Source organism: Glutamicibacter sp. NPDC055354 (assembly GCF_053644955.1).
Genome location: NZ_JBSHMB010000001.1, coordinates 1,896,880 through 1,954,550, shown reverse-complemented (window position 1 = coordinate 1,954,550; position 57,671 = coordinate 1,896,880). Strand labels below are relative to the sequence as shown.

Below are 57,671 nucleotides of genomic sequence, written 5' to 3'. Positions count from 1 at the left end.
GTTCTCCCGCTCGTCCATCGTTGTCTCCTCCTTCTCCAAATACTGGGGGATGACCGGCTGGCGCCTGGGCTGGATGATCGTGCCCGATGAGCTAGTGCCAACGGTGGACGCACTGGCTTCGAACCTCGCCTTGTGCGCTCCAGCGCCAGCACAGCGCGCGGTGGTAGCTGCCTTTGAACAGCGGAGCCTCGATGAAGCCAATGAGCGCGTGGACGAGTTCGCCCGCACCCGAGCCCACGTGTTGGAGCACTTCAGCAGCTTGGGCATCAGCGAGGCAGCTCCCGCCGATGGGGCTTTCTACCTCTACGGCCGGTTGGCCCCCGAAGTCTTGGAGCATTTCGGTTCTGCGGGCAAGTACTGCCAAGCGGTTTTGGAGCATGCGCATGTTGCGCTGACCCCTGGCGGCGACTTTGATCCGTTCGAAGGCCACCTGTTTATCCGCTTGTCCTTCGCGGCCGGATATGAGCGTGTGGCAGAAGCCCTGGAACGCGTTGCGGCTTTCCTACGGCAGAGCTTGGCAGGAAGCTAGTTTTCCACATTAGGTGAGCAATGCGCTGCGCGCGGCGCTTCAAAATGGACAGTGGATGGCAGTAACGCTTCGTTACTGCCATCCACTGTTTCAAGGAGCCACCAATGCCTGCAGTACTCGAACCTGTCGAACATGAATGCCTTGCGTGCTATTTGTATCGTGCGGTCTGCGCGCAAGGATGCGACGGGACCCATCTCTTCCTCTTGTCTTATCGCGATGCGAGCGCTCCGCGAGCTACCGCGATTGACCGGAAAATGCAGCTGCTGGGCGGATTCTGCGACTGCGAAGTGCTGGCCAATGCCATCCGCCCGATCACGCGTGAAGCGATTCAAGCCGTGGACAATGACGAAAATCTTGTCTGCAAAGGAGTACGGCGCGGCACAATCCAACCATGTGAACATTGGTTGATGCGCCGCGGCGTACAGTGGGGCGGCGGTCAGTTCCGCCGCCGAAGTGCTTGAAGATCAGTTTTCGGGGGTCTTGCTCTTCGGCTTGCGGGCCTTGAGCAGTTCAACACCAATAGGGATCACCGAGATGAGGACGATCAGGATGAAGATCAGGTCGATGTTCTCTTCGATCCAGGTGAATTGGCCCAGCCAATAACCCAGCAATGTGACGCCGATACCCCACAGGGCGGCACCGATCAGGTTGTAGAGGATGAAGGTCTTGTGGTTCATCTTCGCTACGCCAGCGATTACCGGGACGAAGGTGCGGACCACTGGAACGAAGCGTGCCAGGATCACCGCGCGGCCGCCGAACTTCTCGAAGAACTCGTGGGCCCGCTCAACGTTCTTCTGCGAGAAGAAGCGGGAATCCGGTTTCTTGAAGATGGCAGGTCCGGATTTCTTGCCAATGATGTAGCCGGTCTGGTCACCTGCGAAGGCGCAGACAAAGATCGCGGCGGCGAAGAGCCACAACGGAATTTGGATGGTGCCGGTGGCAATGAGCATGCCAACGGTGAAGAGCATCGAGTCGCCTGGCAGGAAGAAGCCCACCAGCAAGCCGGTCTCGGCGAAGACAATGGCGCAAACCAGCAGCAAGACCCATGGGCCAAGCGCGGGGTTGTTCAGGAAGACGACTGGGTTCAACCAGTCGGGCAGGAAAGCCGCGCCCATGGTTGGAGCCGCATAATCGGTCACAAGGGAAAGAAACGAAGAATGATCTAGCACAGCAAAAATCCTACGTGAGTACGCTGTGAGTTTCCCAGAGTGCCATCCGTAATCTCTGATGGGGGACAACCCGGCCACAAGGGCGAAAATCTCCAAGTTGTTCGTTGACCCGTAGTGATCATGGCTTTTCACGGGGCCAGCAACGAGAGCCGAGGGAGCATTGGGAAGCGGCAAGTTGCCAAGCTCACAGCGGGATTCGACGTAAAAGTCGGCGAGGTTGCATCGAGCCACCTGGATTCGGTCCATGACAACGGTCATGGGCAACGCATGACTTTCTGCTCTTCTGCACACCCGGCAAAGGGGGAAGACTAAGAAGCATGGAAACGCTGATTAGAACGAATGCAGTTTCGCTCAGCGGCTTGAAGAAGACCTTCTCAACGCCGCGCAGCAAAGTTGAAGCAGTCAAGGGCATTGACCTGCAGATCCAGACCGGACAGATCGTGGCCTTCCTAGGACCCAACGGAGCTGGCAAGACGACAACCGTGGACATGATCCTGGGCCTGACCCAACCCACAGGAGGGTCGGTGGAAATCCTCGGCTTGGATCCGCGCCAAGCCATCTCCGCTGGAAGGGTCTCTGCCGTCTTGCAAACCGGTGGGTTGCTGCGCGATATGACCGTCAAGGAGACAGTGTCAGTCATCGCCCACATGCATGAGCAAGCAGATCGCATTGGGCCGGTCATGGAACGCACGGGGCTGGATAAAATCGCCAAGCGGCGCGTGGGCAAATGCTCTGGCGGCGAGCAGCAGCGCATCAAGTTCGCTTTGGCTCTGCTGCCCGACCCGGATGTACTGATCCTCGATGAGCCAACTGCCGGAATGGACGTGATGGCCCGCCGGGATTTCTGGGCCACGATGCGAGAAGAAGCTACCGAAGGGCGCACCGTCATTTTCGCCACGCACTATCTGGAAGAAGCCCAGAACTTCGCAGAACGCACCGTGCTGATGAGCCAAGGCCGCATTGTCGCCGACGGCGCCACCGAAGAGCTGCGCAAGCTCATCTCCGGACGCACCGTCAGCGCTTCCTTCCCCTCGGCGGAGCATGCCGAACGAGCCGGAGCTTTTGATAATTCGGTGCAGGTAGCCGAACGCAACGGATTGCGCTTCGCTTTCCACAGCGTCGATTCGGACCGCTTCGCGGCCGCCCTGCTCGCCGACTACCAGGGCTACGACCTGGAAATTTCCTCGCCGAGCCTGGAAGAGGCCTTCATCCAGCTGACCAAGGACGCATCATGATGAGCACCTACATCCGCGTGGAATTCGCACGGCACTTCCGCGATGGGTACAACCTGATCTTCGCCCTGCTGCTGCCCGCCGCCATGTACATCCTGTTCGGCAACATCCCCAGCTACACCGAGTTCGAGCTGGGCGCAGGCAACGTGAAGTTCTATCTGATGATTTCCATGGCAGCCTACGGGGCGGCGGTCAGCACTGTGGCAATCGCCGGGACCGTGGCCACCGAAACCATGCAGGGATGGGGCAGGCAAATAGCCTTGACCAAAATGCCGCCGGCCATGTTCGTCAGCAGCAAGATGATCGTCGCGGCCACCGTAGCCGGTGCCTCGGCAGCAGTAGTCTTCGCCCTGGGCGCCGCGACTGGAGCCGAAGTGCAAGAAGGCTGGATCTGGGGAGCGAGCTACCTGATCATCCTGCTCGGCGCCATGGTCTTCGCCTGCTACGGCATCGGGGTGGGCATGGTGTTCAAATCCGAATCGGCCCTGGGCCTGGCCTCAGGCCTGATGGTGTTCTTCGCCTTCTTCGGCAATGTCTTCATGCCCCTGGAAGGAGGCATGCTCGACGCGGCCCGCTTCACCCCGATGTACGGCTACGTAGCCCTGGCCCGCTACCCGTTGCTCAAGGACATGCCCGCCGGAGTAGAAATGGCCCCGGACGCGTTGTGGATCCCAACCGCTAACCTAGTGGCATGGGCACTCATCTTCGTTCTCTTCGCGGTACTCGCCACCAGGAAGGCCAAGGCACGCCAGTGAGCCGCAACCTGCCCGGCGCCGCGCCAGCGGACGATCCGCTCTGCGAGATCGACGAGGACCAGAAATTCTGGGATCGCCGAGGCTGGCTGATCGCCGGCGTCTGGGTGATCTTCCTGGTCTTCCCGGTGCTGGACCTTCTCGTGGAAGACTACACGCTGCCCACCCGGATCATCGGCCTGGCGCTGATCGCCCTCTTCGCCGCCGTCTACCTGCAGTCCTACGCGAGGTTCTCCCAGAAGATCGGGCAGGGCGGAACCAGCGCTCGCCGGGCGCATGCGAACTTCCTGGTCCTCTGCGCGATTATCGCCCTGGGCATTCCGGTCATCGGGTTGACCGCCATGGGGCTCTTCCCCTTCATCACCTCCTTCGCGATCTTCTTGCTGAACAGGAAATGGGCCATCGCGGCCTATGCCGCGGTGCTGGTGCTCAGTTTCGCGCTGCCCATCATCTTCGGGCAGTTCATGGACGCGATCTTCCTGATCGGCCTGAACCTCGTGCTGATGGTGGTGTACGCGATTACCGTGGCCGCCATCCGGCGCTCGGCCGCAGCAGAAAAGATCCGCAGCGACTACCTGCTGGTTGCCGAGCAGGAGCGCGTGGCCAGGGACGTGCATGATGGCATCGGGCATTCGCTGACCGCATTGAATTTGAAGGCGCAGCTGGCCCTGCGCCTGATGGACCAGGAACAGTACGCCCAGGCCCGCGGAGAACTGGAACAGCTCAGCGCCCTGGCCGTGGACGCGCTGGACTCCGTGCGCACGACGGTGCAGGGGCTCAGCCGCCAGGACCTGGCCGGGGAGCTGGCCGAGCTGCAGCAGGCGTGCGACGACAACAACCTCGAATTCACGGTGGCAGGAACCGCCGAGCAAGTCCCGATGCAGCTACGTTCGCATGTGGCATGGATCCTGCGCGAAGCGGTCACCAATGTGCTGCGCCACGCGCACGCCAGCACCATCGTGCTGCATCTGGAACCCGGAAAAGTCAGCGTCGATGACGACGGGGATGGCCTGCAAGCCAGCACGCCAGGCCACGGCATCCGGGGAATGCAGGAACGCGCCAAGCAATTCGGTGCCAGTTGTACAGTAGGGGCCTCGCGGCTGGGCGGAACCAGCGTGCAAGTGGCCTTCGAGGCAGAGGGGAGTGCAGCGTGATCCGGATACTCATCGCCGATGACCAGCACCTGGTCCGGGGCGCGCTGGCAGCCTTGCTGAACCTCGAAGAAGACATCCACGTCGTTGCGCAATGCGCCGATGGTGACGAGGTCGCCGCCGCACTGGACGCGCACCCTGCCGACATCGCGTTGCTGGATGTGCAGATGCCACGGCACGACGGGCTGCGCACTGCAGCAGAACTCAAGGCCAGCCACGCCGAGGTGAAGGTGCTGATCCTGACCACCTTTGACCGTCCCGGATATTTCCGCCAGGCCTTCGAAGCTGGAGCGCACGGCTTCCTGGTCAAGGATTCTCCGCCGGCCGAGCTGATTGCCGCCATCCGCAGGGTCTATTGCGGGGACAAGGTAGTGGATCCGCAGCGTGCCATGCTCAGCGTGGAGAGCCGCAGCAACCCGCTAACCGGGCGTGAGCGCGAGATCCTTTCACTGGCCGCCTCCGGCTCGCCGGTATCGCAGATTGCCTCGGCGGTGCACCTCTCGGTGGGAACTGTGCGCAACCACCTGTCCAATGCGATCGGCAAAACCAGCACTGCCAACCGCATCGAGGCCGCGCGCTACGCCCGCGAGATGGGCTGGATCTAGCGCGTTACGAAGTGGGTAATCAGGCCGATGACCCAAATGGAGGAGGCCAGCAGCACGCAGCCGAATTCCACGACGATGCCCAGGCCCATGGCCTTCAACGCAGCCCAGGATGAGCCGAGTGCGCCGGAGACTTCGCGCCGGCGCACGCTTTCACCGGCGAATAGGCCCACTGCGAAACCGACGAACATGCCGATCACGGGAATGAGGAAAGCACCGGCGATGGCACCCACGACCGCAAAGAGAATGGAACCCTTGGGGATTTGATGTTCCTTGAGTTTCTTGCCGGTCAGGATCGCAGAGGCGGACCAGCCCAGCAAAGCGATCGCCATGCCCAGGCCGGCCGCCCACCAGGAAGCACCGGAACCCAGCAGCCAGCCCCAGCCCAAAAGCGTGCCGATCGTCAGCAACGAGCCGGGCAGCACCGGGAAGATGGTGCCCAATGCCGATACGACTAGCAGCAGCCCGGCGATGATCGTGTAAATAATTTGTGCATCCACATGCCCAGTTTCGCACACTGCATCCTTACATGAGGCGCACCGTCAAGCAGGACAAGAATTCAGGGATATTTGTGCCGAATTGCCCAGCTGACGAACAAACAATTGATTAAATCCGGATAATTTCCCTTCTCTCATTGATTCCTTTTTACCTAGTCGGATATCGATTTAGATTGAAAACCGTCACCCGTTGGCAATGGAAAAAGAAATCAAAAGCCGGAAGGCTCTTCACACCCTAAATTGTTAGCGCTAACATTGTGACCATCGACACATTGTTCTGGTGCCGGAGACCATTCACTCCACCATTATCCGGCGGGGACCCACGAGGAGGAACTCACGATGAAACGACAGACCTTTTTGCGCACTGGCTTGGCAACGCTCAGCATCGCAGCTATGGCAGCCATGAGCGCATGCGCCGGCTCGGATTCCAGTGGCAGCGAAGGAGGAGGTTCGGGTTCTGAGACCATTACCATCGGTTTCTCGCAGGTTGGCGCCGAGTCCGGGTGGCGCGCGGCAAATACCAAGGACATCCAAGACACCCTGACCGAAGAAAACGGCTTCAAGCTCAGCTTCTCTGATGCCCAGCAGAAGCAGGAGAACCAGATCCAGGCTCTGCGTTCGTACATCGCGCAAGGCGTTGACGTCCTGGCCTTTTCCCCAGTGGTAGAAACGGGCTGGGATGCTGTGCTGCAAGAAGCCAAGAGCGCCAACATCCCCGTGATCCTCACCGACCGCGCCGTTGACACCACCGATGACACGCTCTTTGCCTCGTTCATCGGCTCCGACTTCATTGAAGAAGGACAGCGGGCCGGAGATTGGGTTGTGGAGAATCTGGACAAGGACCTGAAAGTTGTCGAACTGCAGGGAACCACCGGCTCAGCACCGGCCATCGACCGCAAGGAAGGCTTCGGGAAGGCCATTGAGGGCACGGACATCGAGATTATCGACTCGCAGACCGGTGACTTCACCCGTGCAGGCGGCAAGCAGGTCATGGAAGGTTTCCTGAACTCCCATGACGATATCGATTTGGTCTTCGCCCATAACGACGACATGGGCTTGGGCGCCATTGAAGCCATCGAGGCAGCCGGCAAGAAGCCAGGCGAGGACATCAAGATTGTCACCATTGATGCGGTCAAGGACGGCATGCAGGCATTGGTTGACGGCAAGATCAACTACATCGTCGAATGCAACCCGCTGCTAGGTGAGGATTTGGCAGAAATCGCCAAGAAGGTAGTAGCCGGCGAATCTGTAGAGAAGCGCATCGTCGTTGAAGACGCCGCCTTCACCCAGGATGAAGCGGCCGAGGTCCTGGCCGATCGCACCTACTAGGGACGCAGGCAAGAGCACGAGCCGGCGGGCCACAGGCTGGCCCGCCGGTTCACCACCAGGTGGCAGGACAAGCAACTCGCAGAGGCAAGTTAATGATTGATTCAACACCCATGTCACGGACTGAGGAAATCACCGTGCAGCATTCCCCTACAACGAAGCCCATCGTTCAAATGGCTGGAATTTCCGTGGAGTTCCCCGGGGTCAAAGCACTGGACAACGTTGGCTTCCGGCTTTTTCCCGGTGAAGTCCACGCCTTGATGGGGGAGAACGGCGCTGGAAAGTCGACCCTGATCAAAGCCCTGACTGGCGTGAATCCGATCGCTTCCGGAACCATCACGGTTAACGGCAACGACACCCGCTTCACCGGCCCCGCCGATGCCCGCGAACGCGGCATCTCCACGGTGTACCAAGAGGTGAATCTCTGCACCAATCTCACCGTGGCCGAAAACATCATGCTCGGCAGCGAGCCTCGCCGTTTCGGTGGTCTTGACTGGCGAACCATGCGGCGCCAGGCCAAAACCTATCTGGAGCGGATGGGGCTGAAGATAGACCCGGCCAGCTCGCTGGGGTCCCATTCACTGGCAGTCCAGCAGCTGGTGGCCATCAGCCGCGCCATGGTGGTCGACGCCAAGGTACTGATTCTCGATGAACCGACCTCGAGCCTGGATACCGACGAGGTGGCCCAGCTCTTCGAGGTCATGCGGAAGTTGCGTGATGACGGTGTGGCGATCCTCTTCGTGTCGCACTTCCTGGACCAGATCTACGCCATTGCCGACCGCATCACTGTGCTGCGCAACGGGCAATTGGTAGAAGAACGAAAGAAGGACCAGCTGCCGCAACGCGAACTGGTCTCGCTGATGATCGCTGGCACCTCCGATGCCCACGTGGGCGGCGCCAACGAACGCACCGCCGCAACCGAACGCGCGGCCGACGCTGAACCGTTGCTGCAGGCAGTGGGACTCGGGCGCAAGGGAGCGGTGCAGCCTTTCGATCTGGACCTCTATCCCGGGGAAGTCATCGGCTTGGCCGGCCTGCTGGGCTCAGGCCGTACCGAACTCGCGCGCCTGCTTTACGGAGCGGACAAGGCAGATGAAGGGGTGATCAAGCTGGGCGGGAAACCGGTAAAGCTGCGAACTCCCCGGCAGGCCCTGGGCCGAAAAATCGCCTACACATCCGAAGATCGCAAGGGCGAAGGGGTTGTGGGCGAGCTGACCGTGGCCGAGAACATCATCCTCGGCCTGCAGGCAGCGCGCGGATGGATCCGCCCGCTGCCCAAGACCAAAGCCACCCAAATCGTGGACGCCTATATCAAGGCACTGGGCGTCCGTCCGGCCAATCCGAACGCCCTGCTCAAGAACCTCTCGGGCGGGAATCAGCAGAAAGTTCTGCTGGCCCGCTGGCTCGCCACCGCTCCGAAGCTGTTGCTCCTCGATGAGCCCACCCGCGGAATCGACATCGGCGCGAAGACCGAAATCATGAACCTGGTCTCCGAACTAGCTGAACAGGGCATGTCGGTGGTCTTCATCTCCGCTGAGCTAGAAGAAGTCCTGCGCCTCTCGGATCGCATCGTTGTGATGCGCGATCACGCCAAGGTTGCCGAAATTCCAAGCACTCCAGATGTGGATGTGCCACGCCTGATCGAAATCATCGCCACCGGGGAAGAAAACAAATGACCCGTATTTACAAGCATCGCCTGTTTTGGCCAGCGATTGCGCTGCTCGCGCTGCTGCTAGCCTGCACCATCAAGCGCCCGGACATCCTGGGCATCAGCGTGCTGGACGGGCACCTGTTCGGCGCCCCCATAGACATCCTGCGCAATAGCTCGCCGCTGCTGCTGGTCGCCCTGGGCATGACTCTGGTGATCGCCACCCGCGGCATCGACCTGTCAGTGGGTGCCACCGTCGCGATCTCCGGAGCCGTGGCGCTGACGTTCATCGCCAGCTCGGCAAATCCGGGATCCGCAGGTACAGCCGTCGGCGCCGTCATCGTGGCATTGGGGTTGTGCCTGATCCTCGGCGCATTCAACGGCGTGCTGGTGGCGAACTTCGGCATCCAGCCGATCGTCGCCACGCTGATCCTGATGACCGCCGGCCGCGGTGTGGCCATGCTGATCACCAACGGCCAGATCACCACGGTCAATAGCGCACCTTTCAGCAAACTGGCCTCGGGCTATGTGCTGGGCCTGCCGGTGGCCGCGCTCATCGCTTACGGCGTGTTTGCGGTGGTGGCCCTGGTGGTACGGCGTACTGCACTGGGCATGCTGCTCGAAGCGGTAGGCATCAACCCGGAAGCCAGCCGGCTCTCAGGGGTGAAATCAAAAACTCTGGTATTCACCGTCTATGTGTTGTGCGGTCTGCTATCGGGCCTGGCTGGACTGATCTTCGCCGGCAACACCATGGCCGCTGATGCCAACAATGCAGGACTGTTCATAGAGCTGGATGCCATTCTCGCCGTGGTTATTGGCGGCACGTCCCTGGCCGGCGGCAAGTTCAACCTCGCGGGCACCATGATTGGCGTGCTGATCATTACCACCCTGAGCCTGGCCGTGACCGTCCTGGGCGTTTCACCGCTGGTCACTTCGCTATTCAAAGCCATCGTGGTCATTGCCGTGACCTTGATGATGTCAACCCGGCTGCGCGCCATGCTCGGTTCCTTGCGCGAACGCCGCCGCTACCAGGAGGTGGGAGCATGAGCATCCTCAGTGTTCCGCGCAAGTCCATATCCAAATTGAATGTGGACCGGCGCTACCTGCCGGTTCTGGGCACTGTGGTCGTCTTTGGGCTGATGCTCGTCATCGGCGGAGTGCGCTACGAGAATTTCCTTTCGCCCGCTGTACTGTCCAACCTGTTCATCAACAATGCCCACCTGATCGTGCTGGCAGCAGGGATGACGTTCGTGATTCTCACCGGCGGCATCGACCTGTCCGTCGGTGCGGTGCTGGCGCTGTCCTCGGTCATCACTGCAACCATGCTCCATGCCGGGATCCCGTTGTCCCTGGTGCTGCCTATCGCGATTCTCAGCGGATCGATCATCGGCCTGGGCATGGGAGTGATGATCCAGTACTTCGAGGTGCAGCCCTTCGTGGCTACCTTGGCCGGCATGTTCTTGGCCCGCGGCCTGTGCTTCATCTTCGCCCCGGAATCCGTGCCCATCCGCAATGAGGGTTTTGTGGCCCTGTCGAGCTGGGGAGTTTCTGCGGGGCGCTGGCGGTTGACCGCCGCCGTGGTCATCGCCGTGCTGGTGATTGCCGGGTCCTGGTGGGTGCTGCACCGCACCCGTTTCGGCCGCACCGTTTACGCGGTGGGCGGCGGGGAGCAATCAGCCACCCTGATGGGATTGCGTGTAGCACGCACCAAGGTGGTTGTCTACGTCATCTCCGGCACCTGTGCGGCGCTGGGCGGAATCCTCTTCGCCATGTTCTCGCGCTCGGGCTATGCGCTGACCGGTGTGGGCATGGAACTCGACGCGATCGCCGCAGTGGTTATCGGTGGAACACTGCTTGTCGGCGGCATGGGCTTCATTCTCGGCTCGGTGGTTGGCGTGATGGTGCTGGGACTGATCCAAACCATCATCACTTTCGAGGGAACCTTGAGTTCCTGGTGGACCAAGATCGTGATCGGCGGTTTGCTGCTGATCTTCGTGGTCTTGCAACGAATTCTTACCTTGCGGCGAAATTAAGCCCGGAAGGGAAGGGCCCAGGGCCCGGTATTAGCGTACCGGGCCCTGGGTCGTATCCAGCCACCTAGCTCCAATTCGCGTACAACGAACCGGGAAGTAATAATTTCCAGCCTGGACAACGGCTTGCCCCCATTTCGCGATAGATTGCGAAGTGGGGGCATTGCTATTGCCTCTCGAACTTCTGCGGCTTGCACGCGACTGGGAGGAACCTGATGGGCAAGGACAATGAAGCACGGGTCAGCGTAGAAATAGCCGGGTCCACTGCCGTAGTGCTGCTGGATAACCCGGGCCAACTCAACGCGCTCACCAAGGACATGTGCCTGCAGCTGGTGGGCGCCTTTGCCGGCCTTTCGACCAACGACGAGGTCAGTTCCATTGTGGTTCGCGGCGCGGAAGGGAACTTCTGCGCTGGAATTGCCATCGACGAGATGGACCAGGTGCTCTTCGACCGGGACGCCGACGGGGAGCTGATCAACCATTTCGACCTGCTCGACAAGATCATCGTGGCCTGCCCGAAAACCACCATCGCGGTGGTGGAAGGCCATTGCTTTGGCGGGGCCTGGCAGCTGGCCTCGGCCTGCGATATCCAGTTGGCCTCGGATAACGTGCGACTCGCGATCACCCCAGCAAGAATCGGGCTGGTTTTCCCGCGGCCGGGCATCGAACGGCTGGTGCGTACCGTGGGGGAGCACCGGGCCAAGTACCTGCTGTTTTCCGGCGCGGAGATTTCCATTGCCGAGGCGGAACGCTGGGGCATGTTCACCCGCGTGATTGCCCATGGGCAGCTCGAAGAAGAGCTGGCCGCACTGCTGGGCAAGCTGTCCGCGAACTCGCCATATTCCATTGCGCGCACCAATGAGGCCATCAACTTGGTGCGCCAGGGAGAAGCCACCGAGGGCTGGTGGGAAGCGATGTGGGAAGAGAACGGGGCGAACGCGGACCTGGCCGAAGGCAGATCCGCGTTCTGCTCGCGCCGCACACCGGATTACGGTGGACTGCCCCAGTAGTGTTCGCTAGTCCTGCTCGGCAGTGAACTGCGCAACCAGTTCGCGCTTGAGGATCTTCCCGCTGGGACCCAGCGGGAATTCCTGGACGATCTCGATCAGCCGCGGATACTTGTACGCGGCCATCTGCTTGCTGGCCCACGCCACCAGCTCCTGCGCGCCCAGCGCGGAGCCGGCCTCCAAGGTCACCGAGGCGGCAATCTCCTGTCCGTGGGTTTCGTGCGGCACCCCGTACACGGCGGCGTTGGAAATCTCCGGATGGGAAACCAGCACCTCTTCGATTTCGCGCGGGTACACGTTGTAGCCGTTGCGCAGGATCATGTCCTTGGTCCGGTCCAGGATGCGCAGGTAGCCATCCTCGTCCTTGGTCCCCAGATCCCCGGTGCGGAACCAGCCATCAACCACCGCTTCGGCCGTGGCCTCGGGCCGGTTCAGGTAGCCGGAGAACAAGTTGTGCCCGCGCACCACCAGCTCGCCCAGCTCCCCGCGCGGCAGCAGCCGGATTTCATCGGGGCAGGCAGGATCGGCGATTTCCACATCCACACCCCAAACCGGGGTGCCCACGGTCCCGGGCCGCGGGTCGACGCCCACATGGTTGAAGCAAGCCACCGGAGAGGTCTCGGTCAGCCCGTAGCCCTCGTGGATCCGCGCGCCGAAGCGCTGCTCGAAGGCGGTGAGGATGGATACCGGAAGCGAGGCCCCTCCGGAAATGGCGTAGCGCAGTTTTTCCGGCATCCCTTCGCGCTGCTTGCCCGCTTCGAGCAGGGCCACATACATCGTGGGCACCCCGAAGAAGACGTCGATGCCAGCCTCCAGCAACAGTTCCAGGGCCCCTTCGGCGGTGAATTTGGGCAGCAGCATGACCTCGGCCCCCACCCGCAGCCCGGTATTGAGCACGCAGGTCTGGCCGAAGGTGTGGAACAGCGGCAACCCGCCGAAGAGCTTGTCGCCGCGGCGCAATTCCATGGTGTTCAGCAATGTGGTGTGGGTCTGCTCGATTAACGCCAGATGCGTGCCCAGCGCACCCTTGGGCTTGCCGGTGGTGCCCGAGGTGTACAGGATCGTGGCCAGGTCTTCGGGGCGGCGCGGCAGGTAGGTGCCAATCGGCGCGGCGTGCCGGGCCAGGTCTTCCAACCGGATGGCGCCCGATTCCTCCGGAGCCAGCACGCTGAGCACCGGCACCCCGGAAGCGGCGGCCCCCGCTGCTCCTTCTGCGAGCAGCGGTGCGGCGCAGATCATCAGCTTGGCTTCGGAATCCTCCAGGATGTAGGAGATCTCGCGCGCCTTGAGCAGCGCGTGGACCGGTACCGCTACGGCGCCCAGGGCCAGAACCGCGTAGTAGGCGCGGGCGAAGTCCGTGACGTTGGGAATGAGCAAGGCCACCCGGTCGCCCGCCTCGATGCCTTGGGCTTGCAGGGCTCCGGCGTATTGCCGGGCCTGCTCCCACAGCTGCTCATAGGTGGTGCTGCGGCCATCGACGGTGATGGCGTTCAGCTCGCCGTAGCGGGCAGCCCCTTCTGCGAGGATGGCCGCCACTGAAACAGTGAGATTGGATGTGGGAACGCTCATGGTGAACTCCTCGGGTCGCCCAGCAGTGCATTGTGTGTTGTGTCACATTAAACCATATTGGAACTGCGGTTCAGTACGAGGTATTGAGTTTCGAAATATCTTGAACAATGGAAAATTTCCGTTGCTGATCTGGGTAAAAAGGACATAGACTCAGCCCAAACGAGCTGGATGAATTGTGGAATGGGGAAGCGATGCCGGCACCAAAGGATCCTCGAGCCGAGCCGTGCTGGGTCGATTTGCTCACCAGCGACATGGAGGGCTCCACGCAGTTCTACGGGCAGCTTTTCGGTTGGGAAGTCCGCCATGACGAGGAAACCCGCGACGAGGGATATGCCGAGGTCTACCTCAACGGGGAAATGGTCACCGGCTTCATTGCCAATGACCCGGATTCCGAGGTGCAAGATGCCTGGACTACCTACCTGAATGTGACCGATGTGCACGCCGCCGCCTATGCCACCAAGATGCACGGCGGCAAGGTCTATCTCAAGCCCATCGACATTCCCGGCCAGGGAACCATGGCCATCATCGGGGACCCAGCGGGAACCGGCGTTGGACTCTTCCAGGCATTCCAATCAGCAGACACAACCGCCAGCCGCGCACCGGGCACCCGCATCTGGAACGAGCTGCACACCAGGCACTTCGAGGCGGTGGCCCGCTTCTACCGAGTAGCACTGGGCTGGTGCCTGTCCCCGGTCTCGGACACGGACGAATTCCGCTACCACACCTACGGCCAAGGTTCCGAGGCGGTGGCCGGAATCTTCGACATCTCCAGCTATCCGGATTCCAAGGCCGGTTGGCGCGCCTACTTCGCGGTGGCGGATGCCGAACAGACCGTGGCGCTCGCCGAGAAGCTCGGCGGCACGATCATCCATGAGCCCCATGATTCCTACTTTGGCCGCATGGCCGTGCTCAGCGACGTCACCGGCGCAGAGTTCGCGATCATCGCTCCGTCGCGCAAACAGGAATCTGAAGCCTGACGGCAAAGGCCGCCGGCACCGAAAAATCGGATGCACGGCGGCCTCGGTTCGGGCTGGTCCTTCGCAGCCTACTTCACGAAATTCGGCACAACTTCGTCAATGAACAACTTCAGCGAGCGTTTCTTTTCCTCGTGGCTCAGGGCGTTGTCGCTCCAGAAGCTGTATTCGCTGACGCCCAGATCTTCGTAGCGGCGCAGGCGCTCAACAACCACGTCCGGCGTGCCGATCATTGCGGTGCGGTGCAGGGACTCAGGCGTGAACTCCTCGCGTTCAGAGAACTTCTCCTCCGGGCTGGGATCGATGAATCCGTTGACCGGCTCCACCTTGTTGCCGAAGACCGCATCGAAGGTGCGGTAGAACTTGTTGATGCCTTCGGCAGCAGGGCGCCAGGCCTCTGGCTCGTTGGCGGAGTGCAGATAAGTGTGGCGAAGCACCATGATGTCAGGGCGCTGTTTCACCTCCGGGTGGGCAGCGATGGCGGCTTCGTACTTCTGGACTAATGATTCGACTTCTTCGTCGCCCTTCATCAGCGGAGTCACCATGACATGGCACCCGTTGGCCACAGCATACTCGTGCGACTCGGGGCTGCGGGCGGCAACCCAGACAGGGATCTGCTTTTGTGTTGGCTTGGGCACCGAGGTGGACGTCGGGAACTGCCAGACTTCACCGTCGTGGGCGTAATCTCCCTCCCACAGCTTCTTGACTGCGGGGATGAGCTCCTGCATGGAGGCACCGCCGTCGGTGGCCTTCATGCCATCGGTCATGCGATCGAATTCGAATTGGTAGGCACCGCGTGCCACGCCTAATTCGGCACGGCCATTGCTGATGACATCGAGCAGCGCGAGTTCGCCGGCTGCTCGGATCGGGTTCCAGAATGGTGCGATGATGGTGCCGGCTCCGAGCCGGATCGTGGAGGTCCGAGCCGCGAGGTAAGCAAGCTGCGGGATCGGGTTCGGGGAGACGGTGTATTCCATCGAGTGGTGTTCGCCGATCCAGACTGTGGAGAAGCCACCGGCTTCGGCCATTTGAGTCAGTTCGACGAGGTTCTCGAAATGCTGTGCGTGGCTGATCGAGTCGTCATAGCGTTCCATGTGGATGAACAGTGAAAAGCGCATATCTGTCCTTCTTTCGTTGCTCTGCTGCCCTTAGGCAGTTGTCTGGGTGCTGTTGCGTTCGGCGATGGTTTGATTGGTCCGGGACCAATGCTCATGATCGACTTCGCGCACGATGACCGTGATGTTTTCGGGGGCCGCATCAACGGTTTCTTCGGCGGCCCGGTGCAAGGCGTCGATCAGGGCGCGCAGCTGCTGGGAATTGCGGCCCTTGGCAATGGATACATCGATCAGTGGCATGGGGCTCCCTTTCCTTAGCCGCGCATCACAAACGGATCTGCGACGGGGGACTCGTCCGTGTTGATCCATACGCTCTTGAGGCGGGTGTATTCGTTCATGGATTCGAGGCCGTGCTCGATGCCGACGCCCGAGTTCTTGAAGCCTTGGCGAGGGGACATCGGGGACATCGCGCGGTAGGTGTTCACCCAGATCGTGCCGGCCTCCAGCCTCCGGGCCATGCGATGGGCGCGGGCAAGGTTCTGCGTCCACACGCCGGCGGCCAGCCCGTACTCGGTGTCATTGGCCATGGACAGCAGCTCGTCTTCGTGCTCGAAGGTCATTATCGCAGCCACCGGGCCGAAGATCTCCTCGCGGACCACGCGCATGTCGTTATTGACGTCGGTGAGCACAGTGGGGGAGAAATAGTAGCCCGGCAGGTCCAGGCCTTCGGGGCGGGTGCCGCCGGCCAGTACTTTGGCGCCCTCGTCTGCGCCGATCTTCACATAGGAAGCGACCTTTTCCAATTGGTCGGCGAACGCCAGCGGGCCTAGCTCGGTGGCATCCAAGAGCGGGTCTCCGATGACAATGGACTTGGCACGTTCGGTAACCCGTTCCAGCAGCTCGTCGTAGACAGACCTGTGGGCGAAGACCCGGCTGCCGGCAATGCAGGTCTGGCCGGCCGCGGCGTAGATGCCGGCCACCACGCCCATAGCCGCGTTGGCGACGTTGGCGTCGTCGAAGACGATGTTCGGGCTCTTGCCACCCAGCTCCAAGGTGCAGCCGATGAAGCGGCCGGCCGCCTCGGCGGCGATCTTCGAGCCAGTGGCCGTAGAACCAGTGAAGGAGATCTTGGCCAGCAGTGGGTGGCTGACTAGCGCCGCGCCGGCCTCGGCCCCGAACCCGGTGACCACGTTGATGACGCCCGGAGGGAATCCGGCCTGCTCAGCCAGCTCAGCCAGCAGCAGCACCGTGCGCGAGGTGTATTCGCTGGGCTTGATCACCACAGTGTTCCCGGCAGCCAGCGCAGGGGCGATCTTCGAAGTGGTCAAAGTCAGAGGCGAGTTCCACGGGGTGATAGCCCCGACCACGCCGAGCGCTTCGCGCTGGGTGTAGTTTAGAATCGCCGGATTCATGCTTGGGATCTGGGAACCCTGCACTTTGTCGGCCAGCCCGGCATAGTAGTAGAGGTACTCCGGCAGGGTGGCCAGCTGGCCCCGCATTTCGCGCAGCAGCTTGCCGTTGTCCAAGGATTCGTAGCGGGCCAACTTCTCGGCATTCTCACCGATTAGATCGCCTAGGCGGCGCAGCAGATGTCCACGGGCGGTGGCGCTCAGGGCGCTCCACGAGGGCGCGGAGAATGCCTTATGGGCGGCTTTGACAGCACGGTCCACATCTTCAGCATTGCCGCGCGCGGCCTCGTAAAGATCTTCGAGGGTTGCCGGGTTGGAGCTGGTGAAGAAACGGTCTTCGCTGGGAGCGATGTGCTCTCCGTTGATGAAATGCATGTAACGCTCGCTCATGCCTGTTTCCCTTCGTTATCGCTGAAAAAACTGTTCAATTCCGCGGCCAAGGCCAGCGGATTCTCGACCGGAAGCATATGCCGTGCTCCGGGGATGATGCGCAGCCGCCCCTGCGGCACAGCGGCAACCAGCCGGCGGGACATTTCCGGGGTCGATCCGGGATCCAGCTCGCCGGTGATGGCCAGTGTCGGCTGCTTGATCGCATCGAGTTCGCCGGCAATCTCCTGGTCACCGCGGGCGAAAACCGCGTAGGCGTGCAGATAGGATTCGAGATCGTTGCCCGCCATAGTTTGGCGCGTAGCCTCGATGAGCTGCGCGTCCACCGTGGTGGCCGCGGCCGGGAACCAGCGTTCGATGGCGCGGTCCACTCCCTGGGAGAAGTTCGTGCCGGCGGTAGCCAGGCGCTCTTCCACCGCGGTCGACTCTTCGGCGGTGCGCCGGCATACGGAGTTCACCGCAGACAAGGTCAGCACGCGCCCGGGAGCGAAGCGCGCAAGGTACTGGGCAACCAAGGCACCGAGCGAGAATCCCACAAGATGCACAGGCTCGCGAGTTTCAAGGCGTTCGAGCACATCGGCGGCCAAGCTCGCCAGATTCTGCTCGCTGCGCAGGGGCGGGCGTAACCCGTGCCCAGGCAGGTCCAGGGCCACTGATTCGTGCGCCAGCTGCTCGCGCAGCGGCTTCCACATGGTCCGGTCCAATCCGACTCCATGCAGGAGGACAACCAATGGCTGCTTCGTGCTTTTCATGCGTGCTTCGCTCCGTTCCGGCTGATGCGCTCTGCTACTGTTCGGTGGACAGCGGGGCCAGGCGTTCCTGCGGCCGGCCACGGGTTGCGCCGGCCAGGGCGATCAGGATTTCGCCAGGATGCGGGGCATCGGCGATCCTGGCCTCGACGCTCTGGTGGTGCGAGCGGATCGTGGCATCGGTGAAATGCTTGAGCGGGATGTCGAACTGCACTCCGGCCTGTCCGCGCTTTTCCACGGCCGGCAGCAAGGTGGTGGCCTTGGCTGCGTCGCGGAAGTGGTTGCCGAATTTCAGGGTGTGGATCAGGGCTGAGCCGTGCTCGACTTCACCGTCAAGGCCGACGATTGCAGCCTTGCCATAGGCCTGGAGCGGGGCGCCCAGCGCTTCGATGACCCGCGGTGCCAGCAGCGCTCCGAGGTCCGAGGCGACCGAGTCGATTCCCGGGTTCAAGTCCTCGACGAATCCTTGCCCTGCCCACGGGTTGTCGAATACGGCGGCGACAATGACCACGCGGGCTACCGGATCCACCGGGCGTCCGCCCTCTGTGGCAATTTCCTCGACGATGGTTACCAGTTTGCGGTAGTTCATAGTTGTATTCCCTTCAGTATTTCGGAAGTGACCGTTCGGTCGGTGGTTCGATCGCCGATGCGTGCATGTGGCCGGGGGCCGCTTGATGCCGCGGCAATGACCGCGATCTCGCCAGCATGCGGGGCATCGGGCAAGGACAGCTCCAGGGTTTGGTAGTGGGTTCGGGTGGCAGCTGCGGTCTTATGCCACATCGGTACTCGCAGGGATTCACCAGGAACGCCGCGGCCGTCGACAAAGCAGATGATCGAGGTGCCGCCGAGGGCTTCGCGCAGCAGGTTGCCGAAGAACGGGGTGTGGATCAGCGCTCCGGCATGCTCCAATTCGCCATCGCTGCCAACCAATGCGGCCTTGCCGAAAGCTTCAACTTGTTCGGCTCCGCCCAGGGCATTGAGCAGGCGATCCGACAGCAGCTTGGCGAGCAATGGGGCGATGGCCTCGCTCCGCTCGGATAAATCTTGCGACGTTCTAGTGCCGAGCCAAGGATTGGTGATGACTGCGGTGGCGGTCGCGCGGGTGATGCTGCCTAATTCGTGGTGGGGAACTTCTTCCACCGTGCACGAGATTTTGCGCAAACCAATGGCCTGGGCCAAATCCTGGTAGTCTTCGAGCGTTGATCGGGTGCTCAAATCAATGAGCTGAGGCGGCTGGGCCAGTGGAGAATTCATCTGGTATTCCTTTGCATGGCTATTTTGGGGCTAACCCGGTTGTTCTTCGTCTTCTTCTTTCATTGCGGCCAGGGCCGCCGACTGGCTTGATGCGGCAACATGCCTGCGCATCACAAGTTCTGCGGCCAACGGATCTTTGGAGCTGATGGCGTCGATGATTGCCTGGTGCTCGTCCTTCGAATTCTGCAAGCGCCCGGGCAAGCTCAGGGTCTGCGAAACGATGCGATGGTAGGCCAGCTGGTTCATCAACAGGTCATAGTGCTCGGTGAGCTTCCTGTTGTCAGCCCCGGCAACCAACGTGCTGTGGAATTCATGGACCAGTTGCGAATAGAGTTCCGCGTCGCCGCGCTCGACGGCCCGTTGGCTGCGTGCAACGTTTTCCTTGAGCTGCTCCAATTCAGGTACGGCTCCACGTCTGGCCAGCAGGCCAGCGGCTAGTCCCTCGAAGGCCTCCTTCAGGGAAAACATCTCGTGAATTTCGCGCTGGGTGGGCTTCCTTACGAATGTTCCAACCCGCGAACGCACCTCAACTAGGCCCTCGCGCTCCAGCTGCTTCAATGCTTCTCGAATTGGAGTACGGCTGACCTCGAAGTCTTGCGCCAGGGCTGTCTCTGCCAATAGGTCTCCGGGTTGAACAACTCCAGTGACGATCATTTGACGGAGCCGGCCCAGCAACGGCGTCTCCGGGGTGCTCCTGGTTTTTGATTCCACGCTTGAACTCTCTTGCATACAAGAACTCTATCCATAGATTCTCTTGTATGCAACAGAAATTCAAGGAATTGCCTTGAATCCGCTAAATTTAAGAGAATTTCCTGAAACGTGTTGACTCAGTCACAACCTTTGCTAGCATTTCTTGCATGCAACAAATTGTAAATTCACTCCAGCCTGTCAAAGAATCACTCGTCAACGCCTGGGAAGCGGCATGGGATCGGGGCCAGGTCGATGCACTGGACGAGATCTTCCACGCGGACTTCCGGCGAATCAGCAAGAAATCCAAAAACGTCACCACCATCCGAGAGCTGAAGCAAGAGATTTTGTCCGTGCGGGAGGCCTTCCCTGATCTGGTGACAAAAATCGACCATCTGCTCGTGGATGAGCAGGAGCAGTCCATCGCGATTTTCTGGCACACCACCGGAACGTTCACCAACGATCTGCAGGGTGTGCCGGCCACGGGCAACACCGTGGAAACCCGCGGTTCCAACCTGATGGAAATCCAGGACGGGAAAATCATCTCGGAGCAGGTGACTTGGGACCAGAGCGAGCTGCTCGAAGACGTGGGGGTCCCATCGCTCAAGTCCGCCTTCGAGTCCACGGATGATGGCGTGGTAGTGGACGATTTGAGCGGCGTGCTGAATCTCGATGCGCTCAAGGGGTTCAACCGCCAATTCGTTACCGGCGTGACTGTCGTGACCACCATGGATGAACATGGCAAGCCTCGCGGGCTAGCCGCAAATTCATACGTGTCAGTTTCGCTCGAGCCGCCTCTGGTGCTGGTGTGCGTGCAGAAGACCACCAGCACCTATGCATCGCTGTTCAAGTCCACCCATCTGGGCATCAACATCATGAGCAACGGGCAGCGCGACACCGTGGGCACCTTCGCTTCCAAGGGTGATGACAAGTTCGCCGAGCTCGAATGGCATCAGGGGCCGAACGGCAGCCCGCTGATCGATGGCTCGGCCGCTTCCATCGAAGCAGAAATCAAGGAGCGCTTCCAAGCCAAGACCCATACCGTGTTCATCGCCAAGGTAAAGCATTCCGAAGTCGCCCAGCTTGAGCCGATGGTCTACAAGGCCGGCCGGTTCTACGACGGCGCCGAACTGACCGCGCTATAGCCCGGCGTCGGCAGATTCCTCCAATACAACGAAGTGTGAGAGCCATGAAAACCGAACCCAACGAAAAGCAGGGCAAGGGGCCACGCGGAGGGCCCACGCTCACCGGCGGCAAATTGCGTCGGGCCGCGGACAAGAACGAATCGAAACAGGTCTACAAGCAACTCCAGCGTCCGGGCAGTGTCCTTTTCGTTTCGCTGGCGCTGGTCGTGGTGTTCGTGCTCTGGGCGGCTATTGCACCGGGCCGGCTCAATGAACTGATGTCCGGGGCATCCACCTGGTCAGCGCAGTACATTGGCTGGAGCTACCTGTTGGTGACTCTCGGCTGCATCGTGCTGATGCTGTTCCTGGCCTTTTCGCGCTACGGAGGCATCAGGCTGGGCAAGGACGCGGACCGACCCGAGTTCTCCACATGGGCCTGGATCGCGATGATTCTCGGTGCCGTGATGGGCATCGGGTTGATCAGCTATGGCGCGGCCGAACCCATGAGCCACTTCATGGTCCCTCCGCACGGACGGGCGGAGCCGGAAAGCATGGATGCGGCAGTGCTGGCCTTGCAGTTCTCGTACTTCGACTGGGGTCCGAACGCCTGGGCCTTGTTCGGCGTGTTCGGCCTGGCCATTGCCTACTCGACGCACCGCCGGGGCAACTCGGGACTCGTCTCGGTGATGCTCAGGCCAGTTCTTGGAAAATCCATGGACGGATGGCTCGGAAAGACCATTGACGTGTTCACCGTGCTGGCCACCCTCTTCGGCACGACCACTTCCCTGGGCTTGGGCGCTTCGCAAATCGCCGAGGGGCTGAACAGCCTGTTCGGGATTCCCACGGATCTGTTCGTCAAGATCGTGATCATTGCAGGCGTTACCATCGTATTCACTCTCTCGGCGCTTTCCGGCGTTGGCAAGGGCATCAAATGGCTCAGCCAGGGCACCATGATCGGTGCCGCGGCCATCGGGGTTTTCGTCCTGGTTTCCGGTCCCACCGGATTTATTTCCAACATCTATTTCCGTTCCATGGGGCAGTTCCTGGGCGAGTTCCCGGCCGTGGCGCTGCTGACTCCCTCTGGAGCCGAAGACTTGCAGTGGATGCAATGGTGGACGTACTTCATGATGGCCTGGTGGTTGAGCTGGGGCGCCTTCGTCGGCATCTTCCTGGCGCGGATTTCCAAGGGCCGGACCATTCGCGAATTCGTTCTTGCGGTGATGGGTGTCCCGTCTCTGGTCTTCAGCATCTGGTTCAGCATTTTCGGTGGCACCTCGATCCACCAGGAGATGACCGGCAGCTCTGGGATCGGCCAGGCAACGTTGGAAGACACCAACAGCACCTTTTTCGCGATGCTGGCCGAACTGCCGATACCGGAAGTGACCTCGGCATTCACAGTTATTCTCGTGGTGCTGTTCTTCATTACCGGCGCGGATTCCAATACCTATGTTCTGGGCACGCTGACCTCCGGCGGAAATATGTACCCCAAGAGGCCGGTCTTAGTGGTCTGGGGACTTCTCACCGGCGTCTGCGCGATCGTGTTGCTGCTGGTGGGCGGGCTCGAGGCCCTGCAACAGGCAGCCATCCTCTCGGCGGTGCCGTTCACGGTGATTGTGACGCTGCTGGGGATGTCGCTTATGAGGGAGCTGCGCTGCGACACGCGCCTGCAGGCACCTTTGCTGGAAGCTGCAGCGCCGAGTGGAGACGGCAACGAAGCAGGCTAGGCAGCACCGCGAAATAGTTGGGCCCAGCGAATTGCGGCCCCGGTGGAGCCTTGGATTTGCCTCAATCCAGCATGGGGGTTGGCCGAGCCGGGGTCTGTAAACGTAGAGTGTCCTCTAGCAGTATGCGGCAAGCGGCGGAAGCCGCAAGATGTAGCACAAGGAGCGTTTAAATGGGTCGCAAGATCGTGCGCCGCCGCGTGGTCAGGGCAACGCTGGAGGGATCGCGCGTCCGCGAGGAGAAGCTGGCTGGCGAGGAGCCGCTGGAGATCCGCTTCGGCCATACCTCCTACACCACCTCCATGCGCACCCCGGGCGACGACTTCGACATGGTCACCGGATTCCTGGTGGGCGAGGGAATCATTTCCGCGCCCGAGCATCTGGCCTCCCTGCGCTACTGCGCCGGCACCGATGAAGCAGGCAACCAGACCTATAACGTCATCGAGGTGCAGCTGGGTGCGGGGGCGAAGCATCCTGATCTCCTGGCTGCCCGCAATGTGGTCACCAGTTCAGCCTGCGGGATCTGCGGCACCAACTCCATTGACGAAGTGCGCAAGAAAGCCGCCTTCGCACCCTCCCCTGAATCGGGGCGGGTTGGGCTGGAAACGCTGCTGGGCCTGCCTGACACCTTGCGCGAATCGCAGCAGCTGTTCTCCGCCACCGGGGGAGTGCACGCGGCCGGATTGTTCTCCACCGCTGGGGAATTGCTGATCCTGCGCGAAGACGTCGGGCGTCATAATGCGGTGGACAAGGTCATCGGAGCGGCCATGCGCGACGGGTTGCTGCCACTGGGCGACACCGTCCTGCAGGTCTCCGGACGCGCCTCCTTCGAGCTGGTGCAGAAGGCCGCGATGGCCGGAATTCCGGTGCTCGCAGCGGTCAGCGCGCCCTCGTCGCTGGCCGCTGACCTGGCCGAGGAATCGGGTCTGACGCTGGCCGCTTTTTCCCGCAGGCACAGCGTGAACATTTATACACATGCGGATCGGGTGATCAGGGCGTAGCCTTGTGATATGTGAGCTGGATATCAGTACCGGCCGCGCTACCAATAGGAGGGTCTCATGCATCGTTCGGCACCCAAAAAGGACATCAACGAAGATGAACTGAAGGTCAGCGAACCCAAGCACGCCGCCGCCGGCCTCAAGGCCGTGATGGTATCCATGGAGCGCGGCTTCGCCGAAGCCGGCCCGTCGCGTACCCTGCGTTCGATGCTGCGCGTCAACCAGCACGACGGCTTCGACTGCCCGGGCTGCGCGTGGCCTGAATCCATCACCGGCAAGCGCAAGCCCGCCGAGTTCTGCGAGAACGGCGCCAAGGCCATCGCCGAGGAAGCCAGCGCCCGCACCGTCACCCCGGAGTGGTTTGCGCAGAACTCCATCGAGGACCTGCGCGACAAGACCGAATACTGGCTGGGCTCGCAGGGCCGGATCACCGCTCCGATGATTATTCGCGAGGGGGAGACCCATTACTCCCCGATCAGCTGGGCGCAGGCCTTCTCGACTATCGCCGAGCACGTGAACGCGACCACCCCGGACAAGTGCGTGTTCTACACCTCCGGGCGCACCGCGAACGAGACCGCGTTCATGTACCAGCTGCTCGCCCGCTCGCTGGGCACCAACAACCTGCCCGACTGCTCGAACATGTGCCACGAATCCTCGGGCAGCGCGCTGAACCCGACCATCGGCATCGGCAAGGGCACCGTGTCATTGGAAGACTTCGATCATGCGGACCTGATCTTCGTGGTGGGCCAGAACCCCGGCACCAACCATCCGCGCATGCTCTCCGCGCTGGCCGATGCGCGCAAGCGCGGCGCCCGCATCGTTGCCGTGAACCCGCTGCCGGAGGCAGGCTTCTTCGGGTTCAAGGACCCGCAGACCGTGGGTGGCATGCTGGGCAAGGCCGACCCGATTTCCAGCGACTTCCTGCAGATCAAGGTCGGCGGCGACCTGGCCCTGTTCCAGGCCTTCGGCCACCTGCTGCTCGAAGAAGAGAAGAAGCATCCGGGCACCGTGGTGGACCACGAGTTCATCGCCGCGGTCACCGACGGGTTCGAGGCCTACCAGGCCGCGCGCGCCACCTTGGACTGGGAAGCTACCGAGGAGGCCACCGGACTGACCCGCGCCCAGATCACCGAGATCGCGATGCTGCTGGCCAAGTCCAAGGCCACCATCATCTGCTGGGCGCTGGGCCTGACCCAGCAGCCGCACTCGGTGCCGACGCTGAAGGAAATCATCAACCTGCTGCTTTTGCAGGGCAACTTCGGCAAGCCAGGTGCTGGCGCCTGCCCGGTGCGCGGGCACTCCAATGTGCAGGGCGATCGCACCATGGGCATCTGGGAGAAGCCCGGCGAGCAGCTGCTCGAAGCGCTGGATGCCGAATTCGGCATCGAGTCCCCGCGCGCCCACGGCTACGATTCCACCGAGGCCCTGCATGCCTTCGAGAAGGACGAGGTGGACGTGTTCGTCTCCATGGGTGGCAACTTCGCCCTGGCCAACTCGGACACCGAAGCGCTGGAGGCGGGCATGCAGCGTGCCAAGCTGACCGTGCACATCTCCACCAAGCCCAACCGCTCGCATGTGGTGCACGGCAAGACCTCGCTGATCCTGCCGACCCTGGGCCGCACCGACAAGGACGACAAGCACCCCACCGGTGCGCAGTTCCTTTCGGTGGAGGACTCCATGTCGGTGATCAAGTCCACCCGCGGCCGGCTCACCCCGGTCTCCGAGCACCTGCTGGCCGAGCCGGTCATCGTTGCCCGCATGGCCCAGGCCATCCTGGGCGATGGGCACCCGGTCAACTGGCGTGCCATGGCCGAGGACTACGACGTGATCCGCGACCACATCGAGAAGGTGCTGCCCGGCTTCGAGGACTTCAACAGCCGGGTGCGGGAGAAGAACGGCTTCGTGCTGCCCAATCCGCCGCGAGATACCCGCTCCTTCGCCACGGACATCGGCAAAGGCCGCTTCACCGTGTCGGACTTTGAAGCGCTGGAAGCTCCCGAAGGCCACCTGATCCTGCAGACCATGCGCAGCCACGACCAGTACAACACCACCTTCTACGGGCTCGATGACCGCTACCGCGGGATCAAGGACGGCCGTCGGGTCATCCTGATCAACCCGGAGGACCTGGCTGAGACCGGGTACAGCGACCGGGACCTGGTGGACGTGATCTCCACCTTCGCCGGCTCCGAGCGCCGCGCCAACCGTTTCCGCCTGGTGTCCTACCCGACGGCCAAGGGCTGCGTGGCGGCCTACTACCCGGAGGCCAACGCGCTGGTGCACCGCGATCTGGTGGCCCGCGAGTCCAATACGCCGGGTTTCAAGGCGATGATGGTGCGTTTCGTCGAGCACACCCAGCAGCCCGGACGCACGCTGGATAGCTGACTTGGAGCAGTGCTAAGCGCTTGACGTAATGCACCTCGCAGCCATTTGCGCTTCACCAGCTGTCAACCTGGCGGACTTGTGCGGGAGAATTGACGGCGGGGCGCATCCCGAACGCATGGGGTGCGCCAATCCGCAGTCCACCGAAGAGGAAATTCCCCATGAGTGCTGCCCGCAGCCAATCCGCTGAGAGCATCAGACCCGAAGACGAACGCCTGCCCGCGCCGAAAACCGTGGCCTACGGTTTCCAGCATGTGCTGACCATGTACGGCGGCATCATCGCTCCGCCGCTGGTGATGGGCGGGGCTGCGGGAATGGACACGGCCGAAATGGGCGTGCTCGTCGCCAGCTGCCTGTTCATCGGCGGCCTGGCCACCATCCTGCAAACCCTGGGCGTGCCATTCTTCGGCGCCCAGCTGCCGCTGGTCCAGGGCACGTCCTTCTCCGGGGTGGCCACCATGATCGCCATCCTCAACGGCGGGGGAGGCATGCCGGCAGTCTTCGGCGCGGTGCTCGCCTCGGGCGCCATAGGCATCGTCATTGCCCCGTTCTTCGCCAAGCTGCTGCGCTTCTTCCCGCCGGTGGTCACCGGCGTGGTGATTACGATTATCGGCGTCTCGCTCTTCCCGGTCACCGCCGACTGGGCCATGGGCGGGGCGGGCGCAGGGGATTCCTATGGCTCGATCAAGAACATCGCCCTGGCCGCCATTACCCTGCTGATCCTGCTGGCGCTGTCCAAGTCCGGCATCCCTGCGCTCTCGCGGCTGTCCATCCTGCTGTCCATTGCGCTGGGCACCTTGGTGGCAGTGTTCATGGGCATGGCCGATTTCTCGCAGGTGCTCACCGGCGACATTTTCGCGGTTCCCACTCCGTTCGCCTTCGGCGCCCCGGTCTTCGAGATCGGCGCCATCATCTCGATGATGATCGTCATCCTGGTGACCTATACCGAAACCACCGCAGACATGCTCGCCGTGGCCGAGGTGACCGGATCCAAGGTGGATTCGCGGCGCATCGCCAACGGCCTTCGCGCCGACATGCTCTCCTCCACCGTCGCCCCGATCTTCAACACCTTCACCCAGTCGGCCTTCGCGCAGAACGTCGGGCTGGTGGCCATTACCGGTGTGAAGAGCCGCTTCGTGGTGGCCGCCGGTGGCGGCATCCTGGTGGTCCTCGGCCTGCTGCCAGTGCTTGGCCGCGTGGTCGCCTCCATCCCCTCCCCGGTACTGGGCGGCGCCGGCGTGGTGCTGTTCGGCTCGGTAGCGGCCGCAGGCATCCGCACCTTGGCCAAGGCCAAGGATGACAACATGAACATGCTGATCATCGCGACCTCGCTGGCCTTCGGCTGCATTCCCATGGTCAAGCCCGACTTCTACGCCGAATTCCCTGCCTGGGTTGGCACCATCTTCCAGTCCAGCATCTCCTCGGCCACCATCATGGCGGTGCTGCTGAACATCATCTTCAACGAGCTGAACTGGGGCAAGAAGGAAACGTCGCTGCGCACCGTCTACAAGTACCAGCTGGCCGGCCTTGAAGACGGCGACCGCCTGATCGATGGCAAGCTGTACGACTCGAAGGGCCTGGAAATCCAGGTCATCTCGGAGCAGCCAGGCCACGCCGGTGACCGTCCGATGCCGCAGGGCTAGCGGCAACTCCGAATCCGAATAGCGAAACGCCCCAGTTCACAAGCGTGAACTGGGGCGTTTGGCGTGAAGGCTGCTACTGGTTGGAGTCCTTCTGCTTGTCACCGGTCATGGTGATGGGCTGGACCCCTGAATTCGGGAAGCAGCCGATAGGGCTCTGGCCGGATTCGGCGACGATATCCAGGCACTTGGACGTCAAGGTTTCCGGAGTCAGCGAGCGTTCCAGGATCTTATTGGCTTCGGCTTCAGCCTGGCTGGTCTGCTTGCGCTGCTGGGCCACGCGGGTCTTGGCGGTTTCCGCCTGCAGCTCGTTGATGCGGTTCTGCGTTGGCTCGTCGAAGTTGATGATCGGCAAGGTAACCGAGCGGATCTCGATCTGGGTCTTGACCTTGGCCTGCATCTTTTCCTGGACGGACTTCGCCAGGCCTTCCAGGTCCTGGCCGCCACTGGCCGGTTCGCCGTATTCCAGCGGATCATAGGTGGCCATGACCTCGTTCAAAGCGGCGCGGAAGTTGCGGTCGACGAGGTTGGACTGGATGCCCTCGAAGGTGCGGTAATCCAGGAACACGTCCATCGCATCGTCGGTCTTCAGCTGCCACTGGATCGAGGCGTCAACGTCGGCTCGGCCGTTGTTGCCCAGGCGAACCGGGATGGCGCTGCTGGCGGAGTAGACGTCGTTCTGCACCGAGCCATCCAGCTTCTCGACCTTTTCCCATGGCCACTTCAGGTGGAAGCCGTTGCTCACCACGGAGGTCGGCTTGCCCAGCGCGACCTTCACGCCTACAGTGCGTGGCTGCACGATGGTGGTGGACATGATGGCCAGCACGATCAGCGAGACGATGAAGATGCTGATTCCGGTGAAGCGCGTGGAAGAGCGGTTCTTGTTTTCTGGCTTCATGGATTTGCTGGCAAGCATGACGAGCAATCCTACGACGGCGCAAATGACCGCAAGAATAGTGGGGAACATGATCTCCTCGATGGTGTGACGGTAATTTATATTCTATCGTTTAGATAATTGAGAACAAATTCAGACACCGCAACACAGCAGAATGATCTGCCATCGACCGGAAATAGGCACTTCGGGCACTAGACTCGGAGGCATGCAAAAACGAGAACTTGGACGTACCCACCGCAACGTGTCGGCCATTGGCCTGGGCACCTGGCAACTAGGCGCTGACTGGGGCTCGGTAGACGAGACCGACGCTCTAGCCGTACTCGATGCCGCCTACGAAGCCGGGGTGAACTTCTTCGACACCGCCGATGTCTACGGCGATGGCCGCAGCGAGCAGCTGATCGGCACTTGGCTGAAGGCCAACCCGGATGCCGGGGTCACCGTGGCCACCAAAATGGGCCGCCGTGTCGAGCAGCTGCCGGAGAACTACAACCTGGATGCCTTCCGCGCGTGGAATGACCGCTCCCGCAAGAACCTGGGCGTGGACACCCTGGACCTGGTCCAGCTGCACTGCCCGCCAACCCCTGTGTACTCCACCGATGCGATCTACGATGCGCTGGACACCATGGTGGATGAAGGCCGGATGGCCAACTACGGCGTTTCGGTGGAAACCGTGGACGAGGCGCTGGCGGCTATTGCCCGCCCGAACATTGCCACCGTGCAGATCATCATCAACGCCTTCCGCCACAAGCCGCTGGAAACCGTGCTTCCGGCAGCCCGAGAGGCAGGGGTGGGGATCATCGCCCGGGTGCCGCTGGCCAGCGGATTGCTGACCAACCGCTACACCCTGCAGACCGAGTTCGCCAAGGATGACCACCGCAACTTCAACCGCGATGGCTCCTCCTTCGACGTGGGGGAGACCTTTTCCGGCGTGGACTACGCCACCGGTCTTCAAGCCGCTGGCGAGTTCGCCAAGCTGGCTGCCGCCGAGGCGCCCGAAGCCACCAGTGCCCAGGTGGCTTTGGCTTGGCTGGCCGCCCAGGACGGGGTGAGCACCATCATCCCCGGAGCCCGCAATGCGCAGCAGGCCCGCGCCAACGCGGCAGCCGGTTCGCTGCAGATTTCCGAGGGATTCAACGCCTCGGTCCGCGATCTCTACGACGCCAAGCTGCGCGAACAGATCCACCCGCGCTGGTAGCAGCACGGGTGGGATGCCGTTCCTAGCCTTGCGGCGCCCCGACCGGGATGCTGGCACCTAGTGCCACCGGCTCGGCGGGGCGCTGCTGTCCCCGCTCGGAAACATATTCCAGCTCGGTATCCGGTGCGGCGGTGTTCACGAAGGAACGGAAGCGCTTGAGCTTCACCGGGTCGGCCAAGGTAGCGGCCCACTCGTCCTCGTAGTTGGCCACGTGGGTTTCCATGGCCGCTTCCAACTCTTCGGCCAGGCCCAGCGAATCCTCGATCACCACCTGCTTGGCCCGTTCCAATCCGCCATCCAGGTCCTGCAGCCAATGCGCGGTGCGCTGCAGCTTGTCCGCGGTGCGGATGTAGTACATCAGGTAGCGGTCGATGTATTTGAACAGCGTTTGATCATCCAGCCCGCCGGCCAGCAGTTGGGCATGGGCCGGGTTGGCGCCGCCGTTGCCGCCCACATACAGGTTCCAGCCATCGGTGGTGGCGATCACGCCGATGTCCTTGGCGCGGGCTTCGGCGCACTCGCGGGCACAGCCCGAAACGCCCATCTTCAGCTTGTGCGGTGCCCGCAGGCCCCGGTAGCGCAGCTCCATTTCGATGCCCAGCGCGGTGGAATCGAGCATGCCGTATCGGCACCAGGATGAACCGACGCAGGTCTTCACATTGCGCAGCGACTTGCCGTAGGCCTGGCCCGATTCGAAGCCGGCGTCCACCAGCTCGCGCCAGATCTCGGGCAGCTGCTCCAATCGGGCGCCGAACATGTCGATGCGCAGGCCGCCGGTGAGCTTGGTGTACAGGCCGTATTTCTGCGCCACCGCGGCAATCACGCCGAGCTTCTCGGGGGTGATCTCCCCGCCCGGGATGCGCGGCACCACCGAATAGGTGCCGTCCTTCTGCATATTGGCCAGCACGCGGTCGTTGGTGTCCTGGGCGCCGGCAAGACCTGCATCCATCGGGTGGGCGCTGGTCTGCGAGGAGAGGATATTGGCGATCACCGGCTTGCAGATATCGCAACCCTGGCCGCTGCCGAAACGTTCCATCACCTCGCCGAAGGCCTGCAACCCGGCCACGCGGATGGCTTCGTAGAGTTCCGGACGGGAGAAGGAAATATGCTCGCACAGGGCGGTGGACACTTCCGCGCCGTCCTTGAGCATCTGCGCTTCCATGAGCTTCTTGAGCATCGGCACGCAGGACCCGCACTGGGTGCCGGCACGGGTGCACCCCTTCAGCCCGGAGACGGTGGTGACCGGCGCTTCGCCCTCGAAGCAGCCGCAACCCGAGACGGCATCGCGGATGGTGCCGGCGGTGACCGAATTGCAGGAGCACAGCACCGCATCATCGGGCAGTTCGCCTTCTGGCGCCTCGCCGCCCAGGGCGCTGAGGTACGCTCCCGGCTCGCCGGGCAGTTCCCGGCCGAGCAGCGGGCGCAACGACTGGTACGGGGTGGCATCGCCAACGAAAATGCCGCCGAGCAGTGTCCTGGCATCGGAGGAAACCACGAGCTTCTGGTACAGGCCACGCGGGGCATCGGCATAGACCACTTCCAGCGCCCCCTCGGCGCGGGCGAAGCCATCGCCGAAGCTGGCCACGTCCACACCGGAGAGCTTGAGCTTGGTGGCGGTGTCGAATCCGGCGAATTCGGCTTCGCCCCCGGCCAGCTGTTCGGCCACGATTTCCGCCATGGCGTTGGCCGGAGCGACCAGGCCGATGCAGAAACCGTCGTAGTTCGCGACCTCGCCGATAGCCCAGATGTGCTCGATATCGGTGGCGCAATGCGCGTCGATGACCACGCCGCCGCGGGGGCCCATGCCGAAACGGGGTGCCGGGCTGCCTGCTTCGTCAAGGGCCGCGTTGTAATTGCGGATCAGCTCATCGCGGGGACGAACACCGATCGAAACGACCACCATATCCGCATCGATGGTGCGTTCATCAGCCATCAGCACGCCGGTGACAGCCGTGCTGCCAGACTCCTGGCTGGTCAGGATTTCTTGCGGGAAAACGCCGTTGTGGACGGTGAATCCGGTTTGCTCGATGAGCCGGCCCATGGCCTGGCCAGCGCCTTCATCCAGCTGGGTGCCCATCAGCCATTTGCCGCCATCAATGACTACTGCCTCCGCACCCAGTGCTTGGGCACCCGCGGCAGCTTCCAAACCGAGCAGCCCGCCACCGATGGTAGCTACCACCGGGGTGCGGCCCAGGGAAGCTGAAAGTTCCTTGACCTTCTGCGCGATGGACCAGACATCTTCCAGCGTGCGGTACACAAAGGTGTGCTCGTTGCCGGCAATGGGCAACGTGGCCGCGTTGGAACCGGTGGCCAGCACCAATTCGTCGTAGCTGAAGATGCGTCCGTCTTCCGTGGTGACCGTGCGCTTGGTGCTGTCGATAGCGATGGCCTTGGCGTTGGTTTCCAAGGTGACATGCTCGGCTTCCCAGAGCTTCGGATCGCCGAGGGTGAGATCGACTCCGGGGTTGGTTAACGCCTGGGAGAGCGCCACGCGATCATAGGGAAGGTGGGTTTCTTCGGTCAATACCGTGATGCTCAGATCCTGCGGTGCGCGGCTGGCCAGGGCTTCGGTGAAGCGGTGGGCTGCGGGACCGCCGCCGATAACCAGGATGTGGCGTGCATTGTGTGGAGTACCCATGATCAATTTCGACTTTCGCTGGGAAACGGTGAGTTTCAGGCTGATGAGTCCACTGTAGAAAGCATGCTTTGCGCCGCAATTACCCTTGTGTTTCGGCCGGAGCAATTCTCTCCACCATCAGACGAAAGCCGGGTGAAGCGGCTGAAACATATTCGAATCATTCGCAATGGGCAATCGCTGTGCAAAGGGAAAAGGACAGGATAAACCAGCGGATTTCCGGGAGAATCCAGGATTCACGGTGCCCATTTTTGCTGTTAGGCATGCTTTACGGACTGGCAACGGCTGGAAGCATCGGGCGAAACATGCGGCTTCTAAGCTCGGTATGTCAGCAGATGCCAACCACGAAGGGCTTACGTTCATGAGCACGCAAATTGCAGAAGACACCCGTGAAGCTACTTTGAGCTTGGCTCCGCTTTGCCGCAGTGCAGAGCTGGAGCGTGGGTGGGGAGAAGCGCTGTGGCTTGAGGCCACACAGCTAGCCCTGTTCCGTACCGAAGAAGATGCCTTCTACGCAACCTCGCATCACTGCCCGAACAGCGGCGCGAAGGTCATGGCCCGCGGCATTCTGGGCGACACCATGGTCGAAGGAACCAGCGTGGCCACAGTTGCCTGCCCGCTGCACAAGGAAGTGTACCGACTGGATACCGGCGAATGCCTGAACGCCGATTCGCTGCCGCTGCCAGTGCAGCGGCTCATGGAAATCGAGGGACAGCTATGGATGGAGCAGAGCAAATGAGTATCAAATCAGATCGCAGCCTGAACGTCGAGCATTCGGCCTGGCAAGGCTGGTATGAACTGAACGACGAGACGGATTCGCTTGCAACCAACTAGCTCCGGCTATCGCGTTTTCCAGCGGTGGCGTGCAAGAATAAGGCAACTCGCATCATCATCCAAACGCAGGGACGAAAGCTCATGGCTTTCGTCCCTGCGTCTTTGCGTTCCGGCCGGGCATAGGCAAGGGCGGCCAGCTCGCTGGGAGCCGACCGCCCATTGGAGTCATTGCGCCAGGGCAGGCGCCTTGGCCAGCAACTCTTCGATCTTCGCTTTGCACCCGCCGCAACCGGTGCCCGCACGGCAGTTCTCGCCGACCTCGGCGACGGTGGTGCAACCAGCGCCTACAGCATGGGCTACCTGGCCGTAGGTAGCGCCCGAACAGCGGCACAGCTGATCATCATCGCTGGGGATAGCAGCGATTTGATCCGTTGCCGGATCATCCAGCCGCAAGAGGGCCGAACGGTCTTCAGGCAACGCGGTGGCCCGTTCATAGGCCAGCACGAGTTCGGCACTGGTTTGCGGCAATCCCATGGCCAGGAATCCGGTGACCGTATCCTGCCGGGTGACGATCTTCAGGTACCGTCCGCGCGCAGGATCCGCATAGATTGTTGCCTGAAGATCGGTATCGTCCCAATAACCGGCGCTGATATCGCCGGCGGCGGTCAGCTCGATGCCTTGTCCCTTGAGCATCAATACATCAGAAGCAGAGAAGTCCGGGGCAGCAAGCGGATCGGAGCCAGAGGAACCAATCAGCCGCAACAACTGCTGGGACAACCATGCGGCTTGGGCCCAGCCCGGGGCCAGTAATCCGACCGGTGGCTGTCCGGCAACTTCGGCACAGTCACCGAGGGCGAAAATTCGCTGCTCGGTATCGGCGCAAAGGAATTCATCAGTCTTAATACCGCGGCCCACCGGTAATCCGCAGCCCGAGGCCAGCTCTGTTCTGGCTCTCACACCCGTGGAAATGAGCAGGGCATCAGCCTGGATCAGTCCGTGGGTGGAAGTCATCAGGCCGGTGAAACCCTGTGCATCCTTCTGAATGCCACTGGCCTTCGCACCGGGGATCACCTCGACACCTGCTTCACGCAGATTACGTGTCAGCAGCGCCCCTCCATCCGCATCCACGACGCGTCCCAAGGGAGCCGGACCATGATGCACCAGCACCGGTTGCGCGCCGGTGCGCGCAATGGCCAAGGCCGCCTCGATACCCAGAACTCCGCCGCCGAGAATCAAAATGCGCTGGCCAAGATCGATTGATTTGCGCAGCTGGTGGGCGTCATCCACCGTGCGCAGGGCGAAGACTCCGGCTGGCAGTGAAGCATCAGCGTGCGGATCGAAATTCAGGCCGTTGAGCGTGGGGATCACCGCCCGGGCGCCGGTGGCGAACACAAGCCGGTCGTAGGACACATAGTCATTGCCGCCCAGATGGATCCGGCGCCGTGAGCGATCGATGCCGGTAGCCTGCACGCCCAAGCGTACGTCGACTCCGGCATCGGCCAAGCGCTGCGGATCCACCATGCCCAGGTGTTCGAACTCGGCGGCTCCGGCTGCCAGTTCAGCGAGCAGCACACGGTTGTAGGCCAGGTGGTCTTCGGCGCTGATGATGGTGATGGCGCAGTGGCCGGCCGCCGTTGCCGGGAGCAGCCCTTCGACAAGGGACGCGGCGACGGGGCCGAAGCCAATGATGATAATGCGTTGCGGGCGTTGCTCGTTCATTGTTCCTCTTTCACAGCGCTCAGCGAAACATGGGCGTGCTTGAATTCCGGCATCTTGCTGTGCGGGTCGACCTTCGCCTCGGTCAGCAGGTTTGCGGTACCGGAATCCGGGTAGTGGAAGGGCAGGAAGACCGTGTCCAGCCGGGCATCAGCGGTCAGCAGCGCGCGGGCGGTGACTTCCCCGCGTTCATTGCTGATCACGACCTTTTGTCCTTGGGCAATCTGGTGGGCTAGGGCTGTGGCCGGATGGATTTCCAGCAGCGGTTCCGGAGCGGCCTGGGCCAGCTCGGGGACCCGGCGCGTCTGGGCGCCAGACTGGTAGTGCTCCAGCAGCCGGCCGGTCACCAGGGACACGGCCGCGTTGTTCTTCAGGGGTTCCGGTTGGAAAGCAACTGGCACCAGCACTGCACGCCGATCCGCATGCGCAAAACCGTCAAGGAATAGCCGAGGGGTTCCATTGCGGATGCCGCGCCCGGCCTTCACTTCGGTGCCTGCAGGGCACGGCCAGTAGATGGCCGCCCCGGCATCGAGGTCATCCCAGCTCACCCCCGAGTAGTCCGCCAGGCCACCGGCCGAAGCCAATTTGAGTTCTTCAAAAACTTCCCGCGGATCGGGGGAGAAGTGGCCGGGAGCATCCAGCCGCTGGGCGAGCTGGGCGAGGATCCACAGTTCGCCGCGCGCATGTTCCGGTGCCGCCAAGGCAGCGCGGCGGCGCAGGATCCGCCCCTCCAAGTTGGTCATGCTGCCTTCTTCTTCAGCCCATTGCAGCACCGGCAAGACCAGGTCCGCTCGGGCTGCAGTCTCCGAGAGGAAGAAGTCGCAGACCACCAGGAAATCCAGCCTGGACAGTGCGTGGATCACGTGCGACGCATCGGGTGCGGAGATCACCGGGTTGGCCCCGTGGACCATCAGCATGCGCGGACCGGTGGGGGTACCTAGCGCGTCGAGGAGTTCAACGGCGGGAAGCCCGGGACCGGGAATGGTTTCTGGGGCAACGCCCCAGACGCGGGCTACCTGTGCACGGTGTTCCGGGTCGGTGATCTTGCGGTAGCCGGGAAGCTGGTCGCACTTTTGCCCGTGTTCCCGACCGCCCTGCCCGTTGCCCTGGCCGGTGATGGTGCCGTAGCCGCCGGCCAGGGTTCCGGGCAAGCCGAGCAGCAGCGCGAGGTTGATCGCGGCGGTGACCGTATCGGTGCCGTTGGAATGCTGCTCGATGCCGCGGCCGGTGAGGATGTAGACGGGCTTGCCGCCGGCCTTCGCTTCGCTGGCCGCCTGGGCCAGGGCCCGGGCGGTGCGCCGGATCTGCTCGGCAGGAACACCGGTGACCTGGGCGGTGCGTTCTGGCCACCAGCTGGCCAAGGAGGCTTTCACTGCATCGAAACCGTTGGTGCGGGCGGCCAAGTAGCTGGTATCGGCCACGGACTCGGCCACCAGCACATGGGCCAAGCCCAGCAGCAGCGGTAGGTCGGTGGCCGGGGTCGGCTGCAGGTGCCAGCCAGCATTATCGGCGCAGAGCTTGGCTGTAGCTGAACGGCGAGGATCAACCACGATCAGCCCGCCGTTCTCACGGGCTCCGGCCAGATGCCGGACAAAGGGCGGCATGGTATCGGCCACATTGGAACCGAGCATCAGGATCATCCCGGCCGAATCCAGATCAGCCAGCGGGAAAGGCAATCCCCGGTCCAAGCCGAAGGCGCGGTTGGTGCCGGCGGCTGCCGAGGACATGCAGAACCGTCCGTTGTAGTCGATCCGCGAGGTACCTAGGGCCAGCCGCGCGAACTTGCCCAGCTGGTAGGCCTTTTCATTGGTCAGCGAACCGGAACCGAAGACCGCGAGTGCGTCGGCTCCGGATTCGGCTCGGATGCCCAGCGCCTTTTCGGCAACCAGATCCAGCGCATGCTCCCAGCTAACCGGGGCAAAGCTTCCATCGGGCTGGCGGAGCAGGGGTGATTGCAGGCGTTCTGGGTGATCGAGCAGCGTGGCGGCGCTATAGCCTTTGCGGCACAGGGCCCCGCCATTGGTCTCGAAGTCCCGTCCCTTCAGGCTCACCGGTTCGGTGCCGTGATCCTGCTGGTTGGGTTCCAAGGTGATGCCGCACTGCAGGGCGCAATAGGGGCAATGAGTGTCGGTCATCCTAGACTCCGTGCTGGGCGAAACGGGTGCCTGAGCGTGCATAGGCGAACCATGCGGTGGCCATGAGCAGCAGGTAGACCGCGATGAAGATGATGAACGCCGTGGTGTAGGCGCCGGTGCTGGATACGGACAGTCCCAAGGCCTGGGGAATCAGGAAGCCGCCGTAGGCGCCAATGGCCGAGATCAAACCGAGGGCGGCGGCCGCCTTGCGCGAAGAATCCACCTGGCTTGCCTGTTTTCCCTCGTCGCTCAGGGCAAAGACTGCCGGGATCATGCGGTAGGTCGAGCCATTGCCGATGCCGCTTGCGGTGAAGAGCAGCAAGAACAGGAATAGAAACATCCAGAAGTTGGCCCGTGGCAGGCTGAGCACTAGCGCAGCGGTAATCAAGGCCATGGCTCCGAAGGTTGCCACGGTGATGCGTGCGCCGCCGAGCTTGTCAGCGATCTTGCCGCCGTATGGACGGGCCAGGGACGCGACCAGCGGGCCGAGGAAAGCCAAGGTGATGGTTGCGGTGCCCAACGGCAAGGCCGCGTATTCGGGGAAGGTGTCAACGATCAGCTTGGGGAATACTGCCGAGAATCCAATGAAGGAGCCGAAGGTTCCCACATACAGTGCGGAGATGATCCACAGGTGCTTTACCTTCAGGCAGGCAATGGCGCCGCGGATATCTGAGCGGGCCGATGACAGGTTGTGCATGTATTTCCAGGCACCCCATGCGGAGAGCAGAATCAACGGGATCCAGAGCATCCCTGCCAGCGGTAGCTGCAACGCCCCGGCGGCGAAGACCGTGACAATGACCGGTACAAGCAGCTGGGCGACCGCCGCGCCGAGGTTGCCGCCGGCGGCGTTGAGGCCCAACGCCCATCCCTTGCGGGAAGCGGGGTAGAAATAGGTGATATTAGCCATCGAGGAAGCGAAGTTTCCGCCGCCGAAGCCGGTCAGCGCCGCAAGGCTGAGCATGACCCAGAATGGCGTGGACGGATCAGCCAGGGCCAGGGAAATGCCGCCGGCCGGAATCAGCAGGAGCAGCGCGGAAATGACCGTCCAGTTGCGCCCGCCGAAACGGGCCACCATGAACGTGTAGGGGATGCGCAGTGTGGCACCGACGAGGCTCGGGATGGAGATCAGCCAGAACAGCTGCGTGGTGCTGTAGCTGAATCCCGCTACTGGAAGATAGACCACGACAATGGCGAAAAGCTGCCAAACGCTGAATCCGAGGAATTCGGCGAAGATGGACCACTTGAGGTTTTGGCTGGCTACCGCAGATCCGGTGCGCTTCCAGAATTCTGGATCCTCCGGGGTCCAGTTGCTGACCCAGCGTCCCGGTTGCACTTGCAGTGCCTGCGATGTGTCAGATGCTTCTAGCTGTGCGCTCACGTTATCCGATCCCTTCTCTAGCACTTGATGCATCTGAGCTTCTCAAAGAGGTATTTCGCCTAGGTGCTCAGGTTGTTGCGCCGAAGGGAACTTAAATTCACCCGCCGGATCGGTGCGCCGATAGGCGGCTGTAATGTGTTGGAAACCCGAGCCCCGGGGCAACGATCCAGCTTCGGGATTCGCGGTGCTGGAGGGAGGGCCAGTCCCGTCGGATCGCTGCAAGTGGGAGAGGGGATGAGCGACAAGACGGCACGTTTTTGTTCATGATGCGAAAAAGAGATTTCAAAAGAAGTGTTGCGTGCGTCACAATCCGCTGATAATCTCGTAGCTGTCTATGGCGGGCACCCATCTGATGGGTCGCTATCTACCGGGCATGCAACTGATCGATTTCAGGTGACAAGCGCAACCGGTAGCTAGCGCCAAGCAGCGCGCTGCGGTTCTCTTGTCCAAAGCATGAGGAGCCACGCGATGAGCGTTACTACCACTGGCCAAGACTATCTTTCGATGGCCATCGATATTGCCACCACAAATGTCCACAACGCCGGCGGGCCTTTCGGCGCCGTCGTGGTCGCCCCCGACGGCCAGGTCTTCGAAGGGGTCAACCGCGTCACGGCCAACAATGATCCATCGGCGCACGCCGAAGTGGTGGCCATCCGCACCGCGGCCGCCGCCTTGGGGACCTTCGACTTGAGCGGCTGCGTGCTCTACAGCAGCTGCGAACCCTGCCCGATGTGCCTGGCCACCTCGCTGTGGGCCCGCATCGGCAAGGTCTTCTTCGCGGCCAACAGGCATGATGCGGCTGCCGCCGGATTCGACGACGCGGTGTTCTACGACTATTTCGAAGCAAAATCCAACCGCTCGCTGATGCCGGTGAACTGCTTCCAGTCCGAAGGCGGCGAGCACCTGTTGCCGTTCAAGGCATGGGATTCGCAAGAATCCCGGACCGACTACTAAAGGTCCAGGACCATGACCACGACAAGTCGCTTGCCAGCTGGCCCCCAGGGCGCGCAGCGCGGCAGCAAGCCGCGCCGGCCGGGCGGGCCGGGCGGCATCCTGGACGCGTTCTTCAGCATCACCGAACGCGGGTCCACGCTGGCGCGGGAATTGCGCGGCGGGATCGTCACCTTCTTCACGATGGCCTACATCGTGATCCTCAACCCGCTGATCCTCGGCGGATTCAGCACCGAGGCCGCACCCGTGGATGTGGCCGGCAACTGGCTTCCGGCCGCGCAGGTCGGGGCCATGACCTCGCTGACCGCCGGGGCCATGACCATCCTGTTCGGGCTGATCGCCAACCTGCCCTTCGGCCTGGCCGCCGGGCTGGGCATCAACTCCTTCCTGGCCGTCTCGGTGATCCAGGACGTCACCTGGCCCGAGGCCATGGGACTGGTGGTGGTCAACGGCGTGCTGATCGTCCTGTTCGGGATGACCGGGGTGCGCACCGCGATCTTCCGGGCCATCCCCAAGGACCTAAAGGCCGCCATTACGGTGGGCATCGGGCTATTCATCACCTTCATCGGGTTCGTGGACTCCGGCTTCGTCACCCGTACCGCCGCCGGGCCTCCGGTCCAGCTGGGCGATGGCGGGTCGATCGTCTCGATCCCGACCATGGTCTTCGTGGTGGGGTTGCTGATCATGGGCGCGCTGGTGGCCCGCGGGGTGCAGGGCGCGATCCTGATCGGCATCGTGATCTCCACGGTGCTGGCGATGATCGCCGAGCTGGTGTTCAGGATCGGGCCAGCCGGCGCGGATAACCCGCATGGCTGGCACCTGAACATGCCGGTGCTGCAGGGAAATATCGTTTCGTTGCCGGATTTGTCGCTGGCCGGGGAGTTCGACCTGTTCGGCTCCTTCGGGCGGATCGGCGCGCTGGCGGCGACGATGCTGGTGTTCACCTTGGTGTTCACGAACTTCTTCGACGCCATGGGCACCATGACCGGACTGGCCAAGAATGCCGGTCTGGCGCGCAAGGACGGCACCTTCCCGCGGCTGAAGGCCGCGTTCGTAGTCGAGGGCCTGGGCGCGGTGGCCGGAGGCATGGGCTCGTCCTCCTCGAATACCGTCTACGTGGATTCGGCGGCTGGCATCGGGGAAGGGGCGCGCACCGGGCTGGCTTCGGTCATCACCGGGGTGCTGTTCCTGGGTTCGATGTTCTTCACGCCGCTGACCTCGGTGGTTCCCATTGAGGTGGCTGCCGCGGCACTGGTTCTGGTGGGCACCTTGATGTGCGCGCAGATCCGCGAGATCAACTTCAAGCGGTTCTCCAGCGCCATGCCGGCGTTCCTCACCCTGATCACCATGCCGCTGACCTACTCCATTGCCAATGGCATTGGCGCAGGGTTCATCGCCTGGGTGGTGGTGAACACCGCGGCCGGGCGGTACGCCAAGATCCACCCGCTGCTGTGGGTGGTGGCGCTGGGCTTCCTGGTGTACTTCGCACGGGGCCCGATCACGGCCCTACTGGCCTGAGCTGATACGGGCTATAGTAAGGATCCACTGAGGTGAGGTGGCTCACCTTGATGGTTTGCATGGATGTGAATGATCCGAATTCTGGAGGGTAATCATGGGCGGATGCCTCGCCTGGTCCAAGGGCCAGATAGCGCACGGAAACTGATCCCGCCGCAGCACGCGGCGGCGCCCTGGACGAGCCTGGAACTTCCGGCAGGGCGCCAGATCCCACCCATTATCCAATTCATTCATGGTGCGCCGGGCGATACCCGGGCGCAGGAGGTGTCAACGGCATGAGCGCCGAGGCAACGCAAGAGACAAAATGCCAGGTTACGGTCAACGGAAAGGTCCGGGAATTCGACGGGCCGCCGCATACCAACGCGCTGGATTTCCTGCGCGGGCAGCAATTGATCGGATGCAAGGAAGGCTGTGCCGAGGGCGAGTGCGGCGCCTGCTCGATCCTGGTGGCCCGCAGCGATGGGGAAGGCAGCAGGTGGACGGCGGTCAACGCCTGCCTGCTGCCGGCCGCGGCGCTCGACGGCCAGGAAATCATCACCTCCGAAGGGCTGGGCAGCGTCGCGGCGCTGCATCCGGTGCAGGAAGAGATGGCCAACCGCGGCGGATCCCAGTGCGGTTATTGCACCCCCGGATTCGTCTGCTCCATGGCCGCCGAATACTACCGCCCCGAGCGGACCGCCAATCCCGCAGTCAGCGCGGGTGATGGCGGGGAGCACGAGTGCGGACCGAATGGATTCGACCTGCACGCGCTGTCGGGCAATCTCTGCCGCTGCACCGGATACCGCCCGATCCGCGACGCCGCCTACGCGCTGGGCGAGCCTGAGCCGGATGACCCGCTGACTGCCCGGACCCAGCACCGGGCCCCGGCACCGGTGGCCACCGACATCCAGCGCGCCGATACCCCTACCGGGGACCTGGGCCGCTTCCGCCGGCCGGCGGACCTGGACCAGGCACTGCAGATCCTGTCAACCGAACCGCAGACCGTACTGGTGTCCGGTGCCACCGACTGGGGCGTGGAGGTCAACATCAAGGGCGCCCGCGCCCGCTCGGTGCTGGCCATCGACCGGCTGCCCGAGCTGCGCCAGATCCACTGGAACGAGCAGTACCTTGAATTGGGTGCAGGCTGCACCCTGAGCGAACTGGAACGCAAGCTCGCCGGGCAGGTTCCGCTGCTCTCCCAGCTCTTCGGGCAGTTCGCGTCAAGGCTGATCCGCAATAGCGCAACCATCGGCGGCAATCTGGGGACCGGATCGCCCATTGGCGACACCCCGCCGGCGCTGCTGGCGCTGGAGGCCGAGCTGGTGCTTTCCAGCATCCGCGGCAACCGGATGGTGGCGCTTTCGGACTACTTCACCGGCTACCGGCAGACCGTGCGCGAGCCGGGGGAGATGATCACCGCGATCCGCATCCCGCTGCCGCTGGCACCGCTGACCAGCTTCCAGAAGATTTCCAAGCGGCGCTTCGATGACATTTCCTCGGTAGCCATCGGCTATGCGCTCACGGTGTCGGACGGCATGATTACCACGGCGAGGATCGGGCTGGGCGGCGTGGCCGCCACCCCGCTGCGCGCCGTGGCCACCGAAGCCGAGCTGGAAGGCCAGCCGTGGAACCTGGAAACCATCCGGGCCGCCGCGCGCACCATGGGCACTGAAGGAACCCCGATGGATGACCACCGGGCCAGCGCCAACTACCGCAAGGCCATGCTGGCCTCCTCGCTTGAACGGTTCTATGCCCAGCAGCTTGAACGCCGCTTTGAAGCAGGACAGGAGCAGAACTCATGAGCCAGCTATCCCAACGCCCCGACGCTCCGGTAGTCGGCCAGCGCCACCGCCACGAATCGGCGGCCGCGCACGTCACCGGCACCGCGCTGTATACCGACGACCTGGCTGCGCGTCTGGCCGGGGTCCTGCATGCCTACCCGGTGCAGTCCACCTGCGCCCATGGAAAAATCCTGGGCCTGGATGCCAGCGCGGCGCAGCAGGTACCCGGGGTGGTCCGGGTCATCACCGTGAAAGACATCCCCGGGGTCAATGACCAGGGCGCCAAGCACGACGAACCGCTGCTCCCGGTGGAAGAAGTCATGTTCTTCGGCCAGCCGGTGGCGTGGGTCCTGGGCGAAGACCTGGAAGCTGCCAAGGCCGGGGCCAAGGCGGTGCGCGTGGAGTACGAACCACTGGATTCGCTGATCACCATCAAGGACGCGATCGGGGCCAACAGCTTCCACGGCATCCAGCCCGAGATCTCCAAGGGAGATCCGGAGGCAGCCTTCGCGCAGGCGGCCCATGTTTTCGAGGGCGATTTCGAGTTCGCCGGCCAGGAGCACTTTTATCTGGAAACGCAGAACTCGCTGGCCATGGTGGATGAGAGCGGGCAGATAATGATCCACTGCTCCACCCAGCATCCCACCGAAACCCAGGACATCGTCTCGCATGTGCTGGGCATTGGTGCCCACGAGGTCACCGTGCAGGTATTGCGCATGGGAGGAGGCTTCGGCGGCAAGGAAATGCAGCCCCATGGCTATGCCGCGGTGGCGGCCCTCGGTGCGGTGCTCACCGGACGGCCGGTGCGGGTGCGGCTGGACCGCACCCTGGACATGACCATGACCGGCAAGCGCCACGGATTCCATGCAACCTGGAAAATCGGCTTCGACGGGCAGGGCAAGATCCTGGCCCTGCAGGCCCAGCTGACCGCTGACGGCGGGTGGAGCCTGGATCTGTCCGAACCGGTGCTGACCCGCGCGATGTGCCATATCGACAATTCCTATTGGATCCCGAATATCAGGGTCAACGGGCGCATCGCCAAATGCCATAAGACCTCGCAGACCGCGTTCCGCGGCTTCGGCGGTCCGCAGGGCATGCTGGTCATGGAAGACATCCTGGGCCGGGTGGCCCCGCAGCTGGGATTGGACGCCCGGGAACTGCGCCGCCGCAATTTCTACACCCAGGGACAGGACACCCCGTACTACCAGCCGGTCCGGCATCCCGAGCGCTTGGAGACAGCTTGGAGCCAGCTGCTCGGCTCGGCAGATATCGCCGCGCGCGAGGAGCAGATCGCAGAATTCAATGCCGGGCACGAGCACGCCAAAAGGGCGCTGGCGATGACGCCGGTGAAATTCGGCATCTCCTTCAACCTCACCGCCTTCAACCAGGGTGGCGCGTTGGTGCTGGTCTACAAGGACGGTTCGGTGCTGGTCAACCACGGCGGCACCGAAATGGGACAGGGCCTGCATACCAAGATGCTGCAGGTGGCCGCCACCGCCTTGGGCGTGCCGCTATCCAAGGTGCGCATTGCCCCTACGCGCACCGACAAGGTGCCCAATACCTCGGCCACCGCAGCCAGTTCGGGCAGCGACCTGAACGGCGGCGCGGTCAAGGATGCGTGCGAGCAGATCCGCGGCCGGCTCGCGCAGGTGGCCGCCGGAAAATTGGGGGTTCCGGCGCAAGATCTGCGCTTCAGCCGCGGCAGGGTCACCGCGCTGGGCAAGAGCGAATCGCTGGGTTGGGAAGACGTGGTCAATGCCGCGTACTTCCAGCGGGTCCAGCTTTCGGCCGCCGGCTTCTACCGGACCGAAGGGCTGCATTGGGACCTGTCGCGGATGACGGGCAGCCCGTTCAAGTACTTCTCCTACGGGGTGGCGGCCAGCGAGGTGGAAGTCAGCGGCTTTGACGGCTCCTATGTGCTGCGCCGCGTGGATGTCGTCCATGATGTGGGCGATTCGCTCTCGCCGCTGGTGGATCTGGGGCAGATCGAGGGAGGGTTCGTGCAGGGGGCTGGCTGGCTGACCCTGGAGGATTTGCGCTGGGACACCTCCGATGGCCCGGGCCGCGGACGGGTGGCCACCCAAGCCGCGAGCACCTACAAGATCCCGAGCTTCTCCGAGATGCCCGACGTCTTCAACGTCAGCTTGCTGGACAAGGCGCATGAGGAAGGCGCGGTCTACGGATCCAAGGCCGTGGGAGAACCGCCGCTGATGCTCGCCTTCTCGGTGCGCGAGGCACTGCGTCAGGCCATTGCCTCCTTCGGCCGCTCCGGGCGTTCGGTGCCGCTGGCGTCCCCGGCGACTCCGGAAGCGGTGTTCTGGGCGATCGAAGCGGCGCGGGAGGAGAGGTAGCCATGCTGTCGTGGATTGAAGCTGTCACCGCGCTGCGCAATGAACGGCGTCCCGCGGTGCTGGCCACCATCACCGCGGTGCGCGGGCATGCCCCACGCGAGGCCGGCGCGAAAATGGTGATTGCCAGCCAGGAGATCTTCGGAACCATCGGCGGGGGCAACCTGGAAATGGCGGCCATGGAACGGGCCCGGCAGATGATCAGCGCGGGCGGGAACCAGCCGCAGAGCATCACCATGAAGCTCAGCGACAAGGCCCCGGCCAAGTACGGCAGGCAATGCTGCGGCGGCGAGATCACGGTGCTGCTAGAGCCCTTGCCGGTTCCTGCCACGGTGGCGATCTTCGGGGTGGGAAATGTGGGCATGGAATTGGCCCGCATTCTCGCCCGCCATGACCTGGAGCTGCATCTGGTTGATTCGCGCCCGGAATTCCTGGAGGACCTGCCAGCCCTTGAACCCAGCGTGGCGCGGATCCATTCGGCGGTGGCGGTGCTCGGGGAGCAGGTGCTCAGCTGCCTGCCTGGGGGAACGCACGTGCTGATCATGACGCACGATCATGCCGAGGATTTCCACCTGTGCGATGCCGCGTTGCGCCACCCGGGCTGGGGATCGATTGGATTGATCGGGTCGAGTGCCAAGTGGGCCCGCTTCCAGAAGAATCTGCGTGCCAGCGGCTTCAGCGACGAACAGATCGCGGCGATCCAGTGCCCCATTGGGATCGAGCAGGTGCGGGGCAAGCAGCCGGCGGTGATTGCGGTGTCCGTGGCTGCCGACTTGCTGGCGAGGATCACGTCCGGGGCAAAGCAGCCGGTGCGCAGCGCCTAGATGCGGGGCCGACGGGCGATTATGAGAATTGTCTAACGTGGGGAACAAGGAGCAATGCCGGGGAGTTTAAACAGGGGAGAGCGGTGCTTCGTGCACCGCGCCCGCAACGTCTAGGAGGCCAATTCCATGTCCATGTTCGACAAGCTGCTGCGCAAGGGCAAGCAAATGGCCGGCGAGTACGTCCGGGAACAGCTCAACCAGCGCGGCTCCAATAGCAATCAGCGCGGCTCCAATAACCAGCAACGCGGCTACCAGCAGAATCCCGGCGGCTACCAGCAGCAGCCGCAGCACCAGAACTACGGCGAGCGCGGCTACGGCAACCAGCCGGCCTCGGCACCGTCGCGCGAGGATCAGGCCGCGATCGAGAAGTACCGCTACATGCTCCGTACCGCTCCGCCGCAGGATATGGAACGCGCCCACGCCGAGGCTTTCGCCCGGCTGACCCCGCAGCAACGCGAACTGCTGCATCATGAACTCTCCGAGCAGTTGCCGCCGGCAGAACGCCCGATGAGCCAGGACCCAAGGGACCTGGCCCGTTCGGCAACCCGCGCGGAGATGTCGCGTCCCGGGTTCATGGACAAGATCTTGGGTTCCGGCGGCAAGGGACGGGGCTTGGGCATGGCTGCCGGCGCGGCCGGCGGCTTGGGTGTTGGCCTGCTCGGCGGCGTGGCAGGTGCGTTCATCGGCACGGCCATTGCCGGACCGCTGCTTGACGGTTTTGCCGGTATCGGCGAAGAGTTCGGTTCCATGGCCGAGGGTCTGGGCGATACCGTATCCGGTGCCGGGGAACAGCTCTCCGCGGCCGGTGAAGACCTGGGCGGCCAGGCCGAAGGCATGTTCGGGGACTTCCTGGGCGGCGCCGGTGGGGACTTCGGCGACTTCGAGTTCTAAAGCAACCGGTCTCAAGCCGGCAGCAACTGCGTGTTGCTGCCGGCTTTTTCGCGCGCTGTCCAGGCCTGCGGACAAGCCGCTGGTTCAGCGGAAGCCGAAGTGCCTGGACGGGCCTTAGCCGGGCTGGATGGCTTCGCGGACCCGGGTGATCTGTCCCGGGGTGACCTGGCAGCAACCGCCGATCAGACGAGCGCCTGCGGCCACGAGTTCGGGAACCGCTCCGGGCAAATCATTGCCTTCAGTTCCTGGGACCCACACACGAGCTTCGTGGTCCCAAATTTCTCCGCTATTCGGGTAGGCCGACAGCGGCAAGCCGGTTTCTTCTCCCAGGATCTGCAATGCGGCCACCGCTTGGGGTACCGGGCAGCAGTTCACGCCGACTGCGTCCCACACGCCGGATTCCTGAACGATTCCGGCTACGACTCGAAGATCGGTGCCATCGCCCAGAACCACTCGGCCTTGGTCATCGGCGCGCACCGCAAGGCTGAGCAACGCCGGCAGCTGCAGCTCCCGAGCCAATACGGTCAATGCTTCTGCTTCTCCCAGGCTTGGCACGGTTTCAAAGATGACCAGATCGGCACCGGCATCAGCCAGGATTTCCAAGCGCTTGCGGTGCCAGTTGGCCAGCTCGGAGGCCGTCTTGCGATAGGCGCCGTCGTATTCGGTCCCGGCGCCCGGTCCGGCACCGTAGGGACCCACCGAGGCGGCCACCCAGCGTGCTGCGTCCGCGCTCCCAACGCTGGAGGCTTCTCGCGCCAGGCGCACGCTGGTGCGCAGCATTTGTTCCATCTGCTGCTCGGAGCCCACCTGAGCCAGGCCGTCATAGCTGACCTGGTAGGAGCAGGTCGTGGCAACTTGGGCACCGGCAGCGAAAAAGTCCTGGTGCGCCGCGCGGACCTCTTCGGGACGGTCCATGAGGATCTGCGCTGACCACAGGTGCCCGGTCACGTCATTGCCGCGATCGGCCAGATGGGTGCCGAGACCGCCGTCGAGGATGATTGGCGGGCTGCCTTCGGCGCACAATGCGTCACGGAAATTGCTGGGGTGGTTTGGGATATGCACGTCATCGAGGGTACACGCCGAGTGCTTGGATGACCGACCTTGACGCCGTGTGACCACAGATGACATGCCCGTCCGGGACTGCCGTCCAAGCTCGATATCCTGCAAGCGCATTCATTCCACAAGGAGCCCCATGACCGAGAGCATCGTCAGCACCAACGAGACTGCACCAGCCGATTCCGGACTGCTAAGAACCATGACCTCGCGTCATCTGGTGATGATCGCTTTGGGCGGGGTGATCGGTTCGGGCCTGTTCGTTTCCTCCGGATACACCATTGCCCAAGCCGGGCCGCTGGGCGCGGTGCTGGCCTATGCAGTCGGAGCCTTGGTGGCCTACATGGTGATGAGCGGGCTGGGAGAGCTGTCGGCGCGGCATCCGGTGGCAGGAGGATTCCATGCACACGCCACCCGTGATCTTGGACCAGCGTGGGGTTTTGCCACGGCGTGGCTCTACTGGCTGTGCTGGGCGGTAGCCCTGGCCAGCGAATTCACCGCAGCCGGGCTGCTGATGCAACGTTGGTTCCCCTCGATTTCCGTCTGGGTTTTCTCACTGGTTTTCGCTGCTTTGCTATTTGCGCTGAATGCGACTTCATCGCGGGTCTTCGGCGAAACCGAATTCTGGTTTGCGCTGATCAAGGTGGTGGCGGTGCTGCTGGTGATTGTCGTTGGCGCCGCCACGATCATCGGCATCAACCCAGCCAGTGACGCCGGCGTGATTGGCCTGTCCAACTTCAGCACCGAAGGGGGACTGTTCCCTGCGGGGATTACCGGAGTACTGCTCACTGTCCTGTCGGTGTTCTACGCATTCAGCGGTACCGAGCTGATCGGCGTAGCTGCCGGCGAGGCGAAGAACCCGCAGCTGAGCATTCCGCGGGCCATCCGCACCGCCGTTGTTCGCCTGGCGGTGTTCTTCATCGGTGCCATCGTGGTCGTAGCCGCAATCATCCCGTTTGCCGAGGCGGGCGCGAATGAAAGTCCCTTCGTCACGGTCCTGGATGTCGCCGGCCTGCCAGCCGGTGCGGACATCATGAACTTCGTGATCATCACCGCCCTGCTCTCGGCAGGAAACTCCGGACTGTACTCATGCGCTCGCATGCTGCATTCCATGGGAGCCGCAGGCCAGGCGCCCAAGGCCCTGTCCAAGACCAACAGCAGGGGCATTCCGATGCTGGCCCTGAGCCTGTCGATCCTCGGCGGACTGGTATCGCTGTTCTCCAGCTTTATCGCGGCGCAGTCGCTCTTCATGGCTTTGGTATCCATTGCCGGGTTTGCGGTAGTAGCGGTGTGGATCGTGATCTGCGCATCGCACCTGTCGTTCCGCCGGCACTACGTTGCCCTGCATGGATCCACCGATTCCCTGCCCTATCGGGCACCGTTGTTCCCGATTCTGCCGATCATCGCCTTGGTGCTGCTTGGCGCTTCGCTGGTGGGCGTGGCTTTTGATCCAGTGCAGCGTCCAGCACTGTACTTCGGTGTTCCGTTCACGCTTGCCTGCTTGGCCTATTACCGCTGGCGCCATGGCGCTGGGGTGTTCAGCCCGCAGCGTGAAGCCGAAAGTGCGGGATCGTTCGCGGGAAACTGAACCGGCGCAGAGTCCTGCGGCCCTACTGTTCCACGAGTGGAAGGTGGACCAGGGTGCGTTGCCCGTTTTGCACCATGAATCCGCGGCCCGGCGGGAATTCGTGGCGCTTGACGCGCGGGAAGGGCACCTTGAACAGCGAGTCCCCGTCGTAGGCGTCGGGCTTGAGCGCGATGCCGTGGCGGTTGGACTTCAGTTCGCCGAGCAGTCCGAAGCTGGAGGAGAACGCGTTGATGTCTCCGTCGGCGATCAACAAGTGGTCGGAGCGGTTGATGGCCTTGAGCAGTTCCTTGAGCGGGCGCTCGGCATCCGAATCGGCGAACTCGGTGAAGTTCTCCACAACGAACACGATCTTGCCCGGCATGGAATCGTCGGCGACCAGATCCAGCATGTCCTTGGCGAACTGCCGGGTCTCGGCCGGGCCCGAGGCCGCGCCGTTCCAAGTCCGCCAGCCGCGCAGCTCGGCGCGCCGGCCGCCAATGTGGAAGAACTGGGTGGCCGGGTTGGCGCGTTCCAGCGCGGTGACCATGGCGCGCATGGTGTTGGTCTTCCCGCTTTGCGGCGGCCCGGCGATGACGAAGGTGCCGATGGGCTCGAAGCCGCAGGGTGCGAGGGTGGCATCCGACAGACCGATGGCCGGCTGCCCGTTGACCGTGTCGGGCAGCGCCGCCGCGGAGAATTCCTGCGGCAGCGACTCGACTCCGGCCGCCTGCGGGGCACCGGAAGCTGCCAGCTCTTGGGCCCAGCTGGTGGTCAGCGCGGTCTGCTCGGCCACGTTCGCGGTGCCGCCCAGCACGGCGATCTGCGCCTCGTGGCCCTTGATGATGGCGCGACCCGGGGCACTGCGTTCGCCCAGCACATCCTTGGCCACGCCCAGCACGTTGTAGGCCTGCTCGTCGGCCATGCGCAGCACCACGCGCTGGGTGATGTTCGCGCTGATCGCGGTGGGCACCGCGCCGAAGCGGTCGGCGGTGGTGACCACGTGCACGCCCAGCGGGCGGCCTTCGCCCACGATGCGCATGAACACCTGGTAGTACTCGCCGCGGCCGTGGCCCAGCTCCCAGTCGCTGCGGAACTGGCCGAAGCCGTCGATCAGCAAGAAGATGCGCGGCTCGGACAAGTCTCCAATGACCTGGCGGTATTCGCTCAGAGAGGCGGCGTTTGCGGCCGCGTACCGGGCCGAGCGCTCATCGAGGTGCTCGGCCAGGATGCGGAAGACGCGCTGGATGCGCTCCACGTCATCGCCGCCAATCACCGCGCCGACATGCGGCAGCGGATCGAGCGACCGCAGCGAGCTGGTGCCGAATTCCAGCGCGTACACCGCTGCGGTGCCGGCCGAAGGGTTGGCTCCCGCGGCGATCGCGATGCTGCGCAGGGCCGCCGATTTGCCCGCGCCGGAGGTGCCGTAGACCAGCAGGTGGCCGTCGGTATCGGGTTCGAACCAGGCGGTTTCCTGGGCCTGGTGCTCGGGGATGTCGGCCAGGGCCAGCGGGATCCGGCAGTCCGAATCCGGGGCGAGTTCGCGCAAGTCCACAGTGGCCGAGAGGTCATCGAGCCAGGGCCGGCGGGGTGCCGGGATCCCGGCCCCGTTGGATGCGGCGATGAAGCTGGAGACCAGGCGCTTCTGGTCGTTCGGGCCGCTGTTCTCCTCGATCTCCTCGGACCCCGCATCAGGCTGCTCCCAGACGCGCGCGCCGCCGAAGCGCAGGTCCTCAACCCGCACTTCGGCCGCTTCGGGCTCATCGGTGGTCCAGCCTCCGGCGTAGCCGGATTGGAAGGGCACCAGCCGGCCCGGGCCGGTCTTGGCGATGCCGCGGCCGGGCAACGACGGATCGAAGCCGGCGGCGATGGGGTCCTCCACCACGTCATTGGAGTCGGCGGCGTCGGCCATGCGCAGGGCCACGCGCAGGTTGGTATTGGCGCGCAGGTTGTCCTTGATCACCCCGGCCGGGCGCTGGGTGGCCAGGATCAGGTGGATGCCCAATGAACGGCCGCGCTGGGCGATGTCCACTACGCCGTCCACGAATTCCGGGACCTCCCCGGCCAGGGCGGCGAACTCGTCGACCACCAGGACCAGCGCTGGAGGGGTCTCCGGGTCCTGGCGCTTTTCCAGCTCCAGCAGGTCCTTGGCCTTCTTGCGGTGGAAGAGCTTCTCGCGGTGGTGCAGCTCGGCACGCAGGCTGGTCAGCGCGCGGCGGACCAGGTGCGGGGAGAGATCAGTGACCAGCCCGACGCAGTGCGGCAGCTCCACGCAGTCGGCGAAGGCCGAGCCGCCCTTGTAATCCACGAAGAGGAAGGTGACCCGGTCGGGGCTGTATTCGGCGGCCATCGCCAGCACCCAGGCCTGCAGGAATTCGGACTTGCCCGAGCCGGTGGTGCCGCCTACCAGGGCGTGCGGGCCCTGGGTGCGCAGATCCAGGCTCATCGCATCCGGGGTGCTCTGGCCGATGTAGGCGCGCAGGGTTCCGGCGCGCTTGAGCCGCGGCCGGGGCCCGGTGGAGGCGCGGTCGATCACCGAGTTGTTCTGCTTCCAGCGCTCGAGCACCGCGTCCGGTGCTTCGGCCAGATCAGTGCCCAGGATGCGCAGCAGCGACACCGAGTCCGGGATATCCGAAGAGTCCGGGACCAGCGAGCTGGAGTCAACGATCGGAGCCAGCCGACGGGCGAAGTGCTCTGCATGCTCGCGCGAGACTCCTTCCACGGTCACCTGGCGGGCTTCTTCGCCGGCGCGCACCCAGCCCACGCGGGCATCCTCCAGGCCCCGGGTGACATCCACGAAGGTGCGGCAGGCCGCGGGCAGGGACTGGACGGTGGGGGCCACGAAAATCGTGTAGATGCCCACGGCCGGTCCCCGCTCGATGATCTGCGAGAGCCGAGCGCGGTCCACCGGGGCGTCATTGCTGACGAACAGCACCAGCGAGAGGTCCTTGGCTAACGGCACGCTGGTGTTCTGCTCGCCGGCTTCCTTGCCCAGCTCCATGGAGGAATTGCGGGTGGACAGCGGGCCCAGCCGGTAGGAAGCCGGGTCGTTGCGCCGGGCGATGAGCTCTTCCAGGGCGTTGAGCAGCACGGTGCCCGAGGTCTGCGTATCGGCCAGCGCCAGCTGGGCCAGCGGGGAGCGCGGCCCGGTGGTGTGCGGCAGCCACTTGAACCATTCCAGGTCCCCGGTCCAGGCCGGGTCGATGATCGCGGCGGTGCACAGGTCGTTGGGGGCGTGCAGGCCGAAAAGCTGCACGGCCAGCGAGCGCAGGACATCGGCGGACTGCAACCGGGGCCCGGCAATGCCGATGGCGCCGGCAGAGGGCAGCAGCTCGATGATCGGCACATCGTCGATCATCCGGTATTGCTCGGTGAGCTCTTCGACCCGTTCGACGTATTCCTGCAGTCCTGCCCGGTCCGCCAGCGGGGCCACGGTGGTGCGGCTGCGGGCGGTTCCCGAGCCCAGCCGCAGGGAGAGGAAGTTCCAGTGCTCCGGGCGCCGGGTCCAGAGCAGCTGGCCCAGGGACTCGGCCTGCTCGAAGACCGTTGCGGTGGCTGGGGCTTCGCTGCGCCGGTGGGAGCGTTCGGCTTCCTCCCCGGCCAGCAGGCCATCTTCCAGCACTTCGAATTGCCGTTCGAAGGTCTCGATTTCCAGGCGCAGCTTGTTGTTGTTCTGGGTGCGCTGGCCGATCAGGTTGCCCAGCATCATCAGCGGCGAGACCAGCACCACGATCAGCGACAGCGCTCGCTGGGTCAGCGAGAAAATGGTCAGGCCCATGATCAGCGGTGCGAAGATCATCGGCCAGGGGAAGAGCTTGGGGCTGGCTTCCTGCGGGATCGCCGGGCGAGGCAGTTCCTCGCCGGGGTAGCGGATCTCCACCCGCGGCGAGCGGTTGAAGAGGATCGAGCCGCCCTTCTCGTAAACCGGGGACTGCCCGGTGGTGTTCGCCTGCAGCAGCTCGAAGTAGACATCCGTGGCGCCCAGGGTGATCAGCTGGCCGGGGATCACCGAGACGCGCTGGGCCAGCCCGCCATCCACCAGGATGCCATTGGCGGAGTTCAGGTCGACCAGCTCGATCTTGCTGCCCACCTCGATGCGCGCATGCCGGGTGGAGACCATGCGGTCGTTGAGCACCACGGTGGCCTTCTCCGAGCGCCCCACATAGGAGGTGCCGGCGGGCAGCGCGAAGGCCATGCCGGCATCCGGGCCGTTGGCCACGCGCAGCACCGCGGCCGCCGAGCCGCCCGAGACGAAGGCGTCGGTAGTCGGCACGACTTCGATGGCGAAGCCCGAACCCAGTTCCGCTTCGGCCAGCGGGGTGTGCGGATCGAGCTGCACCGGGGCGGTGCCGGTGGCCGTGGCCAGCAGCGTGGGATGCTCGGGAACCTGCTCCCCGGCCAGGGCGCGGGCGGCATCTCCCACGGTGGCGGTCGCATCGCAGGTCAGGATGACGTCCACGGTGCTGGTGTCCGGTCGCCTGAGCGTGGCCTTGATTTTCACTTGGCGGTCTCCTGGAAGGTAATGCGGAAGGTGCGGCTGCCGACTTGGACGACGTCACCGTCATTCAGATGCAGGCGGACATGGGGCGGTGCATTGTGAGGGGCGCGGGAGGCGACGATGACCTGGGTGCCATTGCTGGATCCCAGGTCCATGATCCAGGCATTCGCCCCGTCGCAGCCGAAGGCCAGGTGCGTTTTGGACATCAGACGTTCCGGGTCCTTCAGCGCGACCAGCAGTTCATTGCCGGTGCCCGCGGTGGCCTGAGGCGCACGCCCGATCAGCCCGGATTCGGGAACCGGGATGTAGGACCCGTCGTCGAAGGCGAAGGCCGCGCGGCGGACGATTCCCAGCCCTTGCTCCGAAGGCGAATGCCAGTCGCTGTTTTGCGCTCCGACAATGCCAGCGGTGGACCGGGCACGCGAAGGCACGGCGGCCTCTTCGCGCCCGGCGTCATCTTCGATCGTGCCCAGCGGCGGCAGATGCTCGGAAATGTCCCGGTCCGGGCGCGAGAGCAGGTATTCGGCACGGGCCAGCGCCCGCGGGTTGGTGGGGTCCAGTCCATTGCGGATATCGACCACATAGGTCTGGGCAATCTTGTCCAGCCAGCCGCGGCCGTGCTCCTTGTCGAACAGGCAGGAGACCAGTAGCAGGACGGGGCCGATGAGCGGGATGAGATGGCTGAGCAGGAAGGCGAAAGACGCGGCCATAACGCGGGGGATACCCGGTGCGGCGAAGCGGCCCAGTCCGGTGGCGCGCAGTCGCATGGCGGACTTGCCGGGCGAAGAGCCCTTGCGGCTGTTCATCGTGAGCAAGACAATCAGGTAGACCAGCAATAGCAGGGCGCTGACCGCGGACAGGACCAGCGGAACGGTGGAGTACTGCCCAGTCACCCGGAAAATCACGTAGCCGATGCCGGCGGGCAGCAATGCAGCCAGCGAAATAGCGTAGTCGATAAGGTAGGACCAAATGCGCAGGCGTGCTTCGGCCGGCCGCATTCCGAGGGTGGAGGATTTGGCGAGGGCTGCTGCTGAAACGACGTCCATGGGACCTTTCTACTTCAGTTCAATGCCGGCCTGCCACGGGGAGTTCTCCCCATTGAACGGAGGCCATCTGCCACATTATTCTAGACTGTGAACGAACTAGAGTGGCCCGGCAAGCGGGCCAGTCGACGAGTTGAGGAGCATTGTTGTGACTGATTTCAAGGCCAATTACGGCGAAATGGAAGCCATGGCATCGAAGCTTGATACCGGGCGCGAAGACCTGGATGGCGTTCTTGAGCAGCTGCAGTCCGGCGTGGACAAGCTGCTGGGCGAAGACTTCACCACCGAGCACGCTTCGGGCCAGTTCGGCGAAGGCTACAAGGACCTGAACGATGGCTTGAAGAAGGCTTTCGACGGCATTAATGACATGGCCATCGCCCTGCGCGACATGATGGAGCAGATCCAGGACACCGACCGTTCCATGGCTGGCAAGTAGGACCGTTTTTTACGGGGTAATGTGGCCGCCTTGGGAAATTACGGGCGGCCACATTTTTCTTGCACCGCCTGATCCTTGAATACCGAATTGTCCTGCAGCGTCGTCGCTGGATACCTGAGGAGTCGTTTGCACTATGGCCGATGAAATCTATTTGGCGCGCCTGGAAGAAATTGTCACGGAGCTAGGCAATAGTATTAAGGATTTCGAGAATGCGTCTGACTTTGCCAAGGGCATGGCCGGCTCAGTGGGAGACCCGATGGGCAAAGGCGATCTGAAAGACCGAGTCAAGGACTTCGAAGACAACTGGAACGATACCCGAGATGACCTCCTCAAGAATCTTGAAGGAGTGCATACCGGCTTGAAGGACATCAAGGATGGATTCGAAGAGTGGGATCTGGAAACGAAGAAGGCCTTCTTGAATTCACGTGCTTCCGATGCCCCCAAAGAAGCTAAGTAAACTGAGAGAGTTGACGACATGACCTTGGAATCGCCAAAGGGTACAACCCTGCAGCTCATCGACGGAAATCCTGATGACCTGCTCCGGAGCGCCAAGGACTTGATCACCTCGGGCGAGGAGATGGAACGCTCTGCGGCCAGGCTGGAAGACATCAGTAACGGGACGTCGGATCTGAAGTCTGAAGCTATCGCCAAGCTGCGTGAGAACGCTGGAGACGTATTTCCCGAGTTGCGCAAGGCGGCCATCCGATACGACGGCACAGGCCAGGCCCTGAAGAAATATTCCTATGCTTTGGACCGGGTCCAAGGCGCGCTCCAAATGTGCACCGCTGAGGGCGGAGTGGATTCGTACACGAGCTTGAACGCGCTGATCACGGACATCGAGGATGCGCACCAGAGCGTGCAAACCAAGAGAAGCCAAGAAGACACCGCCGAAGGCGCGGTAGATGATGCCGACGGATTCCTCGGCTTCAGCGAAGGGACCGACAAGGAAAAAGCGGAAGCCAAAAGCGACCTGACAGAAGCAACCGCTGCGCGCGAAGAAGCCGAAGAAGAACTGCGTGAGCTGTGGGGCAAATTCGACGGTCGCGTATCCTATTGGGAAGATGCCTACGATGAGGCAGTCGGCGAAATCGAGGATGCCTTCAAAGCCGCGGACAACGATGACAAGTTCCTCTCCACCCTGGGTTCGGTTCTAGGCTGGATTGCCTTGGGCGTGGGTATTGCGGCCTTGTTCATCACTTCGCCGGTGTGGGGACCGATCGCATCAGCAATTGCGGTGATCGCTGCCGTTGCCGTGGTGGCAATCGAGGTCATCAAGATGGTCCAAGGCGATGGCGACTGGACCAGTTTGCTGATAGCGGTAGTCGGAATTATCCCCTTCGGCCGTTTTGCTGGAAAAGCATTCTCCGGCTTAAGCAAGGCATTTCCCTCGGGGATCAAGGCAGGATCCAAAGCGGGACCTCGGAACATCATCAAGGCCTTTAGCAAAACGCGTTCCAGCACGGGGCGCGGCATTGTCAGGTCTTCCATCAAGTCGGGCACCAAGCGCCCACCGAAAACTACGATCCGTGGAAACCGTCCGACCAAAGCCAAGATCCGGCGCAACAACCGCAAGATCGAGCAAAAGTACCAGCAGAACGTCTCCGGCAAGACCAACAAGTATTTGGATGGCTTCAACAAGGAATTCAAAGGCGACTGGAAGACATACGTGAAGTACATCTCGGAGGGAAGCGCGACAAAGCATCGCGAAATGGCTGCGTACATACTGAAGAACCCTGACGACGTGGGTCCCCAAGCTAAGGCCTGGGCGGAAAAGATTGCGAAGCACGGGAACTGGGAAGACCGGGGCAACGTCATAGTAACCGCGCCTCCTAGCCTCTGGGACCTGACTCGCGAGAAGTAGCTTAGGCGCGGAGCAATCCGTAAAGTGAACATCCGAGCTACACATTGAATTGGCGGGAGAAACGATGAGCGCAACACCACCAACGTCGAAGGCGCGTCCCCGAGGCATCGGATACAGCTTGCTGTATCCGGCAGGTTGGCGCGAATTCAACAGCAGTGTGGAGCACGAGCAGGCTTTGACGAAGCTGGTGACGGCAGAGCCCAAGGCACTTGGGCGCGCAGACCTGGTATTGATGCTTCGACGGCAAATGCACCAGACATTCGAGTACTTGAGGCGCCGTGGATCACTTGGCTTCGCAATGCCGGTAGAG

Annotated in this window: 48 protein-coding genes (2 of these 48 only partly in view); 30 read left to right on the top strand and 18 right to left on the bottom strand. The window is 63.0% G+C overall.

What is annotated here, in order from left to right; translation table 11 throughout:
- Together ACWICV_RS09035 and ACWICV_RS09030 are read left to right on the top strand one after the other, a co-directional pair.
- Positions 1-529 carry the 3' portion of a pyridoxal phosphate-dependent aminotransferase gene (locus ACWICV_RS09035; RefSeq protein WP_454090399.1) on the top strand. It extends 668 nt beyond the left edge of the window, so only the last 529 of its 1,197 coding nucleotides appear in the window; the start codon falls outside the window, past its left edge; it ends in the stop codon at positions 527-529.
- A gap of 104 nt (positions 530-633) precedes the next feature.
- Positions 634-990, top strand: coding sequence for a DUF2695 domain-containing protein (locus tag ACWICV_RS09030; RefSeq protein WP_105656164.1), 357 nt, complete (start codon positions 634-636; stop codon positions 988-990).
- Between the two features lie 3 nt (positions 991-993).
- Here the strand turns inward: ACWICV_RS09030 and ACWICV_RS09025 are convergent, their stop codons facing one another.
- Positions 994-1,668, bottom strand: coding sequence for a DedA family protein (locus ACWICV_RS09025; protein ID WP_365942750.1), 675 nt, complete (start codon positions 1,666-1,668; stop codon positions 994-996).
- A gap of 347 nt (positions 1,669-2,015) precedes the next feature.
- On the opposite strand from ACWICV_RS09025, the gene ACWICV_RS09020 reads away from it, so the two are divergent.
- Genes ACWICV_RS09020 through ACWICV_RS09005 form a run of 4 tightly spaced genes read left to right on the top strand, consistent with a single transcriptional unit; the run spans position 2,016 to position 5,438 of the window.
- Positions 2,016-2,933, top strand: a complete 918-nt coding sequence (locus ACWICV_RS09020) for an ABC transporter ATP-binding protein (RefSeq protein ID WP_105656166.1) — start codon at positions 2,016-2,018, stop codon at positions 2,931-2,933.
- Complete coding sequence (locus ACWICV_RS09015) at positions 2,930-3,685, top strand: ABC transporter permease (RefSeq protein ID WP_105656167.1); 756 nt, start codon at positions 2,930-2,932, stop codon at positions 3,683-3,685. Before ACWICV_RS09020 ends, ACWICV_RS09015 begins: the two co-directional genes overlap by 4 nt.
- Positions 3,682-4,836 carry a sensor histidine kinase gene (locus ACWICV_RS09010; RefSeq protein WP_454090400.1) on the top strand — a complete coding sequence of 385 codons (1,155 nt, stop codon included), beginning with the start codon at positions 3,682-3,684 and terminating at the stop codon, positions 4,834-4,836. Before ACWICV_RS09015 ends, ACWICV_RS09010 begins: the two co-directional genes overlap by 4 nt.
- Complete coding sequence (locus tag ACWICV_RS09005) at positions 4,833-5,438, top strand: response regulator transcription factor (protein WP_105656169.1); 606 nt, start codon at positions 4,833-4,835, stop codon at positions 5,436-5,438. Before ACWICV_RS09010 ends, ACWICV_RS09005 begins: the two co-directional genes overlap by 4 nt.
- On the opposite strand, the gene ACWICV_RS09000 is transcribed toward ACWICV_RS09005, so the two are convergent.
- On the bottom strand, positions 5,435-5,935 hold the full coding sequence (locus ACWICV_RS09000) for a DUF456 domain-containing protein (protein ID WP_208294262.1): 501 nt from the start codon (positions 5,933-5,935) through the stop codon (positions 5,435-5,437). The two genes, ACWICV_RS09005 and ACWICV_RS09000, sit on opposite strands and share 4 nt — an antisense overlap.
- Before the next feature lie 336 nt (positions 5,936-6,271).
- Between ACWICV_RS09000 and ACWICV_RS08995 the strand changes: the two genes are divergently transcribed.
- The 5 genes from ACWICV_RS08995 to ACWICV_RS08975 all read left to right on the top strand — a co-directional run bounded on the left by ACWICV_RS08995 (position 6,272) and on the right by ACWICV_RS08975 (position 11,946).
- Positions 6,272-7,261 carry an ABC transporter substrate-binding protein gene (locus tag ACWICV_RS08995; RefSeq protein ID WP_105656171.1) on the top strand — a complete coding sequence of 330 codons (990 nt, stop codon included), beginning with the start codon at positions 6,272-6,274 and terminating at the stop codon, positions 7,259-7,261.
- 110 nt (positions 7,262-7,371) lie between these two features.
- Positions 7,372-8,934: a sugar ABC transporter ATP-binding protein gene (locus ACWICV_RS08990; RefSeq protein WP_332489086.1), complete on the top strand. Its 1,563-nt coding sequence runs from the start codon at positions 7,372-7,374 to the stop codon at positions 8,932-8,934.
- Positions 8,931-9,953, top strand: a complete 1,023-nt coding sequence (locus ACWICV_RS08985) for an ABC transporter permease (protein WP_332499296.1) — start codon at positions 8,931-8,933, stop codon at positions 9,951-9,953. Before ACWICV_RS08990 ends, ACWICV_RS08985 begins: the two co-directional genes overlap by 4 nt.
- Positions 9,950-10,939, top strand: a complete 990-nt coding sequence (gene yjfF, locus ACWICV_RS08980) for a galactofuranose ABC transporter, permease protein YjfF (RefSeq protein ID WP_454090401.1) — start codon at positions 9,950-9,952, stop codon at positions 10,937-10,939. The genes ACWICV_RS08985 and yjfF overlap by 4 nt, the downstream gene beginning before the upstream one ends.
- Positions 10,940-11,151: 212 nt before the next feature.
- The gene (locus ACWICV_RS08975) at positions 11,152-11,946 is read left to right on the top strand and encodes an enoyl-CoA hydratase/isomerase family protein (protein WP_454090402.1); all 795 of its coding nucleotides are present in this window, start codon (positions 11,152-11,154) and stop codon (positions 11,944-11,946) included.
- A gap of 6 nt (positions 11,947-11,952) precedes the next feature.
- On the opposite strand, the gene ACWICV_RS08970 is transcribed toward ACWICV_RS08975, so the two are convergent.
- The gene (locus ACWICV_RS08970; RefSeq protein ID WP_454090403.1) at positions 11,953-13,512 is read right to left on the bottom strand and encodes a long-chain-fatty-acid--CoA ligase; all 1,560 of its coding nucleotides are present in this window, start codon (positions 13,510-13,512) and stop codon (positions 11,953-11,955) included.
- A 191-nt stretch (positions 13,513-13,703) separates the two neighbouring features.
- Here ACWICV_RS08970 and ACWICV_RS08965 point away from each other — a divergent pair, with 191 nt between their 5' ends.
- Entirely contained in the window at positions 13,704-14,489 is a 786-nt protein-coding gene (locus ACWICV_RS08965; protein ID WP_133834121.1) for a VOC family protein, read from the top strand.
- 68 nt (positions 14,490-14,557) lie between these two features.
- On the opposite strand, the gene ACWICV_RS08960 is transcribed toward ACWICV_RS08965, so the two are convergent.
- The 7 genes from ACWICV_RS08960 to ACWICV_RS08930 are packed head-to-tail and all read right to left on the bottom strand — an operon-like array spanning position 14,558 to position 20,069.
- Positions 14,558-15,604 (bottom strand): LLM class flavin-dependent oxidoreductase, encoded by a 1,047-nt coding sequence (locus ACWICV_RS08960; protein ID WP_133834120.1) that lies wholly within the window; start codon positions 15,602-15,604, stop codon positions 14,558-14,560.
- A 30-nt stretch (positions 15,605-15,634) separates the two neighbouring features.
- The gene (locus tag ACWICV_RS08955) at positions 15,635-15,841 is read right to left on the bottom strand and encodes a tautomerase family protein (RefSeq protein WP_454090404.1); all 207 of its coding nucleotides are present in this window, start codon (positions 15,839-15,841) and stop codon (positions 15,635-15,637) included.
- 14 nt (positions 15,842-15,855) lie between these two features.
- A complete protein-coding gene (locus ACWICV_RS08950; protein ID WP_454090405.1) occupies positions 15,856-17,340 on the bottom strand; it encodes an aldehyde dehydrogenase in 1,485 nt (494 codons plus the stop codon).
- Positions 17,337-18,089 (bottom strand): alpha/beta fold hydrolase, encoded by a 753-nt coding sequence (locus ACWICV_RS08945; RefSeq protein ID WP_454090406.1) that lies wholly within the window; start codon positions 18,087-18,089, stop codon positions 17,337-17,339. The genes ACWICV_RS08950 and ACWICV_RS08945 overlap by 4 nt, the downstream gene beginning before the upstream one ends.
- Before the next feature lie 34 nt (positions 18,090-18,123).
- Positions 18,124-18,675 (bottom strand): amino acid synthesis family protein, encoded by a 552-nt coding sequence (locus ACWICV_RS08940; RefSeq protein WP_133834116.1) that lies wholly within the window; start codon positions 18,673-18,675, stop codon positions 18,124-18,126.
- Positions 18,672-19,340: an amino acid synthesis family protein gene (locus ACWICV_RS08935; protein ID WP_454090407.1), complete on the bottom strand. Its 669-nt coding sequence runs from the start codon at positions 19,338-19,340 to the stop codon at positions 18,672-18,674. Before ACWICV_RS08935 ends, ACWICV_RS08940 begins: the two co-directional genes overlap by 4 nt.
- A 30-nt stretch (positions 19,341-19,370) precedes the next feature.
- Positions 19,371-20,069, bottom strand: coding sequence for a GntR family transcriptional regulator (locus tag ACWICV_RS08930; RefSeq protein ID WP_105656184.1), 699 nt, complete (start codon positions 20,067-20,069; stop codon positions 19,371-19,373).
- Between the two features lie 128 nt (positions 20,070-20,197).
- On the opposite strand from ACWICV_RS08930, the gene ACWICV_RS08925 reads away from it, so the two are divergent.
- From ACWICV_RS08925 to ACWICV_RS08905, 5 genes are all read left to right on the top strand, one after another.
- Entirely contained in the window at positions 20,198-21,172 is a 975-nt protein-coding gene (locus ACWICV_RS08925; RefSeq protein WP_454090408.1) for a flavin reductase, read from the top strand.
- A 44-nt stretch (positions 21,173-21,216) separates the two neighbouring features.
- Positions 21,217-22,875 (top strand): BCCT family transporter, encoded by a 1,659-nt coding sequence (locus tag ACWICV_RS08920; protein ID WP_454090409.1) that lies wholly within the window; start codon positions 21,217-21,219, stop codon positions 22,873-22,875.
- 170 nt (positions 22,876-23,045) lie between these two features.
- Positions 23,046-23,873, top strand: a complete 828-nt coding sequence (gene fdhD / locus ACWICV_RS08915) for a formate dehydrogenase accessory sulfurtransferase FdhD (RefSeq protein WP_454090410.1) — start codon at positions 23,046-23,048, stop codon at positions 23,871-23,873.
- A 57-nt stretch (positions 23,874-23,930) separates the two neighbouring features.
- Positions 23,931-26,252, top strand: coding sequence for an FdhF/YdeP family oxidoreductase (locus tag ACWICV_RS08910; RefSeq protein WP_454090411.1), 2,322 nt, complete (start codon positions 23,931-23,933; stop codon positions 26,250-26,252).
- Between the two features lie 158 nt (positions 26,253-26,410).
- Complete coding sequence (locus ACWICV_RS08905; protein WP_105656189.1) at positions 26,411-27,892, top strand: nucleobase:cation symporter-2 family protein; 1,482 nt, start codon at positions 26,411-26,413, stop codon at positions 27,890-27,892.
- Between the two features lie 73 nt (positions 27,893-27,965).
- Here the strand turns inward: ACWICV_RS08905 and ACWICV_RS08900 are convergent, their stop codons facing one another.
- Positions 27,966-28,856, bottom strand: a complete 891-nt coding sequence (locus ACWICV_RS08900) for an SPFH domain-containing protein (protein ID WP_454090412.1) — start codon at positions 28,854-28,856, stop codon at positions 27,966-27,968.
- A 133-nt stretch (positions 28,857-28,989) separates the two neighbouring features.
- Here ACWICV_RS08900 and ACWICV_RS08895 point away from each other — a divergent pair, with 133 nt between their 5' ends.
- Positions 28,990-29,979, top strand: coding sequence for an aldo/keto reductase (locus ACWICV_RS08895; RefSeq protein ID WP_332595089.1), 990 nt, complete (start codon positions 28,990-28,992; stop codon positions 29,977-29,979).
- A gap of 22 nt (positions 29,980-30,001) precedes the next feature.
- Here ACWICV_RS08895 and nirB read toward each other — a convergent pair whose 3' ends face one another.
- Positions 30,002-32,617 carry a nitrite reductase large subunit NirB gene (gene nirB, locus ACWICV_RS08890; protein WP_454090413.1) on the bottom strand — a complete coding sequence of 872 codons (2,616 nt, stop codon included), beginning with the start codon at positions 32,615-32,617 and terminating at the stop codon, positions 30,002-30,004.
- A 358-nt stretch (positions 32,618-32,975) separates the two neighbouring features.
- Here nirB and nirD point away from each other — a divergent pair, with 358 nt between their 5' ends.
- Positions 32,976-33,353 (top strand): nitrite reductase small subunit NirD, encoded by a 378-nt coding sequence (gene nirD, locus ACWICV_RS08885; protein WP_105662151.1) that lies wholly within the window; start codon positions 32,976-32,978, stop codon positions 33,351-33,353.
- Between the two features lie 260 nt (positions 33,354-33,613).
- On the opposite strand, the gene ACWICV_RS08880 is transcribed toward nirD, so the two are convergent.
- The 3 genes from ACWICV_RS08880 to ACWICV_RS08870 are packed head-to-tail and all read right to left on the bottom strand — an operon-like array spanning position 33,614 to position 38,650.
- On the bottom strand, positions 33,614-35,107 hold the full coding sequence (locus ACWICV_RS08880) for an FAD-dependent oxidoreductase (RefSeq protein WP_454090414.1): 1,494 nt from the start codon (positions 35,105-35,107) through the stop codon (positions 33,614-33,616).
- Positions 35,104-37,239 (bottom strand): molybdopterin oxidoreductase family protein, encoded by a 2,136-nt coding sequence (locus ACWICV_RS08875; RefSeq protein ID WP_454090415.1) that lies wholly within the window; start codon positions 37,237-37,239, stop codon positions 35,104-35,106. The genes ACWICV_RS08880 and ACWICV_RS08875 overlap by 4 nt, the downstream gene beginning before the upstream one ends.
- A 1-nt stretch (position 37,240) precedes the next feature.
- Complete coding sequence (locus ACWICV_RS08870; RefSeq protein ID WP_133834109.1) at positions 37,241-38,650, bottom strand: MFS transporter; 1,410 nt, start codon at positions 38,648-38,650, stop codon at positions 37,241-37,243.
- A 435-nt stretch (positions 38,651-39,085) separates the two neighbouring features.
- Between ACWICV_RS08870 and ACWICV_RS08865 the strand changes: the two genes are divergently transcribed.
- The 6 genes from ACWICV_RS08865 (at position 39,086) to ACWICV_RS08840 (ending at position 46,906) form a co-directional block, all read left to right on the top strand.
- Positions 39,086-39,571 carry a nucleoside deaminase gene (locus ACWICV_RS08865; protein WP_105656196.1) on the top strand — a complete coding sequence of 162 codons (486 nt, stop codon included), beginning with the start codon at positions 39,086-39,088 and terminating at the stop codon, positions 39,569-39,571.
- A 12-nt stretch (positions 39,572-39,583) separates the two neighbouring features.
- The gene (locus tag ACWICV_RS08860) at positions 39,584-41,086 is read left to right on the top strand and encodes an NCS2 family permease (protein ID WP_454090416.1); all 1,503 of its coding nucleotides are present in this window, start codon (positions 39,584-39,586) and stop codon (positions 41,084-41,086) included.
- A 272-nt stretch (positions 41,087-41,358) separates the two neighbouring features.
- Positions 41,359-42,864, top strand: a complete 1,506-nt coding sequence (locus ACWICV_RS08855; RefSeq protein ID WP_402471249.1) for a xanthine dehydrogenase small subunit — start codon at positions 41,359-41,361, stop codon at positions 42,862-42,864.
- Positions 42,861-45,194 carry a xanthine dehydrogenase molybdopterin binding subunit gene (gene xdhB / locus ACWICV_RS08850; RefSeq protein WP_454090417.1) on the top strand — a complete coding sequence of 778 codons (2,334 nt, stop codon included), beginning with the start codon at positions 42,861-42,863 and terminating at the stop codon, positions 45,192-45,194. Before ACWICV_RS08855 ends, xdhB begins: the two co-directional genes overlap by 4 nt.
- Before the next feature lie 2 nt (positions 45,195-45,196).
- On the top strand, positions 45,197-46,015 hold the full coding sequence (gene xdhC / locus ACWICV_RS08845) for a xanthine dehydrogenase accessory protein XdhC (RefSeq protein WP_454090418.1): 819 nt from the start codon (positions 45,197-45,199) through the stop codon (positions 46,013-46,015).
- A 126-nt stretch (positions 46,016-46,141) separates the two neighbouring features.
- Positions 46,142-46,906 (top strand): hypothetical protein, encoded by a 765-nt coding sequence (locus ACWICV_RS08840; protein WP_454090419.1) that lies wholly within the window; start codon positions 46,142-46,144, stop codon positions 46,904-46,906.
- A gap of 114 nt (positions 46,907-47,020) precedes the next feature.
- On the opposite strand, the gene mmuM is transcribed toward ACWICV_RS08840, so the two are convergent.
- Positions 47,021-47,968, bottom strand: a complete 948-nt coding sequence (gene mmuM / locus ACWICV_RS08835) for a homocysteine S-methyltransferase (RefSeq protein ID WP_402471240.1) — start codon at positions 47,966-47,968, stop codon at positions 47,021-47,023.
- Positions 47,969-48,098: 130 nt separating this feature from the next.
- On the opposite strand from mmuM, the gene ACWICV_RS08830 reads away from it, so the two are divergent.
- On the top strand, positions 48,099-49,547 hold the full coding sequence (locus tag ACWICV_RS08830) for an amino acid permease (protein ID WP_454090420.1): 1,449 nt from the start codon (positions 48,099-48,101) through the stop codon (positions 49,545-49,547).
- Between the two features lie 22 nt (positions 49,548-49,569).
- On the opposite strand, the gene ACWICV_RS08825 is transcribed toward ACWICV_RS08830, so the two are convergent.
- Both ACWICV_RS08825 and ACWICV_RS08820 read right to left on the bottom strand, forming a co-directional pair.
- Positions 49,570-54,024 carry an FtsK/SpoIIIE domain-containing protein gene (locus ACWICV_RS08825; protein WP_454090421.1) on the bottom strand — a complete coding sequence of 1,485 codons (4,455 nt, stop codon included), beginning with the start codon at positions 54,022-54,024 and terminating at the stop codon, positions 49,570-49,572.
- Positions 54,021-55,067 (bottom strand): RDD family protein, encoded by a 1,047-nt coding sequence (locus ACWICV_RS08820; protein WP_332595097.1) that lies wholly within the window; start codon positions 55,065-55,067, stop codon positions 54,021-54,023. The genes ACWICV_RS08825 and ACWICV_RS08820 overlap by 4 nt, the downstream gene beginning before the upstream one ends.
- A gap of 145 nt (positions 55,068-55,212) precedes the next feature.
- On the opposite strand from ACWICV_RS08820, the gene ACWICV_RS08815 reads away from it, so the two are divergent.
- From ACWICV_RS08815 to ACWICV_RS08800, 4 genes are all read left to right on the top strand, one after another.
- Positions 55,213-55,500, top strand: a complete 288-nt coding sequence (locus tag ACWICV_RS08815) for a WXG100 family type VII secretion target (protein ID WP_066141890.1) — start codon at positions 55,213-55,215, stop codon at positions 55,498-55,500.
- A gap of 133 nt (positions 55,501-55,633) precedes the next feature.
- Positions 55,634-55,957, top strand: a complete 324-nt coding sequence (locus ACWICV_RS08810) for a hypothetical protein (RefSeq protein ID WP_105656206.1) — start codon at positions 55,634-55,636, stop codon at positions 55,955-55,957.
- Between the two features lie 18 nt (positions 55,958-55,975).
- Positions 55,976-57,361, top strand: coding sequence for a hypothetical protein (locus ACWICV_RS08805; protein ID WP_454090422.1), 1,386 nt, complete (start codon positions 55,976-55,978; stop codon positions 57,359-57,361).
- 64 nt (positions 57,362-57,425) lie between these two features.
- Positions 57,426-57,671, top strand: partial view of a hypothetical protein gene (locus tag ACWICV_RS08800; RefSeq protein WP_454090423.1) — the beginning only. 381 nt of this gene lie beyond the right edge of the window; only the first 246 of its 627 coding nucleotides appear in the window; it begins with the start codon at positions 57,426-57,428; its stop codon lies off the right edge, out of view.

Excerpts from the sequence above, each read along its gene's own strand:
- ACWICV_RS09030 (WP_105656164.1), top strand. The coding sequence starts at position 634 with ATGCCTGCAGTACTCGAACCTGTCGAACATGAATGCCTTGCGTGCTAT.
- ACWICV_RS09020 (WP_105656166.1), top strand. The coding sequence starts at position 2,016 with ATGGAAACGCTGATTAGAACGAATGCAGTTTCGCTCAGCGGCTTGAAG.
- ACWICV_RS09015 (WP_105656167.1), top strand. The coding sequence starts at position 2,930 with ATGATGAGCACCTACATCCGCGTGGAATTCGCACGGCACTTCCGCGAT.
- ACWICV_RS08995 (WP_105656171.1), top strand. The coding sequence starts at position 6,272 with ATGAAACGACAGACCTTTTTGCGCACTGGCTTGGCAACGCTCAGCATC.
- ACWICV_RS08990 (WP_332489086.1), top strand. The coding sequence starts at position 7,372 with ATGTCACGGACTGAGGAAATCACCGTGCAGCATTCCCCTACAACGAAG.
- ACWICV_RS08985 (WP_332499296.1), top strand. The coding sequence starts at position 8,931 with ATGACCCGTATTTACAAGCATCGCCTGTTTTGGCCAGCGATTGCGCTG.
- yjfF (WP_454090401.1), top strand. The coding sequence starts at position 9,950 with ATGAGCATCCTCAGTGTTCCGCGCAAGTCCATATCCAAATTGAATGTG.
- ACWICV_RS08975 (WP_454090402.1), top strand. The coding sequence starts at position 11,152 with ATGGGCAAGGACAATGAAGCACGGGTCAGCGTAGAAATAGCCGGGTCC.
- ACWICV_RS08970 (WP_454090403.1), bottom strand. The coding sequence starts at position 13,512 with ATGAGCGTTCCCACATCCAATCTCACTGTTTCAGTGGCGGCCATCCTC.
- ACWICV_RS08965 (WP_133834121.1), top strand. The coding sequence starts at position 13,704 with ATGCCGGCACCAAAGGATCCTCGAGCCGAGCCGTGCTGGGTCGATTTG.
- ACWICV_RS08960 (WP_133834120.1), bottom strand. The coding sequence starts at position 15,604 with ATGCGCTTTTCACTGTTCATCCACATGGAACGCTATGACGACTCGATC.
- ACWICV_RS08955 (WP_454090404.1), bottom strand. The coding sequence starts at position 15,841 with ATGCCACTGATCGATGTATCCATTGCCAAGGGCCGCAATTCCCAGCAG.
- ACWICV_RS08950 (WP_454090405.1), bottom strand. The coding sequence starts at position 17,340 with ATGAGCGAGCGTTACATGCATTTCATCAACGGAGAGCACATCGCTCCC.
- ACWICV_RS08945 (WP_454090406.1), bottom strand. The coding sequence starts at position 18,089 with ATGAAAAGCACGAAGCAGCCATTGGTTGTCCTCCTGCATGGAGTCGGA.
- ACWICV_RS08940 (WP_133834116.1), bottom strand. The coding sequence starts at position 18,675 with ATGAACTACCGCAAACTGGTAACCATCGTCGAGGAAATTGCCACAGAG.
- ACWICV_RS08935 (WP_454090407.1), bottom strand. The coding sequence starts at position 19,340 with ATGAATTCTCCACTGGCCCAGCCGCCTCAGCTCATTGATTTGAGCACC.
- ACWICV_RS08930 (WP_105656184.1), bottom strand. The coding sequence starts at position 20,069 with ATGCAAGAGAGTTCAAGCGTGGAATCAAAAACCAGGAGCACCCCGGAG.
- ACWICV_RS08925 (WP_454090408.1), top strand. The coding sequence starts at position 20,198 with ATGCAACAAATTGTAAATTCACTCCAGCCTGTCAAAGAATCACTCGTC.
- ACWICV_RS08920 (WP_454090409.1), top strand. The coding sequence starts at position 21,217 with ATGAAAACCGAACCCAACGAAAAGCAGGGCAAGGGGCCACGCGGAGGG.
- fdhD (WP_454090410.1), top strand. The coding sequence starts at position 23,046 with ATGGGTCGCAAGATCGTGCGCCGCCGCGTGGTCAGGGCAACGCTGGAG.
- ACWICV_RS08910 (WP_454090411.1), top strand. The coding sequence starts at position 23,931 with ATGCATCGTTCGGCACCCAAAAAGGACATCAACGAAGATGAACTGAAG.
- ACWICV_RS08905 (WP_105656189.1), top strand. The coding sequence starts at position 26,411 with ATGAGTGCTGCCCGCAGCCAATCCGCTGAGAGCATCAGACCCGAAGAC.
- ACWICV_RS08900 (WP_454090412.1), bottom strand. The coding sequence starts at position 28,856 with ATGTTCCCCACTATTCTTGCGGTCATTTGCGCCGTCGTAGGATTGCTC.
- ACWICV_RS08895 (WP_332595089.1), top strand. The coding sequence starts at position 28,990 with ATGCAAAAACGAGAACTTGGACGTACCCACCGCAACGTGTCGGCCATT.
- nirB (WP_454090413.1), bottom strand. The coding sequence starts at position 32,617 with ATGGGTACTCCACACAATGCACGCCACATCCTGGTTATCGGCGGCGGT.
- nirD (WP_105662151.1), top strand. The coding sequence starts at position 32,976 with ATGAGCACGCAAATTGCAGAAGACACCCGTGAAGCTACTTTGAGCTTG.
- ACWICV_RS08880 (WP_454090414.1), bottom strand. The coding sequence starts at position 35,107 with ATGAACGAGCAACGCCCGCAACGCATTATCATCATTGGCTTCGGCCCC.
- ACWICV_RS08875 (WP_454090415.1), bottom strand. The coding sequence starts at position 37,239 with ATGACCGACACTCATTGCCCCTATTGCGCCCTGCAGTGCGGCATCACC.
- ACWICV_RS08870 (WP_133834109.1), bottom strand. The coding sequence starts at position 38,650 with ATGCATCAAGTGCTAGAGAAGGGATCGGATAACGTGAGCGCACAGCTA.
- ACWICV_RS08865 (WP_105656196.1), top strand. The coding sequence starts at position 39,086 with ATGAGCGTTACTACCACTGGCCAAGACTATCTTTCGATGGCCATCGAT.
- ACWICV_RS08860 (WP_454090416.1), top strand. The coding sequence starts at position 39,584 with ATGACCACGACAAGTCGCTTGCCAGCTGGCCCCCAGGGCGCGCAGCGC.
- ACWICV_RS08855 (WP_402471249.1), top strand. The coding sequence starts at position 41,359 with ATGAGCGCCGAGGCAACGCAAGAGACAAAATGCCAGGTTACGGTCAAC.
- xdhB (WP_454090417.1), top strand. The coding sequence starts at position 42,861 with ATGAGCCAGCTATCCCAACGCCCCGACGCTCCGGTAGTCGGCCAGCGC.
- xdhC (WP_454090418.1), top strand. The coding sequence starts at position 45,197 with ATGCTGTCGTGGATTGAAGCTGTCACCGCGCTGCGCAATGAACGGCGT.
- ACWICV_RS08840 (WP_454090419.1), top strand. The coding sequence starts at position 46,142 with ATGTCCATGTTCGACAAGCTGCTGCGCAAGGGCAAGCAAATGGCCGGC.
- ACWICV_RS08830 (WP_454090420.1), top strand. The coding sequence starts at position 48,099 with ATGACCGAGAGCATCGTCAGCACCAACGAGACTGCACCAGCCGATTCC.
- ACWICV_RS08820 (WP_332595097.1), bottom strand. The coding sequence starts at position 55,067 with ATGGACGTCGTTTCAGCAGCAGCCCTCGCCAAATCCTCCACCCTCGGA.
- ACWICV_RS08810 (WP_105656206.1), top strand. The coding sequence starts at position 55,634 with ATGGCCGATGAAATCTATTTGGCGCGCCTGGAAGAAATTGTCACGGAG.
- ACWICV_RS08805 (WP_454090422.1), top strand. The coding sequence starts at position 55,976 with ATGACCTTGGAATCGCCAAAGGGTACAACCCTGCAGCTCATCGACGGA.